This window comes from Spirulina sp. LEGE 11439 (genome assembly GCF_059821285.1).
Genome location: NZ_JCAMRX010000010.1, coordinates 1 through 57,671, shown reverse-complemented (window position 1 = coordinate 57,671; position 57,671 = coordinate 1). Strand labels below are relative to the sequence as shown.

Here is a 57,671-nt window from a genome sequence, read left to right as displayed (position 1 = left end):
ATCGCGATCCCGAAGTCCTAGAAGGAGAACTCTTAGATTACCGATAAGATACAACGAAGGCCGCACGGTGTTCTAGAATGAAAATCGATAAGTTCCCAACTGTGAATTGAGATAAGGACGCGTTACCTTGAACAGTAACTTTGATGAGGAACAATTAAAGAATCTCCTCAAAACACTCCCCAAACCCGACCTAGACGATCGCAAATTTGAAGATCTCGTTGCGGAGTGCATTCTACGAATTCCTCGTTATTGTCCGGAATGGACGAACCATAACCCCGGAGATCCCGGTATTACCCTGATCGAACTTTTTGCTTGGCTGACGGATCAAGTTCTGCTCCGATTCAATCAAGTTCCTCTAAGAAACTATATCACTTTTCTGGAACTTCTAGGTATCTCTCTCGATCCACCTCAAGCCGCAACAGTCGAACTAACATTTTATCTCTCAAAAGCACAAAATCGCCGCATTTTTGTCGATGAGCGCACAGAAGTCGCCACGATTCGCACGGAAACGAACCCCGCGATCGTCTTTACCACAGATGAAGAACTGGCGATCGCTCCCCCATCTTGCCAATATCTTTTGCTTGCAGATAATAGTACGGTGCAACCTTCTGTCGCTAACCCAGAGAACCCCCTCGCTGCTTTATATATTGGCGATCGCATCCCCAATGCCGAACAATGGGCAAATTTACCCGCAGAAGTCGAGCTATTTCCCAACGTTATTTTTGGCAACTGCTTCTATCTAGTTCTCGGGGAAGAACTGGCAGAAGGTGACAAAAAGAGAGATAACCCTCTTAAAGGTCACGTTCTTGCTCTCACTTTTAAAGGACAAGCCGCCACAGGAACCGGAATCGATCCCAAACACCCCCCGCTTCGTTGGGAAGCTTGGAATGGCGATCGCTGGCAAGATAATATTCTCCGAAATATTCAAGACGATCGCACTCAAGGATTTAGCTTTAACAATGCCGAAGACTCGGGTATTAATCCGGCAACAGAAGGGGCCGATGTTATTCTGCATTTACCCCAACAATGGCCGAAAACCAGCTTGGGAACCCCCTACTCCGGACATTGGTTGCGCTGTGTCTATCAAACCAATGAGGAAGATTATCAAACCAATCAATATAATGCGTCCCCGCGAATTTGCGGAGTGAAAGTCCGCACGATCGGAGCAGCCGTCACCGCAAGTGAATGCGTGCGAGTCGAGAATGAATTGTTAGGAGTCAGCGACGGCAAACCCGGACAGCGCTTTCAGTTACAAGGACAGCCCGTCCTCCAATGCGATCGCGACAAAGGAGAATATATTCAAATCCGTTTACCCAACGGAGATAAAGAAGACTGGGAAGAAGTATCGGACTTTGGCGATTCTAGCTATCGCAGCCCCCACTATCTCATGAATTTACAAGCAGGGGAAGTCCAGTTTGGCCCCTTAATTCGCGAACCCGGACGCATTAAACGACAGACGCAAGAACGCATTTATCGCCAACCGGGGGGGAGAATGGCACTGCGCGGGCGAGGGGAAGCGATCGATGTAACAACCCCGGCTTTACCTCCGGGGGAATATGAAAACACCGCTCTCGAATGGCAGTACGGACAAATTCCCCCCCGAGGATCGGAAATTTATATGCAGGCCTATCGGACGGGGGGAGGAAAGCGAGGCAATGTTCAACCGCAAAAACTGACGGTGATTAAATCCGCAATTCCTTATATTAAAAATGTCACCAACTATGAGGAAGCACGAGGAGGAGAAGACGCGCAATCGTTAGAAGAAGCGATCGTGGGCATTCCCAAGCTCCTGCGAACCCGCGAATCTGCGGTAACTCCAGAAGATTTTGAACGGATCGCCAAGGATTCTCGCGGCGGGGTTGCAAGGGCGCATTGCGTTTGCGATCGCCATGAAGGAGGCACAGTTCTCTTGTTAATTGTTCCCAATCCCGATCCCCTGCTTCCTGTCGATCGCCTCGATTTTTCTCGCGGGATGAGTCCCGATCGCTTCGCCCTCAATGAAAAACACAAACAAGAAATCCTCGCCTACATGAGCGATCGCAAACCCCTCGGCATTCAAGTCCGCCTCGAAACCCCCAAATATGTTGGAGTCAAGATCAAAGCGGAAATCGTCCTAGAAGCTGCGATCGTGCAAGAATTGGCCAATTTAGACCCCTCGGCTCGAGAACAACGGCAAACGCAACTGAAAGCGCAACTGTGCCAACATCTTTATCGTTTTCTCAATCCTCTTGTGGGCGGTTGGCAAGGGAAAGGCTGGCCCCAAGGCTCTCCAGTCTACGCATCGGATATTATTACTTGGTGTCAAAAAATTTCCGGCGTGCGGGTGGGCAAGCTGGAACTTTTCAGCATTCATCTCTACGATACATGGACGGTAAAACCAGCCACAGATGCGAAAATCGACCTCGATCGCTGGAGTATTTTCTGTTCTTGGAGCGAGATGGATCGGGAGAGCGATCGCTTCGGCCACGAAATTCAATTGATTGATTAATCTTTATTTTTGTACGTCCCCAAAAACGTAGAATGTCCCCATCTCAACCCACCCCAAGCGTTAAATTGAGCATTACTTCCCTGAAACCTACCGAAGCGGTAGATTTAGCTGGAGGAGAGCTTTCCGGTTTGGGGCGACGGGATATCACCCCAGAAAATTTCGCACAAAATGAGAATCTTCTCCTCTATCCCGGGGAACCGAGCAGAGTCCTCATTCAACTCGAAAATAATTGGCAATCTCCCCTCACTCTAGAGTTTAAAATTGATGGTGAATTGCCAGAAAATTTAACCATTAGCGATCGCTCGCTACAAGATTGGCGTTTTCCCGATAGTTTAGACAATATTCAACCCGGAACCCACATTAAGCACAGTCTTGCTTTTTTTATTTCCAGTGATTTTTTTGAGCATCAACTCGCCATCGATCGCCTTCGCGATCGCTTGCAATTGAACTATCAAATCTATTTTCGCCTTTACGCCAAAAAAGAGAGAGAAACCCTCAAACAATTAGTCGCAGAGCAAGTACTTTCCGTCTTTATCCGCCCTTCTAGTTCCTATTTGAATTTTCTCCCTACCTTTTATGGCGAGCGAGATTTTATGGGGCGTTTCCTCAGTATTTTTGAAGAAGCCTTCGATCCCATCGTCCAAACTACAGAAACCCTTTGGGCTTATCTCGATCCCCTCACCGCACCCAAATCTCTCCTCCCTTTTCTCGCCCGTTGGGTGGAATGGCCCCTCGATCCCCGTTGGAATGAAAAACAACAACGCCGCCTGCTTCGCAATGCCATGAAAATCTATCGTTGGCGAGGGACTCGTCAAGGGTTGCGCTGGCTTCTGGAAATCTACACGGGTTTAGAAGAAACGGATATTATCATTGAAGAGGGGTCGAGCCAGAATTTTGTCCTGGGTGGAGTTTGGTTGGGTCCGGAGAATGAACTTGGCGGTGGCAAATCTTATCATATTAAAGTGGTGTTGCATCCGAGAGAAGGCGATCGCTTGAATGAAGACTTAATTCGCGAAATTATCGAACGAGAAAAGCCTGCTTTCTGCACTTACGAACTACACCTAAAACCCCACTAGCATTGGCCGTTCACTGATAACTGATAACTGATAACTGTTCACTGCTCACTGTAATTGCGGCGGCAAAGTTTGTTAAACTTACCGCTAACAGAGATTACTGTATCGCAGGACACCTGCTCTGAAAACAATTGGGGGGCGCGGTTGCGGAGCGTCGCTTTCACTGTTTTGCGGGTTTGGCTCAAATTTTTCGCTCGAGCGAGAAAAGGTGTGGTTAGTGTCAGAAAAATAGAAATTGCAATCACGAAGAGTTTCGGGTTCATCGATCCTAGTCTCCAGAGGAGAGCGAAGTTAAATGATAGATAGTATCGTTGTAGATGTAGATGGTTGTAGATGTTCCCTAATTCATTCTCTCTAATAAAAGAATGCGAGGTCAAGTCAGGAAGGGATTTTGAGAGAAAAAAATAAACCGAATGCTCATTTTCGATCCTGAAATCCAATGACGCAAATCAATTCAGCTTTGTTTCCCTCCCTAGGGACTACAGAGGACCCGCGATCGATTCCAGATATCTTGCCCATTTCAAATTCTTTTCTGTTGTGCCAGACCAAGAAATCAATTAAATCAATGACGTTCATTAATATCATCGATTGAGTATTTATTCTCGTTCTCGATTTCGTTCAGTAGACAACTCTTGTAATATCTGAATAATATCTTTTTGCATTTGCGCGAAATCTTTTTGTAAAGACATCACCTCTTTCGCAATCGTTTCAATTTGTCGACAGGTTTCTTGCTGATAGCGATCGCTTTTCTGTAAAATCGTATTGATAATATTGCGAAAGTCTTTGAGAATCGTTTGTTTCTCGTACATAATTTGGGTCATGGACATTTGCCCCGATTGCAATTTATCCAATGTGCCAATTAAATTTGAGATGGCCATAGTATTCGCTTGAATGAGTTCCAGTTCGGCTTTTTGGTCGTCTTGAAACTTATTAGCCAGTGCCGCGATCGCTCTACCGTTAGATTCTTGTAATTGTTCGTTAACTTTGCGAGTTTGTTCTAATTTGTCAGTTAAGGCAGTTAAAATCCACTGGGTTGAATCAGCGATCGCCGGATTTTTGTCTTCCTCTAAATGGCTCATGAAGCTAGGGAAATAGTATATTCCTTTAGTGTATCATCATGCCTATTTGCAATTTGCAATCGAGGAAAAAAGTGCAGATATTCTTTACTTTTACTTAGTTGTCATCGTCCAAACTCCATCCCAATCATCTTCCGGAGGATTTTGGATAAAGTGATGACACCGATCCATGTGCAAGCGAGCAGCTTTATCCTTAAAATCGAGTTCGAGGATATTCGCAAAATAATTATGAGCCAAACCAAAATTGCGGTTCAGGTACACTTCTCGCCCCTTGTTATAAAGCTCGATAATTAGTTGTTTATTAGCAATAATTTTTTGTTGCTGCGCTGAGATTTCTGCTTCTTTCTCGGGATGATCCTCCTTTTCCATTTCCAATTCTGGGGTAATGTGTTTCTCTTCTTCCCCGCGTTGGGAGATCAATTCATACACAGCGACGGGTTGCGTTTTTCCTTTCACGCGAATGCAGTCTAATTCTCGGACCATGAGTGCATTCTCGCATTGACGATAAGTATTCTCGCTAATCACCAGATCGCAACCATACTGTTTACTCGCACCTTCCAAACGAGAACTTAAGTTGACCCCATCGCCGATCGCCGTAAATTCCATCCGTTTGCTCGAACCGATATTCCCGCTAATCACATAATCAGAGTTAATCCCAATACCAATGCGGATGACTTGTTTCCTTTCTTCCCTCCGTTTTTTATTGAAAGCAGCAAGGCGTACCCGCATATCCAAAGCGGCTTCTACGGATTTCATGGCGTGATCCGGAAGTTCGTTGGGGGTGCCGAAGACTGCCATCATGGCATCTCCAATATATTTATCGAGAATGCCTTTGTGATTGAAGACGGACTCAACCATACTCTCGAAATACTCGTTCAGCATGGCTACGACTTCTTCGGCTTGCAGTTTTTCCGTCAGAGAAGTATAGCTGCGAATATCTGAGAAGAGTACCGAAACTTCCTTGCGATCGCCTCCCATTCTCAATTCACCTCCATCAAGCAATTGTTCCGCTAACTCTTGGTTCATATAGCGGTACATGGTACTCTTGAGGCGTTTTTCATCGCTGATGTCATCCATCACCACCAACGCCCCATAGACATTCGTGGAATCTGCTGTATCGGAAATGGAGTTAATTGATAAGTTGACGCTGTGTTCTTCTCCTGCTGCCGACATAATGATTTTATCGGGATAATATTGCTCTTGGTCTTTGTCTTCTTTGGGATGTAAGGCACGATTGAACCATTCGGAAAACTCGCCTTTCTTCGCCACATCGCTTTTATCGGTCACATCTTTGCCTTTAATTTCCACCAATTCGCTCATTAATTTGCCTTCGAGAGGGTTGTTATCATCAAACCCGAGCAATTCTTTGGCTTTTTCATTAGCGGCGAGAATAACCCCTTTCTTGTCTGTCGAAATGACCCCATTGGTTAAACTCCGCAACATGTCGCGCTGCATTTGCTCTTGCTGTTGTACCTTGGCGAAAAGGGTGGCATTTTGCAGGGCGACTCCCGCTTGAATGTTAAATGCCTTCATAAACTCCTGATCGCTGCGATTAAAGCTCGCTTTCCATTTTTCCGGCGGTTCCGGCCAAGTGGAGGGATCGTAGTCTGGATGTTCTCCTTGCTTGAGCTTGTTCACCAATTGGGTTACGCCAATCAACTCGTTATCGGAGTTATAAACCGGCATACAGAGCATACTGCAAGTCCGATAGCCATTGGCAGGGTCAAATTTTTTCGAGGTTTCCGAGTCGGGGTGGTCGTAAAGGTCAAAGCCGATGTTTAAAATATTGCCACTTTCTGCCACTTGTCCCGCAAAACCCACCCCAACGGGAACGCGCAATTCCTTGAGGGAGCCATCGGGAAGGGGAATTTTGGTCCAGAGGTCGTTTTTATCGCGATCGATGAGCCAGAGGGTACTGCGATCGGCGTTCATCAATTTTTTCGCCGCATCCATCACCGTTTTTAAGGTGGTATCTAAGTCTAAATTCCCTTTACTTAAAGAGTTGGTGGCTTCAATTAAGGCATTGGCCGCTCGTTGTTTTTGCGTGGCCTTGTAGAACGATCGCGAGGATTCGAGAATGAGACGAATGGAGGGAGCAAAATTCTCAAAAACTTCTAAATCGTCTTCGGTAAATCCTTGATGGGAAATGCGATCGTCAAGGGAATCTTGGGGATTGTAATTGGGGGTTAATTTATTAATTAACTGGACGACGGCCACCAATTCTGCTTCTTCTCCTGCATCTGATTCTTTGACGAGAGGCAATGCCAACATGGAATAAGTTCGGTAGTTATTCTTTTGATCGAATTTTTTGGCGGCGGCCGATCGCGGATCGTCGTAAAAATCGAAGGGAATGTTAATGACTTGCTTAAACTGCGCTACTTCTCCCGCTATTCCTTGTCCCACGGGAATGCGAATTTCAATCGGTTTGCCATCGCTCCCTTTGGCGACGATGGACCAAAGTTCATCTTGATCGTCATCAAGTAAATAGATCGTCGTGCGATCTGCGGCGAGTAATTCCCCGGTTTTCAGGGTAATCGATCGCAACATTTCATCAAGAATTGCATCAAACCCCTCGCTATCCAAAACGCTATCGAGTAAAGATAGGGTTTGATTGACAACTTTGAGTTTGTCCTCAACATCTACAACGACTTTTTGGAATGACTCTTTGTTAAGCGGCGCAAGGAAACTGGAGAATGTTCCTTTTGCCGTAACGAGGGCGCTGCCAGAAGAGCCATTACTCGCTCCCGCTTGGGGACTTGCGCCATTTTGCTCTCCATCATCAGGGGCTGCGCTAATATCAATGGTTTGCCCGGTATGTTCTAATACAGTTGGTTTAGGAGATGCAGCAGTCATATTCGTTTTGTTTTATAGATTTGGAAATATTGAGGGGTTTGGGTAGGTCGGGTTGACTGTATTCTAGCGATTAAACTCTGGGCGATCGCAATTTTGTCACGACAATCGCAATTTTTTCCTTAGTTTACTGCGAGGATTGGGTTTGTACATTAATGGAACTTTAATAAATCTTTATTTTTTTTTCAATGGCTGGTGTGAATTGTCTGTTCCTTCACGACGGGTTGCCGCTCGAGCGAGTAAGGATTCGGCAAAAGCAGAAGCCTCGCGAGCCGAGTGTCCTCCCGCTAACTGTGCGAGTTCGTCTCTGCGGCTGTCGTGGCGCTCCAAACGGGTAACGCGCACGAGGGTTCGAGGTTCGTCCCGATATACTGCTAGTTTAGCGTTATCTTTCCCATTTTTCTCTGAAGAGAGAGAGCGGGTTGTTTGTTTTTCCACCCGTTTATCGACGCGAAAATGACGATCGGCGAGGGCGGCAATTAAGGGTTGATGGGTAACGCAGAGGATTTGTAGGGGGGTGCTGAGTTGATGTAACTTTTCTGCGATCGCTTCGGCGATTTTCCCAGAAACTCCCGCATCGATTTCATCAAATATCAAAGTTTTCTGACTTTTAGCACGGGTTTCGGCTTGGGAAAAGCAGGCTTTGAGGGCGAGGAGAAAGCGGCTCATTTCTCCTCCTGAAGCGGTTTCCGAGAGGGGTTGCACGGGTTCGCCGGGGTTGGGAGAAAAGTGGAATTCCACGCGATCGCCGCCGTTAGCGGTGGGGATAATGGGAATCAGGTGACACTCAAAACGAACTTTGTCCATTGCGAGGGGTTTGAGTTCGCCGATCAGTCGTTGGGCAAGGTGCTTGGCAGCAACTTGGCGGTGTTGGGTTAAGATTTTGCAAGCTGCAATCAGGTCTTGCTGGCGTTCTTGATAAGTTTGCTCTAAACTTTCGAGGGATTGACCGCGATCGGTGAGTTGTTCGAGTTCTGCCTGCAAGTTTTCATAATAGGCGATCGCGTCTTTAAGGTCGGGTCCATATTTGCGGCAAATCTGTTTGAGGTTGCGAATGCGTTCTTCAACTTCTTCTAACCGTTGAGGATCTGACTCCAAACTATCTCCATAACTGCTCAGTTGCTGTCCGGCTTCCACAACTTGGGTAATGGCACTGCGAACCATATCTAAAATGGATTCTAGCTGAGCATCGTAGCCCACCATTTCCTGAAGCAAACTTTCTGATTTTGCCAGCCGATCCGCGATCGCCTCTTCTTCCCCGTCACTCTGATAAAGAAGTTGATAAGTTTCGTAACTAAGATTTTGCAATTCGACGACATGAGAGAGGCGATCGCTTTCTTGTTCGAGCTTTTCGAGTTCTTCGGGATCGTGAAGTTCTGCGGTTTCGATATCTTGCATTTGGAATTTGAGCCAGTCGATGCGTTGCAAGCGTTCCTGTTCCGACTTCTGGCGCTGTTCTAAGGCATCTCTCGCAGCTTTGGCGGCTTCGTAGCGGTGAGTGACGACCCCACGGGCGGGTAAGAGGGACTCGCCCCCGTAAGCGTCCAATAACTCGCGCTGACGGTTAGGGTTAAATAGCTGCACTGTTTGCCCTTGGGCAGTGATTTCCACCAAGCGATCGCGCAATTGGGCAATAATATTACGATTGACGAGAACGCCGTTAATACGGGAACGAGAGCGAAAATTCTTGGCGGTGACGGCAAGTTCTCGGGCGCAAATGACGCAACCTTCTTCGATCGGTTCGATTTCTTGTGCTGTCAACCAGTTGGCGATCGCGTCGTTGAGTAAAAAGGTTCCTTCTACTACGGCTTTTTGACTGCCCGTGCGGATAAAGCGACTGGATATTTTCCCTCCCAATGCCGCATTAATGGCATCGAGAATAATTGATTTTCCCGCCCCTGTTTCTCCCGTTAATACATTTAAACCTTGGCCGAATTCGAGTTCGAGGCGATCGACGAGGGCAAAATTTTCAATTCTCAGTGACAATAACATTCTGTTTCTCTCGTGAATTGAGGCCGGTGTCGCGATATCTCCCTACTTTACCAATACCCACACAGACTGGAGAGAAGCCCAAGGAGAAAATTACCTAAAGCGCGATCGCGTTTCCATCTTTGCTATAATTCAAAAGTATTACTCAATTGCAACTCCGGGAGGATGAGCACACATGACAAATGCAGTAGCCACGCCAGCAGCGATCGCTTCGGAAATCATGTCTTTAGAGAACTTTCTCAACTATGATGATGGTACGGATGCTCGTTACGAGCTAGAAGATGGGAGACTCTTATTAATGACAAGTGAGAGTGAAATCAATCGACGAATCGAGATTTTTTTGTTGCTTTATTTTGCCCAACTGGGAATTCCCGGTTCTCAGTTAACTCAAACAACAGAAGTCGCGGTGAGTGGGAGCAGGACAACAGTTCGCGTCCCAGATTTATTGGTGCTAACGGAAGAGTTAGCACAAGTAATGGAAGGAGCAACTCGCTCGATTGTTACCTTAGATATGCCTCCTCCTCAATTGGTTGTAGAAGTTGTTAGCCCCGGACGAGAAAATACCGAACGAGATTATCGTTATAAACGCTCTCAATACCAATCTCGAGGAATTACTGAATATTGGATTATTGACCCGATACAAGAACAGATTACCGTGTTAACTTTGGTCGCAGGACTTTATGAAGAAGCCGTGTTTTCGGGAGATACTGCGATCGCGTCTACTCTGTTATCAGAATTAGGTCAAGAGTCTCCTTTGACAGCAATGCAGGTATTACAGTTAAGGTAAACTCAAATAAAGTATTTTACCACAAAAAACAACATACAAAACGGAGTTATTTATGCAGATTGATGGAGCAATTGTCAAAGAACAAGGCGTTACATTTGCGGTTGTAATTGTGAAGCCATACATTATCCAAGTACGATCGCTCGATCTGATAAGTTGGGTTGAGCAAAAGTAAAACCCGACAAAGCATTACCATCTAACACATTCAGTTCCAAGAAAATATTTGACTAGAGCAAGCGATCGCCACCGTCGCAAAAAACGCGATCGCTAAATTAATCAAGAAATTGTTACAATAATTTATAATTGAGACAAAGCCCAAAAACTAAGCATTATTTCCCTTTTTACCACTATCCCCATGCCCCCAACCGCAGCCCCACCGCAACGCGATCGCAATTCTTCTTTACCAGACGAGAACGTTTTTACTATTGATGCAGCAGAAGCCAATAGCCGCGATCGCGATCCAGAGAACCTCTCAACGGCTGAAATCGGACATTACGACCCCGATTTCATTATGGCTTACTATCAGAAGCACACTTTTGCGGTTTTCGGGCGTATTTTTAAAATTCTCTGGTATTTTTTAGGCTTTATTGTTGGACTGCGGTGGGACAAACTTTGGGGAAAAATTTCCCGTAATGAGAGAAATCGTGCCGTACAATTACGCGAAATACTCACCCAACTCGGTCCCACTTATATTAAAGTCGGACAGGCACTCTCAACGCGCCCCGATCTGATTTCTGCGGTTTACATGGAAGAATTGGCACGTTTACAAGATCAATTACCTCCTTTTCCTAACGAAATTGCTTATCAATTTATTGAAGAAGAACTCTGCGATCGCCCAGAATATATTTATACCGAACTCAGTCCCCAACCCGTCGCAGCAGCCTCCCTCGGACAAGTTTATAAAGGGAAATTAAAAACAGGAGAAAGCGTTGCTGTAAAAGTGCAGCGACCGGATTTAATTGAAAGTATTACCCTCGATGTTTATATTATGCGAAGGTTGGCAATTTGGGCGAAGAATAACATTAAGCGCCTTCGCAGTGATGTGGTAGGAATTGCCGATGAATTTGCCGGGCGAATTTTTGAAGAAATGGATTACGAGCTCGAGGGACGAAATGCCGAGTTGTTTGCCGAATTATACGGATATTTACCAGAAATTTACATCCCGAAGATCTATTGGGATTATACCGGGAGACGAGTGCTAACAATGGAATGGATTGAAGGCACAAAATTAACCAATTTAGAAGAAGTTCAAGCACGAGGAATCGATGCAACACATCTCGTTGAAGTCGGTGTAGGATGTTCCTTGCGCCAACTTCTCGAACATGGTTTTTTTCATGCCGATCCCCATCCCGGTAATTTATTAGCAACGCGAGATGGCAAATTAGCTTATTTAGACTTTGGCATGATGAGCCGCATTAAACCCTATCAGCGTTATGGGTTAATTGAAGCTGTCGTACATTTGGTCAATCGAGATTTTGAATCTTTAGCTGAAGATTATATAAAATTAGAATTTTTAACAGAAGATACAGATTTGCGGCCGATTATTCCGGCGTTAACGAATGTTTTTGGTAATGCTTTAGGAGCAAGTGTTGCGGAACTGAACTTCAAAAGTATTACCGAACAAATGTCAGAAATGATGTATGAATTTCCCTTTCGCGTTCCTGCTTATTATGCGTTAATTATTCGCTCTTTGGTAACACTGGAAGGGATTGCGATCGGGATCGATCCAAATTTTAAAGTATTAAGTAAGGCTTATCCTTATATTGCTAAACGATTATTAACCGATCCTTCCTCAGAACTACGATCGTCTTTACGAGATTTGTTGTTTAAAGATGGGAGTTTTCGTTGGAATCGCTTAGAAAATCTTTTACGCAATGCTCGCGATTCTCAAGATTATGATTTCGAGTTTGCGGTTAGTCAAGCCTTAGATTTTATTTTTTCGGAACGCGGCGATTTTATTCGCATGAAATTAGTCGATGAAATCGTACTGGCGATCGATATTTTTGGTCGAAAAACTCTGTTTGATTTTTCGACTACCGTGCGTCAAAAAATTGGCATGAGTTCATTAGATATGCCAACAGAATTACAAAGTATTTCCCCTAATAATCTCGATCGCATCCAAAATATTTGGCAGATATTACAGGAAACCCAAGGATTCGATCCGTTTATGTTCTTATCCTTAGTCCCCAAGATTTTATCTAAATCGGAAACGCAGGCAATGGGACAACAAATTGCGAATGGATTAGTACAGAAAGTCGCCGCACGATTGATTCGTAATATTCTTTTAGAAATCGATCGCGATCGCCATGACTCTGCAAACTGGGAGACTACAAAAAGCCTCCCATCAGCCAGTTAAAAGAAGGGCATTTCAATGAATAATAAACTACCAGTTGATAAACTCCGTTTTCATGGCGGAAATACAATCATCATTGGGAGAGCGATCGGGGTTTTCGAGGAATTCTGATACCATTTTTACAGGGCAAGAATGACCGGAAATCAAAGAACCGTGACTGATACCGGGATAATTATAAATATAAGCCTTTGAGAGAGTTTGAGAAACAACTAAACTGAACGGCAAAGGTAAAATCGGATCGTATTGGCCATTAATTAATAAAGTCGGAGTTTGACTCTGAACTTGAGTATATATTTTTTGCGGTAAGGGCGCGATCGCAAATAATTCGCAATATAAATTATCGCGTTGAATCGCTTTCTCTGCTTGCCTAAATGCAGGTGCTGTAAAAAAAGTATCGATAAAAGCATTGCGACTTTGCTGCACGTAATCTTGTTGGGCGCAACGATAACTACTATAGGCTGCTTTTGCCAAACTCGACCCTTTTAATTTTCCCGCGATCGTCGCTGCAAGCCAAGTATAATTCTGTTTATCTTTTGCTTCATAAATATATTTGGGAAGAATACTGGCAAAACCGCTATTATATAAATTCAAATAAGTATAAAGCAAAAAAGAATCGCCATTAAAAGGAATTTTCAGAGCATCTTTTTCCTCTTTTATCTCGATCGCCAGCGTTATTGGACTGCGATTGAGATCGTCAATCATGGTAAAAAATACCTTTTCCAAATTAGGATAATTTTTATTGCAAATTTCATCAGCAAGACAACTGGCAAACACTTGTCGGAGAGAATGGCTCGCCGATCGCGGAATATAGCGATCGCGATAAATCGAAGTCGGTGCAACCGCATCTAAAATCACCGATCGCAAGCGATCGGGCGCTCGTTTCATCAACAACTGCGCCACTTCCGCACCATAAGAAATGCCGTAAAAATTGACGCGATCGTAATCGAGAACCTCAAAAATCATCGCCATATCCGCCGCACTTTCCCAACCGTTATAGGCTGAAAAATTAACCCCTTCCTTTTGCAAGCGATCGCGACAATCGGTAAAGGCTTTGCGATTTAATTTCTCAATTGTTTGTTTTTTATTCTGACTTTTAGCTCTGAGAATTGCTAACGCCACTTTGCGAACTTCGGGACAAAAAAGGTTCGGTTGAGAATATTTTGTTCCCCTCTGCTCGATTAAAATAATATCCCGTCGATCTTGTAAAGAGGCGAGAAAATTTTGTGGAACAAAACCGACCGGAAAAAAACTTAACGTTGAAGCACCCGGCCCCCCCTGTATCATCACCAAAGGATCGGCAACGGGCTTATTTTGAGTATTGGGAAAGATCGCTACGGCAATTTTGATGGTTTTCTCATCGGGGCGATCGTGAAATTCCGGCACGGTTACATGACCGCAAATTGCATTTTCAATCGTTGGAGGAATGTCAAAACTCCCACAATCAATAGTGCGAAAGCGATCGCTAAATTGATTAATTAAGGTTTGGCGATAGCGTTTAGCCCGAACATTCGAGACAAAATCCTGACAGCCTCCGAGAGAAGATCCGGCGAAAATCATCAGGAAAAGAAACAGAATTCGCGTCATTCCCCCTGTCTGACTTGCCCTAGATTTGCATAAAATAGTAGAAATCTTTCTCATTCCTCGTTCCCTTGCCCATCATGGAAACTCTTGCGTTTACCTACTATACCGCTTCTTATGAAAACCCTTGCGATCGCAAAGGCAAACCCTTAAATTTACCGGACTCGTCACAAATCGGCTTATTCACTGGAACTTTTGTGCTGTTATCTATTCTCTCTGCAACCAGTCCTCCCAGCCACGCGATCGCCTATCGCTTAGGCAGTCGAGGGGATACCGTGATTCAAATTCAGCAAGCGTTAGGAATTACTGTAGATGGCATTTATGGCGCTCAAACCCAACGCGCCGTGCGAGACTATCAAAAGCGTCAGAATTTGCAATGGGTGGATGGGATTGCAGGTCAGGAAACCCTCTCAACGTTAGGTTTAAGTGTTGCCAAAAATACAGGCGGACAAATTCTCCAAGCCGTTGTCCGTACCCCCGATCGCCAAGGGATTAACCTGCGATCGACCCCCAATGGTGCAAAAATTGGCGGTCTTCCCGATGGTACATCAGTCTCATTGACCGGGGAAGAACGGCAGATCGGCGGCTATCGTTGGGTGCAGATATCCCGAGGGGGTTGGCTCGCGAAAACCTTTTTGCAGCCCGTAACTTTGCCAAAAACACCCCGACAAATCGCCTCCTCGCAAATCTCGACCCAAGCAAGAGTAACGACCTCAAGCAAAGTGGGTGCAAACCTTCGTCGCACTCCCAACGGGGAACGAGTTGGCTCTCTACCGGAAGGCACTTTAGTGATATTAACAGGACAAGAGCGATCGCAAGGAGGCTATACTTGGGCGCAAACTCATCAAGGGACTTGGATCGCCAAAGATTTTTTACAAGGAATAGAAGCGCAATCTTTGGCTAATTCTGGCAATTCATCAAATGCTTTTATCGATCCCGCCAATCGTTTTGTCGTAGATGCTGCTGCATTAACCCAGAATTTCCAAGGCGATCGCGGCCAATTTCCTGCCACCCAAAACACCAAAAAATACGATCGCCCCAACGGGGAAACGATTGGATCTGTGCAAAACGGAGAAAAACTACGAGTGACCAAAGAGCGATCGCTGGCGAATGGTATCGCTTGGGCAAAATTGGCCGACGGTTCTTGGGTGGATTCACGAGCGATCGGGTTTTAAGTTAATCTCAAAACTACTAATAATAGGATATGGATAGATAAATTAGAGAGAGAATCCACTATAAATGTGAAGGTTTGCGCGATTATTGGGTAGATTCGCGGAGGATTCAGTTTTAAGTTAATCTCAAAACTACTAAAAGTCGCAAAAGCACGGATAAATTAGGAAAGAAATATTGCTATAAATGTGAAAGTCTGCATTACTTCTATCCGTTTTTTGATCATGCACTTAACAATGATTGCTGTCGGGTCGCGAGGAGATATTCAACCCTTTGTTGCCCTCGGGGTCGGTTTACAAAAAATTGGTTATCGAGTACGTCTTGCTGCAACACCATCCTTTAGAAATTTTATCCAAAATCGAGGCTTAGAATTTACACCTTTAGGTGCTGATTTTAAAGATTTTATCTGCAAAGAAGCAGGTTTGGCATGGATAGAACGAGGTGATAATCCTATTAATTTATTTCTGGATTATGCTGAGTTAGTTCGTCCGGTTTTGCGACAAGAACTGGATTCTTGTTTTGCCGCTTGTCAAGATACTGATGCTATTCTCTATGGCATTGGAATTCTTGCCTGTCCTCATATCGCCGAAGCTTTAAGAGTGCCTATCTTTTCTGGCATTTTGCAACCTTATAAAAGAACCAAAGCATTTCCTTCTTGTTTTCTTTCGTCTTATAGGAATTGGGGCGGTTTGTACAATTGGGGAAGTCATTTTTTAATTGAACAATTATTATGGCAGCCTTTTCGCTCAGAGATTAATCGTTGGCGACAAGAGGTGTTAGGGTTGAAACCTTGGCCGTTTTTGGGAGAATCTCACGCACAAACTCCGCCTACTTTTGCGGCTTATAGTCCTTCCGTGTTAACCAAACCCAAAGATTGGCCTTCTCACTATCACGTATCGGGTTATTGGTTTTTGGAGGATAATTGGAATTGGCAACCCCTCTCAGATTTATTAGCTTTTCTTGCTGCGGGGAAAGCCCCCATTTATATTGGTTTTGGCAGCATGCCAAGTCGCCATCCAGAAAAACTAACAGAAATTATTGTTGAAGCGTTGCAGCGTACCAATCAACGCGGGATTATTATGCGAGGATGGGCAGGTTTAAATCCGAAAAATAATAGCGATCGCTTATTTGTTACCGATCCCATTCCTCATAATTGGCTGTTCCCCGAGGTTGCAGCAGCCGTCTATCACGGGGGTTCCGGAACCACAGCAGCAGCCTTGCGGGCTGGCATCCCATTAGTAATTATTCCTTTTTGTGGCGATCAGCATTTTTGGGGAGATCGCATGAACAAGCTAGGAGTTGCCCCCTCTCCTATTCCTCATAAGAAACTCACGGTAGAAGCCTTGGCAAGAGCGATCGCAACAGTCACGGAAAATGAGAGCATCAAAGTGCGATCGCGTCAGTTGGGAGAACAAATTCGCGCTGAAGATGGAGTCGGAAATACCGTGAAGTTAATCGATCGCTATTTACAAAAAATGCCCAATTCTTCTTTAATGGCAGCGTAAGCCAAAGTGTGAGGCTTTTCTCAACCCCCAATTATAGTGTAGCGATCCAAGCGATCGTCCTGAGAGTTAGAACAATCATGGCGATCGCTTTTGTTGACACACTCAACTTTTGATTTTGATGCGCGATCGCGATTTTATTCATGCAACACGTTCATACAAAGACAGTATTTGTAACAAAATTTACAAAATTCCTCCTTTAACCCCCATAACCTAAAACAACATTAAGATTGCCAGAGCAATTTTATGGTTAACAAAATAGGATTTTAGTAAAGAACTTAAACGTCCATTGTACAAGGATAAATTTATGGTAACTGCGAGTAAGCCCCCCGTAAAACTCAATAAATTTGAAAAATATAAAGCAGAAAAAGACGGACTCAGCGTGAAAGACAAAATCGAACATTTTGCTCAAATTGGCTGGGAAGCTGTTGATAAAACAGATTTAGAACAACGCCTGAAATGGCTGGGCATTTTTTACCGTCCCGTTACCCCCGGTAAATTTATGTTTCGCCTGCGAACTCCCAACGGCGTTGTTTCTAGTCAAGGAATGCGAGTTTTAGCCGAGATCGTGCAACGCTACGGCGATGATGGCAGTGCAGATATTACCACCCGCCAAAATCTGCAACTGAGAGGGGTGCGTTTGGAAGATATGCCCGAAATTTTCCGTAAGTTATCTGCGGTGGGAATCACATCTATGCAGTCGGGAATGGATAACGTTCGCAATATTACCGGATCGCCCATTGCCGGGATAGATGGTGACGAACTCATCGATACTCGGGAATTAGTCCAAAAAGTGCAAGATGCTATTACCAATAGCGGTCAAGGTAATCCTGCATTTACCAATCTTCCTCGTAAGTTTAATATTGCCCTAGAAGGAGGACGAGATAATTCCGTCCATGCCGAAATTAATGATATTGCCTTTGTTCCAGCCTATCGAGAAGGAAAATTAGGTTTTAATGTTCTCGTGGGTGGCTTCTTTTCTGCGAAGCGTTGTGCGGCGGCAATTCCTCTCAATGCGTGGGTTCCTCCCAATGAAGATGTTGTTACGTTGTCTTGTGCAATTCTGGCAGTTTTCCGAGACAATGGTTCCCGGGCAAATCGACAAAAATCTCGCCTCATGTGGTTGATTGACGAATGGGGACTTGATAAGTTTCGCGGTGAAGTCGAAAGGGTTTTTGGGAAAGAACTTTTATCAGAAGCACCGCAAGATGAAATTGATTGGGACAAACGAGATTGTTTGGGCGTTCATCCGCAAAAACAAGAGGGATATAGCTATGTCGGTTTGCACATTCCCGTCGGTCGTTTTGATGCAGAAGGAATGTTTGAATTGGCACGCTTGGCCGAGGTTTATGGTCAAGGAGAATTGCGCTTGACCGTCGAGCAAAATGTCATTATTCCCTATGTGGCTCAGGAGAATATCGAGACCCTTTTAGCAGAACCGATTTTACAAAAATATCCGATCGCGCCGACTCCTTTAGTGCGATCGCTAGTTTCTTGTACCGGGAGTCAATTTTGTAAATTTGCCCTAGTTGAAACCAAACAACGCGCCCTCGAAGTCGCCCGAGGGTTGGATGAAAAATTAGAAATTGGCGATCGCATTCGCATTCATTGGACCGGATGTCCCAACTCTTGCGGACAGCCTCAAGTCGCCGATATCGGCTTAATGGGAACGAAAGTACGGAAAGATGGAAAAACAGTGGAAGGAGTCGATCTGTATATGGGAGGAACCGTCGGTAAAGATGCCAAACTCGGCACTTGCGTTCGCAAAGGAATTCCCTGCGATGAATTACCAGCAGTTTTAGAAGAATTGATGCTGGAAAAATTTGATGTAACCGTAAAATCCTGAAACGAATTGATAATTTTCCTGAATTGATAAACTCGGCGATCGCCGAGCTTTTTTTTATATAGCACGACGCAAATACATTAGGACATGAAGAAAATGAACCACAGAGTCACAGAGAAACACAGAGAGAGAAATATGTCCTAATCAAACATCGTAGTGCTATATATATTTATGCAAAAAACGAATTAACAAATCACTGTTTTTGCATAACTTTTTGTCTTTAGTATCGAGAGATACTAAAGACTCTAATAAAGAGTGTGATTCTAATATTTCAGATTGAACAATTAAAGGATTTCAATCCTCGCAAACCCTCGAAGAATTGACGCATTTGCTTTATGGAAATTCTTAGCCTCAAACATTGCTAAACTTCCATTTTTGAATCCCAGAGATCGTTTAACCTTTTTGTTGTTTCACAACCCTTAAAATCGAGAATGCTTGGTGAATTATTTCTCCACTTTAATCGCGGTCGCTACCGCACTTTACACCTAACGTGGTTTGCTTTTTTTCTATCGTTTGTGGTGTGGTTTAACTTTGCCCCCTTCGCCACATCAGTAAAAGCTGATTTTGGTTTAGAAATCGGTCAAATTCGGACGATCGCGATCTGTAACGTTGCCTTAACAGTTCCTGCCCGAATTATTATCGGGATGTTATTGGATAAATACGGACCGCGTATTACTTACTCGCTGTTATTAATGTATGCAGCAATTCCCTGTTTGACCTTTGCACTGGCACAAAACTTTAGTCAATTGGTTCTCAGCCGTCTGGCTTTAAGTATTGTCGGTGCAGGATTTGTCATTGGCATTCGCATGGTAGCCGAGTGGTTTCCTCCCAAAGAAATTGGGTTAGCAGAGGGCATTTATGGCGGTTGGGGGAACTTTGGTTCTGCGGCTGCTGCTTTTACTCTGCCAACGATTGCCGGTTGGGTCGCTTTTGGGGCGGTTAATCCTCTCACGGGAGAAGCCATGTTAAATTGGCGCATGGCGATCGCGGCGACGGGAATTTTTGCCGCCATTTACGGCGCGATCTATTTCTTTAGCGTTAAAGATACACCCCCCGGAAAAGTCTATCAACGTCCCAGTAAAGCAGGTGGAATCGAAGTTACCACGAAGAAAGACTTCTGGTTCTTAATGTTGATGAACGTGCCTTTAATCGGCATTCTCGGCGTGTTAGCATGGCGCTTGAATAAAGTTGGCTTTTTCGACCTCAATACTCTTTATCTTGTCTGGGCATTTTTAGCGGGTTTATATCTTTTTCAAGCCTACGGTTGTTGGCAAGTGAACAAAGACTTGATGATCGGGAAAAAACACTATCCCCCCGAAGATCGTTATAACTTCTCTCAGGTTGCCATTCTCGAACTCACTTATATCGTTAACTTTGGTTCCGAACTGGCGGTCGTTTCCATGCTTCCGGCTTTCTTTGAAGGAACTTTCGGTTTAACGAAACAAGCTGCCGGAATGATTGCTGCGAGTTACGCTTTTATGAACCTCATGTCTCGTCCGGGAGGCGGCTTGATCTCTGACAAATTGGGATCGCGGAAAAATACGATGGCGATATTAACCGCAGGCATGGCGATCGGCTATTTAATGATGAGTACTGTTACAGGAACGTGGTTCTTACCCATCGCGGTTCTCTTAACCATGTGCTGTTCCTTCTTCGTACAAGCCGCCGAAGGATCGACCTTTGCGATCGTACCTCTCGTCAAACGTCGCATCACCGGACAAATTGCCGGAAATGTAGGGGCTTATGGTAATGTGGGTGCCGTTGCTTACTTAACCCTCTTCAGCTTATTACCAGAAGGAGCCGCAGGGAATAGCATTTTCTTTCAAACCCTCGGAGTAACGGGAATGATCGTTGCTTTCCTCTGTTGGTTTGTCCTCAAAGAACCCAAAGGATCTTTTTCCGAACATCACGAAGGCGAGGAAGGTTACGTGCATCCTCCCCTCGATAACCAGATCGATGAATCTGCGATTTATAGCGATCGCTAGTCAATTCCGTAGCGGCGTTGCATGCAACGTCGCTATAAACCGATTTAATGCGTTTTTTACATCTATTCCTCACCAAAAAGGCTTTATTAATAAAAATTTGCATTTTATTTAAGTTATTTTAGACTTTAATCTTAAACCGCAAACATTATGACTGACCCGGCTAAAACACTTTGTCCTTATTGTGGTGTCGGCTGCGGCCTCGAAGTTTTACCGCCCGCCCTTCCCAATCGCCCGACTCTCCGCGATAGTGAAGGAAATCCTATCTGGCGCGTGCGAGGCGATCGCGATCATCCCTCCAGTCAAGGAATGGTCTGCGTCAAGGGGGCAACCATCGCCGAGTCGTTGGAGAAGGATCGCTTAAAATATCCCATGCTGCGAGACTCTCTCGATGAACCTTTTCGCCGGGTCAGTTGGGATGAGGCATTCGATCGCATTGTCAACCGCTTGCAAACCACGCGCTTTACGAAAGGAGTGGAGGGGATTTGCATGTATGGCTCGGGACAGTTTCAAACCGAAGATTATTATCTCGCGCAAAAACTGTTAAAAGGTTGTTTGGGGACCAATAATTTTGATGCAAATTCCCGTCTTTGTATGTCTTCTGCCGTGGCGGGATACATTCAAAGTTTTGGGGCGGATGGTCCTCCTTGTTGTTACGATGACCTCGAAGAAACAGATTTTGCTTTTTTAATCGGCACCAATACCGCCGAATGTCACCCAATTATTTTTAATCGCTTGGTGAAACATCACAAGCGCAACCGTAAAGTTAAAATGGTAGTGGTAGATCCTCGCCGCACTCCCACTGCCGAAAAAGCTGATATTCATTTAGCAATTAAACCGGGAACCGATATCGATCTTCTCAATGGTATCGCCCATTTGCTCATGCGTTGGGGCAAAATCAATAGTGTTTTCATGGATGAATGCACCCGCAATTTTCCCGCTTATTCTTCGGTGATTTGGAATTATCCCCCGGAAGAAGTGGCGAAAAAATGCGGCATTCGTTTTAACGATCTGCAAAAGGTAGCGCAGTGGTGGGCGAATAGCAAGCGCGTTCTCTCTCTCTGGTCGATGGGGATAAACCAATCCTCGGAAGGCACGGCAAAAGTGAGAACGCTGATTAATCTTCACTTAATGACAGGGAATATCGGCAAGCCGGGGGCAGGTCCTTTTTCCCTCACGGGGCAACCGAACGCGATGGGGGGACGAGAAGCTGGCGGATTGTCCCATATTTTACCGGGATATCGCCTCGTGAAGAATCCTCAGCATCGCGCCGAACTCGAGACGCTTTGGGAGTTGAAATCCGGTAGTATTTCTCCACAACCGGGGCTGGATGCGTGGGAGATGATTCGCGGTTTGGAACGCGGAGAGGTAGGGGTGTTGTGGGTTGCGGCGACCAATCCTGCCGTGAGTATGCCGGATATTCATCGCACTCAAGCGGCGTTAAAACTCTCACCTTTTACAATTTGTCAAGATGCTTACTATCCCACGGAAACCGCCGCTTATGCCCATGTTCTCCTACCGGCGGCGCAATGGGGAGAGAAAACGGGAACCATGACCAATTCCGAACGGGTTGTCACTTTATGCCCTCAATTTAAGCCTCGGGTGGGAGAATCTCGCGCAGATTGGGAGATTTTTGCCGAAGTGGGTCGCCGTCTGGGGTTTACCGAACAGTTTAATTTTACCGATTCGGCGGCGGTACATCGGGAGTTTGTGGAATTGACTCGCGATCGCCCCTGCGACATGACGGGCATTAGTTACGATCGCTTGCAAGCCGAGAAGACGATTCAATGGCCATGCGCTGACAGTCACCCGTCACCCGTCACCCGTCACCAGTTATCGGATACTGACGATCCATTACCGAATAATCGGGGTAAGCGATTGTATACGGATTTGAAGTTTCATACGCCGGATGGACGGGCGATTTTTGCGGCATATCATTCGCGAGGGTTGGCGGAACCTCCCGATGAGGATTATCCTTTGGTTCTCACGATTGGGCGATTATACGGGCATTGGCACACGCAAACTCGGACGGGACGCATTGCCAAGATCGTGAAAATGCACCCTCGTCCTTTCCTCGAAATTCATCCTCACGATGCGAGGAAATTGGGCGTTAAAAATGAGAACTGGCTGGAGGTGCGATCGCGGCGCGGGGTCTGTCGTTTGACAGCTAAGGTGACAAAGGCGATCGCGAAAGGAACGGTTTTTGCACCCATGCACTGGGGAGCGCTCTGGGCCTATGATGCGGAAGTGAATGCCCTCACTCACCCCGAATCCTGTCCCGATTCTTTACAACCGGAACTCAAGGCTTGTGCGGTACAGGTCAAAGTGATAACTCCCGAATCTATCGCCTCGGAACTTTCCGAAAGGCAAGATACACCGGAAACGATGCCGCGCGATCGGGTTACGGTTTAAAATAATGATTTTTTGTTAGCGTCCGAGGGCGTTCCAGAGTCCAGCTTCTCCCAAGGTTACGGGGGCTGTATCGGGGTTGCTGGCGCTAAAATTGTTACTAATGGCGATCGGGATGAGTCCGACGATCAAAGAGGCTAAAAATACGCTAATCACTAGCAAGTAGGGATGTTGGGCCTGATTCTCTAGGCTGCGATCGTGGCTGTGGGTATGGGTATTCATCTTAACGTTTCTCCAAAAGGCTTTTTTATTGTTCTTTTATGAAATGTAGCCAATGTTACAAAGTGATTTCCAGTAATGGTAACATTTTTTACAGTTTATTTACTCTACTTCATGTTGAAAGCGATCTCCGACAGAGAGCGATCGGGATTTTGGGGGATTGAGAAAAGCGATCGGAGTTAAAAAGCGCGATTAAATACTTCTTTCTTTTATCTCTAATATCTCTAATACTATTTTTCGATAATATTATGCCGATCGCAGAATTCATCAATAAAATATCTCAAGGAGATTGCCTCGAAGTGATGCAGCATTTTGAGAGCGAGTCTGTAGATATGATTCTCACATCTCCACCTTATGATAATTTGAGAAAATACAAAGGCTATGAATTTCCCTTTGCAGCGATCGCCAAAGAACTCTATCGTATCCTTAAGAAAGGTCGCGTCGTTGTTTGGATCGTAGGAGATGCAACGATCGCTGGTAGCGAAACCGGAACGAGTTTTCAGCAAGCACTATTTTTTAAAGAAATTGGATTTAATCTCCATGACACGATGATTTTTAGGAAAAGAAACCCAATTCCACAAATCTATCGAAAAAGATATAATAATGAGTTTGAATATATGTTTATTTTCAGTAAGGGACGAGTCAAAAAACATAACCCTTTGATGGTAGACTGCTTGCACGCAGGACTCAAACTTAACGGAACAACCTATAAGAATTATTCAAAACAGGAACAGAAAAGAAATAAAATGGCCGAACCTGTCAAACAACAAAAGATTAAAGGCAATATTTGGGAATATGTCGTCGGTAAAAATGCAGAAGACCAAGAAGCAAAAGGACATCCAGCACCGTTTCCTTGCCAACTGGCTAGAGATCATATTACTTCATGGTCGGATCGAGAAGATATCATCTTTGACCCGATGTGTGGGAGTGGTACAACTTGTAAAACTGCACGAGAACTGAATAGAAACTTTATCGGTATTGATATTAGCGAAGAATATTGTGAGATTGCCAGAAAACGAGTCAGTAATGTGCAAATGATATTACCATTGATGCCGTAAGTATTCAGATATCTGCTGTTCAAAAATAGAGATTTCCTCATCTTTAACTCAGGTTTTTCTCATTAACAAAGGAGAGTGTATAAGCAGCTTTATTGCATGACCTCAAAGCAACTATGAATAAGATTACAAAAATTTTACTCGGTACGGGAAGCGCGATCGCAATTTGTTGCGGGAGTTTCGTCGTCCATGCGGGGGGATGGGATAACTTTAAACTGCGCTATTTTCATTTAACCAGTTCTCTGCACGACCAAGACCGAGAATTTAACGATCTTCGCCAACAGGCGATCGCACTAAAAGAATCCAGTCGTATTGCTTTAGCCGATCTCCTCAATGGAGGACCGCCAAAAGACGGCATCCCCAGCATAAATGCCCCCAAGTTCGATACTGCAAAAACAACCCCTTTTAAGAGCAATGAAACGGTTATTGGTGTAATTATTAATGGGGAAGCAAAGGCTTATCCTTTTGGGATTATGAATTGGCATGAAATCGTTAACGATACCGTTGGCGGTAAAAACATTACTGTTAGCTATTGTCCTTTGTGCGATACAATTGTTGTTTTCGATCGCGATAAAACTTCTTTTGGCGTTTCTGGCAAACTCTATCAAAGTTGTTTGGTAATGTACGATCGCGCGGATGATACCTTATATTCTCAGCCTTGGGGAATGGGGATTATTGGGGCAAATGTTAACGAGAATCTCGATCGCATTCCAGCCGTTAAAACCACATTAGGAGAATGGTTAGAAGCACATCCCGATAGTAAAATTCTCTCTGAAGATACGGGACACAATCGAGATTATCAAAACTATCCTTACGGCAGCTACTATACCGACAATAATATTATTTTTCCCGTCCGCAATCAAGAGAAACGAGACTTACATCCCAAAGCCATTGTGAGTTATATTTGGGAAGCTGACCGAGAAACACCTCGCGATCGCTTTTCTGGCTCGAGTTTACAAGTTTCCCACGAAGAACTCGCACAAATTGGCGAAAAAGTCGTGCAATTTCGCGATCGCCAAATTCGCATAATTTGGGACGAAACGATGAAAACTGCACGTTTTGAAGAAATGGACGGAAGCCTCATTCCCAGTACCACCGCTTTTGCTTTTGTTTATCCCGCTTATTTTGGCAATTAGAACCAGATTTTCAGCAAAAATCAACTCGCCGGATCGGGTTTAAGTGGGAGAAAGAGTCGTCGTTTGCGAGAATATTTCCAAGCAATTCCGTCAGGATCTTTGCTTTTACTCCATTCCGTAAAACTCGGATCGGCTTTGCGTTTGCTAATTGTCCCAGAATGAACATCGAGACGCTTGGCTAACTCTGCTTGAATTAATGCGCTTTTTGCGCGATCGCTTTCTGTCGGTTTAAGAGGATTTTTTAATTGAGAAACTTCTTCGGTACTCATCGCTTCGGCATCGCGATCGCGATCGGGTTCGCTTTCCTCAAAAATACGTCCTAAAGCATTAGCTGTTAAGAAATAATAAACCGTACTTCCCTCATCATAATTCTTGCGTTGCGCCCCATATTCCCCCGCTTTTCGCTCTAAAAAACGCTGGGCGGCTTCTACTTTTAAATTCGCGGTTACAGATAAATCGATGGGCGTAATACAACCCTGTTTTTCTGCTAAGAGTTGATTGAAAAAAGGGGTCACTTGCTGACTCCATTGTTTCCAATGATAAGCCTGCCAAGTTTGCCAAATAATCCCTAATATTATCACGGCAACTAATAGCGGCCAGGCAGAATAAATAAAGACAACAACTAAGGCAAATGGCAAGATTAAAACTAATAAACTTGCGGCACTTTTTTCCAAGACTTGTCCGGTCATGATCCTTGGTGCAATTCTAGATCGGCAACGAGGGCAACTTTGCCCCTCTATAAATTAGTTTAAGGCGTATTGACCAGACTGGAACAATCGAGACGGGCAAACATTGCTTTTCTGGCTTGCAAGGCAAGAGAGTCGTCAAGTTTGCTTAAGGTTATTGCCTCTCCATACTTATGACGTAAGGCGGTTTGAATCAACCAGTCGGCAATAAAAGGATTTTTGGGCAACAAGGGACCGTGGGAATACGTTGCGATCGCATTGCCGTAAAATGCCCCTTCCCAGCCATCCTCGCCATTGTTGCCATAGCCTTTAATGACCTTGCCCAAGGGGGCAACTTTGCCTAAATAAGTGCGCCCGCCGTGATTCTCAAAGCCAATGGCAATAGGAGTTTCCCCTAACATTTCCCGCAACTCTTCGGCAAGGGGAGAAGCGGTAATTTCTAAAACAACATTGCCAATACAACGCGATGCCTCGATCCCGGGATGCTTGGTGACAAGATCGAAAACTCCCAACCCATCAATACGCTGCCCGAGGGCGGGTTCGTAATATTTGCCCAAAAGTTGCGGGGAACCGCAGGTAAATACACCGGGGGTGCCGCCGTCGATTTTGCTGCGAAATTTCTCGGCTTTTGCCCCTTGTAAGTCGCGCATAACAATTTCTTGCTGGCGATCTTGCGCCCCACCGCCGACAATGATATCAACGCGATCGAATTGATCGGCATCGGTTTGGCGATCGATCGGGACGATCGCCGCTTCAATTCCTCGCCACTGACACCGCCGTTGCAAGCAGATCGCATTACCGCGATCGCCATAGGTACTCATGAGTTTGGGATACAACCAGCCGATTTTTAACTCCATTGCCAATCTTTTCTCGAAGGTTTGCGGGATTTCTTTGCAATCTTAAGACTTTAAGGAGCGATCGGCAATTATGAACTGACAAAGGCGATCGCCTTATTTAGCTTATAAAAGTTTTGACAATTGCTTTACAAAAAAAGTCATGTCACATCCAACAGTGAATTATTCAGTATCCCCTTGAATCCTTCTTGACTATGAAGCTGTTCGAGAAATATCGCGTAAAAATGCGAAAACAATCCGCTCTTCAGGAATTCCTAATGCAATGAGATCGTCAGAAATACCCGCTTCAATTCCATCGTATTCAATCCAAACTTTTTCATCTCGAACGGTAACGTAAATAATATTACCGCGAATTCTGCGCCCTCGATCCCAGCCAGCTTGCATTAAAGCATAGCGGCGATCGCGATCGTCAAAGACCGTATCTAAGCGAATATCTCCATGAGAGGGTTTAAACTGGGCATAATAAGCAATAACTTTTTTGACAATTTCGCAATATTGGTTTACGGTATCCATTGTTTTACCTCGACTTTTTCAATATCAATGATAATAAGTTTGAGTGGTAGTTCGCTAATTACAAGTTTACCAATAGGTTCATTGAATAGCTCGTCATAAGTCGTGAATCGCATCTCTTTGAGGCATTGTTTTTTGATTAGATTCAGCTTATTTTAGCACGCGAGAATGCAAGATACAATTTCTTTTGCGATCGCATTGATTGGATGTGTCAATTTCTGTTATGATAGAAATGCTAATGCAAACAATAAATCGCACTCATTTAGAAATGGAAAAGTTTAATTTAGAACTTGCTAAAATGATTGCCAAATTGGAAAGCGATCGCCAACAGCAACGCTTAAAGAGAGTTCGCTATTCTTTGAATAATTTATCGATTTGATAAGATTAAATCGAGTAAAAATCGCGCTTTTCATTAGGTAGATTATTTATTGAGTTGCGAATGCGATCGCAGTCTATTGATTTTTTGAATTAATGTCCCAACCTTCTAATTATAGTTTATTTCACGAAAGAACGCTGCAAGATGCGATCGCTGCCTTCGAACAGAGTTTTCCTGAAAATCTCGCACAATTACAGCAGCAAAAAATACCAGATTGGATTGAAACCTTAAATTGCGGAACTCTGGATGAAATCAAAGAAATTTCTTTACATGGCGAGTTTTTACGAGATATTTTTCAAGATATTCTAGGTTATCGTTCTTTGATTCAAGGCACGGGTAAACAGTGGGAAATTGAAGCAGAATCAACCATTTCTGAGGGAAATGGATTTGCTGATGGGGCTTTGGGATTCTTTACGGGAAAAGCAGGAGAAAAAGGAAAGGCTAAATTAAAAGGGCGAATTATCGCACCGATTGAATTAAAAGGCGCAAAACAAAATTTAGATCGTCCCAGTGCTTCTAAAGGAGAATCTGCTGTCGATCAAGGTTGGCGCTATGCTAATTATAGCCCAGATTGTCAATGGGTTATCGTTTCTAATTATCGAGAATTACGCCTCTATCAAACCAGTAAAACGCCGAGTTATTTCCAGCGCTTTTATTTACAAGATTTAGTGAATTTAGAGACATTTAAACGCTTTTACTTCCTGCTGTGTCGGCAAAACTTTCTCCCTGCTGCAAATCGGAAAATCTCTCGGATCGATCGCTTATTGGCAGAGTCTAATGAGGCTGAAGAAGCGATTACAGAGGAACTTTATCGAGAGTATAAGACTACGCGCATTACGCTTGTAGAACATTTTCGCAATACGGCGAGAAAGGAGATTAAAAATCGGGATGCGGTATTAATTGAGAAGGCACAAAAGACATTAGATCGCATTCTATTTATTGCCTTCTGCGAAGATAGGGGATTATTGCCTCCGAAAACAATTCGTAAAGCGCACGATCATGCAGATCCTTATAATCCTAGACCGGTTTGGGAGAACTATAAAGCCGTTTTTCGCTGGGTTGATAAAGGAAATGAGGATCCGCCGATCGTGGGATATAATGGCGGGCTTTTTCGCAAAGATACTCTATTAGATGAGGAATTAAAAATTCCCGATACCCTCTGTTCGCAAATGAAATCTTTAATGCGATTTGATTTTGCAACGGAGATTTCTGTTGATATTTTGGGACGCATTTTTGAGCAGTCGGTCACGGATTTGGAGGAGTTACGCGCTCTTGCAAGAGGAGAGGGTTATAATAAGCAGAAAGGAAAGCGAAAAGAACGAGGTGTTTTTTATACGCCAGCTTTTATTACGCAATATATTATTAAGGTGACGTTGGGTAATTATTTGCAATCAAAAGAACGAGAATTGCGGGACAGATTGGATATTCGAGTGGGGAATGAGTTGGAGTTTTGGCAAGCCTATCGGGATGAGATTTTATTAAAAATAAAGGTAGTCGATCCGGCTTGCGGATCGGGGGCTTTTTTGATTGCGGCGTTTGATTATCTCTTGGCAGAATATAAGCGAGTGAATGAGGCTTTTTCAGGACTTATAGGGGAAAGCAAAGAAGATTTTGATATCGAGACGGCGATTTTACAAAGGAATCTCTATGGGGTAGATTTATCGGCGGAGTCGGTGGAAATTACGAAGTTATCGTTGTGGTTACAAACGGCAAAATCTCAGAAGCCTTTGGCGGATCTGGATGGGAATATTAAGATGGGAAATTCTTTGGTTAAAGATGTCAGGATCGATCGACACGGATTTGACTGGGAAAAAGAATTTCCCGATGTTTTTGCCAGGGGTGGGTTTGATGTCGTTATTGGTAATCCTCCTTATGTTCGTCAGGAATTATTAAAGCCTTATAAGGACTATTTTCAGACCCATTATCGTTCTTATCACGGGATGGCAGATTTATATACTTACTTTTACGAAAAAGGTATCAATTTGTTGAAGTCTGGCGGAATTTTATCGTATATTGTCACGAATAAATGGCTGCGATCGGGTTATGGGGAAAAGTTACGGGAATTCTTTGTAGAAAATAGCACGTTTGAACAGATTGTAGATTTCGGTCACGCACCGATTTTTCAGGATGCAGATACATTTCCCTGTATCGTGTCGTTACGGAAGCGGAAGCAGTCGGAAAGTTCGGTGTTAATTTGTCCGGTACCGCGAGAGGAGTTGGCGGAGATTAATTTACCGCAATACGTGCAGAAAGCTGGTTATAATGTATCTTGGTCGCGCTTTTCTGGGGAGGCATGGAGTTTAGAACAGTCTGAAGTTATGGCGCTGATGCAGAAGATTCGAGATATTGGAGTCCCGTTAAAAGAATTTGCAGGGGTTAAGCCTTATCGAGGTGTTTTGACAGGGTTTAATGAAGCATTTTTGATTGATGAAGAGACAAAAAATAAGATTGTTCGTGAAGATCCGAAATCTGCCGAAATTATTAAACCTTATTTACGTGGTCAGGATATTAAACGCTGGTCTCCAGAATGGGATAATCAATGGATTATTTTTACTCGACGAGGAATAGAAATTGATACCTATCCTGCTATTAAAATGTATTTAACTCAATATCGAACCCAATTAGAACCCCGTCCAAAAAAATGGGATGTGAAGAAAGATGGAAAATGGTTAGGTCGAAAAAATGGCAGTTATCAATGGTATGAAATTCAAGATACTGTAGATTATTGGCAATATTTTGAATCTCCCAAAATTATCTATCAAGTTATCCAAACTTTACCTTATTATGCCTTCGATGATTCAGGTTTATTTGGTAATGATAAAACCTTTATTTTACCCTGTTGCGATCGCTATATTTTAGGCTGCCTCAATTCACCGTTATTATGGTGGTACGGTCATCGAGTTTTCACCAAAATGCTCTCGGGTTCGATTTCGCCAATGGGATATTTATTTGAAACGCTTCCCATTGCCTCTCCTTCTGCACAAATTCGCCAAGAAACAGAAGAAATCGTCTCCCAACTCATCGAACTCACCCAAAATAATCAAAACGCCTATCAAGATGTTTTAGACTGGTTTAAAATCGAGCAAAATATCCTCAAACCGGGGAAAAAACTCTCCGACTTTGCCAAACTTAATCCAGATGAGTTTATGAAAGAGGTGAAAAAACGCAAACCGAACAAAAGTTTCAGCATTCACGAACTTCGTCAAACCCGAGAAGTTTATCAAGAATTCGCCCCTGTTATTCAAACCCGAAATATCAAAATAAAAACCCTCGAATATCGCCTCTCTAACCTCATTAATGCAGCCTATCAACTCACCCCAGAAGAAATCGAACTCCTTTGGAAAACGGCACCTCCAAGAATGCCGATCGCACCGCCTTAAAATCGTTCTCTCGTAGAGAAATTGGTAATATGATTGACGATCGCAACAACTTAACTGGAGTTGCGATCGCACCTATGGTTTAATTTCTTTAACCGCTTGCAATAAGGATACGCAAGACGCGATCGCAAACCTTCGCTGTAGTCGGAGTTACTGTTCACTATTCACTGTTCACTGAAAAATGGATTTACAAGTTTGGCCCGGCAAATCTTACCCATTAGGGGCAACATGGGATGGACAAGGCACAAATTTTGCCCTCTTTAGCGAAAATGCCACAGCAGTCGATCTCTGTTTGTTTGACGAAGAAGATCGAGAAACCCGCTTGCATCTCACCGAAAAAAATCACTTTATCTGGCACGGTTATGTTCCGGGAATTAAACCCGGACAGCGTTATGGCTACCGCGTCTACGGCAATTTTATGCCCAATGCTGGCGATCGCTTCAATGCCAATAAACTCCTCATCGATCCCTATGGGAAAGCGATCGCTGGGGATGTCGTCAACGCAGAAGCAATTTATGGCTATCCTTGGGAAACATCCGCCGAAGATATGGGCTTTTCGGAATTAAATAATGCGTCCTATATGCCGAAATGTGTCGTGATCGATGAGTCTTTTGATTGGGAAGGAGACGAATTATTACGCATTCCCATGTATAAAACAGTGATCTACGAAATGCACGTGCGAGGGTTTACCAAGCTGCATCCAGATATCCCCGAACAATTGCGCGGAACTTATGCAGGATTAGCACATTCGGCAGCTATTTCGCATCTCAAATCTCTGGGTATCACCGCCGTTGAATTACTCCCTATTCATCAATTTCTCACTCAACCCGGTCATTTAGAAGGCAAAGAATTAAGTAATTATTGGGGATATGATTCGATCAATTATTTTTCTCCTCATTCCGGCTATAGTTCTAGCGGTATTCTTGGGGAACAAGTCCAAGAATTCAAGGAGATGGTCAAAGCACTCCATAAAGCCGGAATTGAGGTAATTTTAGATGTAGTCTATAACCATACTGGAGAAGGCAATCATTTCGGTCCGACGCTTTCTTTTCGAGGGATTGATAATCAATCTTACTATCGCTTAGTTGAAGACCAAGAACGATATTATATGGACTTTACGGGATGCGGGAATTCTTTAAATGTTCGCCATCCTCAAGTGTTAAAACTCATTACCGATAGTTTGCGCTATTGGGTGCAAGAAATGCACGTTGATGGCTTTCGTTTCGATCTCGCTTCAGCCTTAGCGCGAGAACTTTATGAAGTCAGTAATTTGGCAGCATTTTTTAATATTATACATCAAGATCCTATTCTCTCGACCGTGAAATTAATTGCCGAACCTTGGGATGTGGGGGAAGGAGGCTATCAAATTGGGAATTTTCCCTTATTATGGTCGGAATGGAATGGTAAATATCGCGATACCATGCGGGATTTTTGGCGAGGACAAGAGAGTAGTTTATCTGAATTTGCCTTGCGTTTCACCGGGAGTTCTGACTTATACGAAATCAATGGACGCAAACCCAGTGCTAGTATTAATTTTATTACTGCTCATGACGGCTATCCTCTCAATGATTTAGTGAGTTATAACGATCGCCATAATGAAGCCAATGGAGAAGAGAACAAAGACGGCCACAATGATAACCGATCGTGGAACTGTGGTGAAGAAGGAGAAACCGACGATCCGGAAATTTTGGCATTGCGATCGCGTCAACGTCGCAATTTTCTCGTGACATTAATCCTTTCTGAAGGAGTCCCCATGTTATTAGGTGGCGATGAATTTGGGCGCACTCAACAGGGTAATAATAATGCTTATTGCCAAGATAGCGAGATTTCTTGGATTGATTGGAGTTTGGTACAAAAGAATAGTGAATTACTTGAATTTACACGCAAACTTATTGCCTTTCACCATCAAAACCCTGTCTTTCGGCGGCGCAATTGGTTTCAAGGTCGTGAAATTCATGGATCGGGAGTCCGAGATATTGCTTGGTTTGATTTTGATGGTCAAGAAATGACTGAAGAACAATGGCAAAAGGAATTTATTAAAACGATTTCTATTGTTCTCAATGGAGAGGAACTCGATGCCCCAAGCGAAACCGGAAAACGCATTGTTGGTAATAGTTTTTTCCTGTGTTTTAATACCTATCACGAACCGATTAATTTTCTTCTTCCTGAAGATTTGCAAAAATGGACATGGCAAGTCGTTATCGATACAACTGAGGCTCATTTTATCGATGCAGGTCAAATTTATAGTCAAGATGAAAAACTCCCTGTAACAGAGCGATCGATTCTCGTTTTACGCCGTTTATAAAAGAGTAATGGTGGGCAATGCTCACCATTCTCATTCATTAATAAATATTTTTATTTGTGCAAAGATAGGGCCATTTTTTTGAGGTTGAGATTACATTTTTTATTCTTCGCAACTAAATTGTTGTCAAAGGCATATTTTTTCCGTCATCCCCACCTATTGAGAAAAATTGTTATATTGAAAAATATTTTTTGAATTCTCTCTCAATTTTAAAGTCTGTGAAAGTTTTTCGCACTCTCCCAGCATCAACTCGTCGGAATTTTCTCTTTCTTTTTCTAACAGGGTTATGTTTTTGGGTGAGTTTAACGGTGCTTCTACCCACTCTTCCGCTTTATATTGAATCTCTTGGAGGAACTCAACAGCAAGTAGGTCTAGTAATGGGCAGTTTTGCGATTGGATTGTTGCTGCTACGAGGGATTTTAGGTCAATGGGCCGATCGCCGCAGTCGCAAGTTAGTCATCCAAATTGGCGCGATCGCGGTAGCTTCCGCTCCTTTTGCTTACCTCACAATTCCCTATTTACCAGCGCTGGTCGCGATCCGCGCCCTACATGGGATTAGCGTTGCTGGCATGACAACGGGATACAGTACTTTAGTAGTAGAATTATCTCCTTTAGAAAAGCGAGGCGAACTACTCGGGGCGATGATGCTGGTTTTGCCAATGGGAATGAGCTTAGGACCGGTTTTAGGAGGGTATCTTGTCGAATTGGCTGGCTATTCGGTTTTATTTCTCGTTTCGGGAATCTTAGGGATTTTTGCGGTTATTTTTGCCAGTCAAATTCGCGAAGAAACGCGATCGCAAGCCCTTTCTGCTCCCAAACCTAAAAAGCCTTTTGCCGCCTTAAATTCATTTGTGCGATCGCTTCTCGCAAACTTCATTTTCGCACGAGCAGGAGAACTTTTAAGAGGTCGCGCCCTGAGAACTCCTACTCTCATTCTTTTATCAGTAGGTATTATATTCGGAGCCTCAACCACCTTCCTGCCCTCATTTATTCGAGACACTGGAGTCAACTTTAATCCCGGCTTATTTTATCTGGCTTCTGCCCTTGCCGATTTTACCGTCCGAGGAAATGTTGGGCGGGCATCCGATCGCTTTGGACGAGGAATTTTCATTACGGGGAGTTTAGTATTTTATTTGTTGTCGATGACAATCTTAATCAATGCTCATACCATACCCGAGTTGATTATCGCCGGGATGGTTGAAGGAATTGGACGCAGTGGTGTGATTACAACAATGGTTGCTTTAGTTGCCGATCGCTCTTCGGTTGACGGACAAGGGCAAGCATTTGCCCTTTGTATTGGGGGTTTCGATCTCGGTATGGCAATGGGGGGGCCTCTATTTGGTTCTTTTGCGGTATTACTTGGATATCGCGGTATATTTTCAGGAGCGGCGATTGTTGCCTTGGTTGCAATCTTTCTTTTCCTCACTCAATCTAGTAAAAATATTCTTTATTCTTTTCGTTTTGCGACGGGTAGGAGTAAAGATATTTATGCTTTCAAAAGTTAGGTCTGGAATTTCTTCAATCGCGATCGATTGTTAATTTTGCGTAATTTTTCTGGATTTCAGGATGAGCTAGAATTGAAAAGAACGTATTATTGACTGCGATCGCGTATCTTCGAGTTTAGAAAAAATTTCCTCAGTCTGAGAAGGAATAAATAAAAAGCTATGAGTACTCTAACTTCTAATCCAACAAAAATTGCGCTTCCCTTAACAGCAGAGAAAATTGCTTGGAAAATTGCTCAATGGGAGGATTATGAAACTTGTCGCGATACAGAAACTCAGGAACGAGTTAAATTATACTATTGTGAGAATCGTCTTTTAGTAGAAATGGGTTCAGAAGGAATTAATCACTCGAGTATCAGCGATCTTTTGACGATGTTATTTTTTATTTGGTTCACTCAAAAACCAAAACAGAAATTTAGTTCATTCGGTCGCTGTTTATTGGAAAAATCAAGACAAAGTTCGGCGGCTCCCGATATTATTTTATATCTTGGGGAAGATTATCCGGTCTGGCATTCAGGAGAAAGACGTTATATCAATTTAGATCGATGGCGAGTCCCCGATCTCGTCGGAGAGATTTCCGATACAACTTTATCAAGCGATTTAGATGAAAAAAAGCATCTTTACGCATCTTTAGGCATTGCTGAATATTGGGTTATTGATGTAATTGGAAGACGAATTTTTGCTTTCCAATTACAAGAAAATAACCAATACCAAGAATGTCGAATTTCTCAAAGTTTAGTCGGTTTGCCGATCGCACTCCTCGAGCAAACACTTTCTCGTTTACAGTCAGAAGGCAACGGAAGTGCAGCCAATTGGTTTTCCCAACAAATTAATAATCTCGATATTGAGGTGAATGAGTCATGAAACTGCGATCGCAAAATCTCCCCTTAAGTTGTTAATCCCAATTCCCATTCTTCTAAACGTCCGCGATCGCCTACCGCGAAATCAATAATTTTTAACTGCCACGTCCCCGCACAAGGACGATTTTTGAGTTTCTTTAATAAAGGTGTTGTTTGCAAAGTATAAGTTTTCTGTAAAACCGTTTGCGAACCCAATGTACGATTTTGTAATAAAATTTCCTCCCCCGTCGGAGCTAGTAAGCTCACTTCAATATCTCCCAAAAATCCATGATTTACATAAACCTTGACTTTAATATCTTTGATATTACCGGTCTCTCGAATGCGAATTTTACTGGTAACACCTCGGGAATTATTGTCGGAGATCGTCACATTACTCGTGTTTTTTTCGCGCAAGGTACGAGAAACACTTCCCCCCGAACCCGGATCCGAACCTGGATCCGAACCCGAACCCGCATTCGATCGCTTTTTCGCCTCTTGAACTGCCTTATACGCATTCACCTTGCCATAACCGAACCATTGGGAATGCCCATTGCGATCGTAAGTTCCCAACTGCAATCCCAACTGAGGATCGCGATCGCGATCGATAATTTTATCCGCCGTCTGTTGCAAAATTTCCTTCACCTCCCGCGCCATCAAATCCGGATTTGCCGATAGTATCAACCCGGCAACCCCTGCCACCACCGGACAAGCACTAGAAGTGCCGCCAAAATCCCGGGTAAAATTCCCCGGATCGTAGCCAAGATTGCCCAAAATATCCGTCGTAAAAATTCCCAACCCCGGCAAAAACGTCCGCAGAGGGGGCGCAGTTTGAATAAATCCCGTTTGTTGAAACCACATCCCCGGAGGGGCATTATTACTGGGGGCGCAGACGGAAATATGTTTCCCCCAATTGCTATAAGCCGACTTTTTCCCCAAACTGCTACAAGCTGAAACCGCGATAACATCGGGATGTGCGGCAAACCCGCTCAACCATTCCGTCGGACCATTTAATAAATTTCCCTGCCAACCTCGTTCGTACACTGTCCCCTGTACCGGACGATTGGCATTGCCCGCCGCAAAGACAATAACACACCCTTTGCCGCCGCGTCCCTTGGTTGCGGCCCGATTAATTGCCGCTTTTTGCCGCATGGAGAGCGGGAAATATACCGTCGCCGCCCCCCAACTGCAAGACATCACGCCGGCTCCCTTCTGAATAACCCAATTGAAAAGCTGTTCGATGGAATTATCATCTAAATATCCCGTCGTCCGCAGGGGCATTAACGCGCAACCGGGAGCGACTCCGACCACCCCTTGACCGTTTTCCTCTGCCACAGCTACTCCCGCACAAGCAGTACCGTGACTCTCTTGAGAGCTATCAGGTTGCGGCGAAAAATCGCGATTTTTGAAGTCTCGGGCGGCAACAACTTTCCCCTTTCCTTGGAAATCTGGATGGCGCAGATCGATCGCATCGTCGGCTACAGCGACAATGGTCGATCGCGATCCTCGGGTAATATCCCACGCCTTCTCGACATCGATATGAGAATTCCCCGAAAGTTGATTGCCTTGGCGGTGATAGAGATACCACTGCTGGCGATAAAAATCGTCCCTTGGGGTATAAAAAGACTCCTCGCGCACGAGAACATTAACTTCGGCGGCGAGAATGCGATCGCTGGCTGCGAGGCGATTGGCTAATTTAATGGGATTTTCGCGAGACTGGGACGTGAGACGATAAACAAAAGCATCGGGGATGCCGTCGAGGGGCTGGAGTAACTGTAAATTAAAATGAGATGCGATCGCGTCTCGTTCCGACGCTTCTACCGTTTCGACAAACTGTACGGTTAACTCGTTGGTTAAATAAACGAGGGTTTCGGGATTTTTTTCTAATTGGTAGACATGACTAGCAAACGCCACCAAATCCAAGCGCCGTGCCATTGACATGACTCTTTCGAGGGCATCGGCTTCCACGAGAATTTCAATTAACTCGCTTTGAGGGATATCTTGATAGCGCAAGCGTCCCAACTCTGGCGGAATTTCTACGTCTGGAGACACGAGACGCAACGTCAGGCGATCGCCCACCTTTAATAAATTTAATTCTTCCCCGCCCCGTTGCAGAATCAAACCCACCCGATTTTCTAAAACATCGAGTTTGTCTAATGCCTCATTGTCTGCCATGAGTTGCCCCCTCCCTTGAAATCTTGAATAGTTTGAGCGCGATCGATGGTAATATTGCTCAATGTTTGCTTAATATTTGGTTATATTGATTGTGGCTTTTGCCCTCTAAACGATCCTATGCTATTCTCTCATGTCTTCTTTTCTCCCCGTCAGCGCTTAAATTTATTAAGTGTTTGTTTATTATGCCTCGCGCCGATCGCAATTGGGAGCGAACCCGCCCGAGGGCAAATTCCTGTTGAAGAATTTGAAGAATCCCCTTCTTTCATCCCCCAAGACAATCAAACTTTCCCACAAAATGACAGCTTGCTCAGTTTACCCGGTGGTCAACGTCTTTTAGAAGAAGCGAGTTTAGCAGTAGATGCAGGAGATTATGGGCTTGCTTCGCAAAAGTTGCAAGAGGCCAGACAAGTTTTTAACCAATTATCTAACTTTTACCAGCAATTGGCAGGGAGTTTTGCAGGCATTGATGGCAGTATCGCCGAACAACAACGCAAACAGGCTTTAGAAACGGCACAACTCCGCGATCGCGCCACATTCCAACTCGCTTTGGTTCATCGGGCGCAAAACCAACCAGAATTATCGGTTCCTTTATTAGTTCAGATCGTGCGATCGCAAAATCCCACCACAGATTTAGGCAAACGCGCTTATCAACAATTAGCCGAGTTAGGGTTTGAGGAATCTCAAGACACTTCCGAAGATTTTCGCCCTCTCCAACAAGCGGATAGCATTCTCAGCTTATCCGGAGGCAAGCGGTTTCTCGAAGAAGCAGAAGCCGCCGTCGAAGTCCAAAATTACAATCTTGCCGTCCAGAAATTAAAAGAAGCGCGGCAAATCTTCAACCAACTCTCGAATTTTTACCAGCAACTGGCAGGAAGTTTTGCAGGCATTAACAGCCGCACAGCAGAAGCACAACGGGTCAATGCTTTAGAATCCGCGCAGTTACGGGATGATGCTACCTATCAACTGGCTCTGGTTCACCGGGCGCAAAATCAACCGGAATTGTCGGTTCCTTTATTGGTTCAGATCGTGCGATCGCAAAATCCCACAACCAGTTTAGGACAGCGAGCTTACCAACAACTTTTGGACTTGGGCTTTGTGACGGTGCCTTTTCCCAGTCCCAGTGAAAATACCAGCAGCAATTAATCAGTCACCAGTCACCAGTCACCAGTTACCAGTTACCAGTCACCAGTTATCTATCTGTAGATGGATTCACTGGGATGGGTGGCATGACAGGAGAAAGACTCGATAAAATACGATCTATATCAATGTGATTATTGTGGGAGGTTTGATGGTTAGCTTAGCTGAGGTTGAAAAGACGATTCAAGAACATTTACCCGATGCTCGGGTGAAGGTCGAGGATCTGACAGGAGGCGGAGATCACTTGCAAGCAACGGTAATTTCAGCGTTATTTGCCGGGAAAACGCGAGTCAAACAGCATCAACTGGTTTATGGCGCGCTGAAAAGTGCGATCGCATCGGAAGCCATTCACGCTCTGGCCCTCAAAACCTATACCCCTGAAAAATGGGAAGCAACAGGGCAATCTTTGTAGCACGCCCTCAAATCGTTTTTCTGTATTTTGTTCAACCTAAATCCTTAAGGAGTGACTCATGACACCGGAACTTAAAGAACGTATTGACAGTATTGTTAACAAAGACAAAATTGTTGTCTTTATGAAAGGATCTAAACTGATGCCCCAATGTGGTTTTTCTAATAATGTCGTGCAAATTTTCAATACCCTCGGCGCACCTTATAACACCTTTGATGTCCTGATGGATAATGAGGTTCGCCAAGGAATTAAGGAATATTCAGAATGGCCGACAATTCCTCAGGTTTATATTAATGGGGAATTTGTAGGCGGTTCCGATATTGCGATCGAACTGTATCAAAATGGCGAACTTCAACAAATGGTAGAAGTGGCGTTAGCGTCTTAAGAGCATTCTTAAGTTCAGAATGAGCGATCGCATCATGGGTAATGAATAGCTTATTGCCCATGACCCACTTACACGCTCTAATTAATAATAATCCACCTCAACTTCGGGCTGAGGTAGAGCTAATTCAAAATTAGAAGGATCCCGCAAAAAACGGAAGGCTTCTTCTTCTAAACGGTGAATGAGATAGGGTTCGAGGGCATTGGTGTGACGGAGAGCGGCGATATATCCATCCATATACAATTGCAATTCGGTGAAACGGTTTCCTCTTTGCCAAGATTCCACCAAAGCATCAGTTAGTCTTTGATAGTAGCGAATGCACAGTGCGTCGGTTAACATAATCTTAAATTGAATTCGACAAGAGCCACTCAAGGCAGGATCCACGAGAAAGAGGTGGGGATCGCAGGAAAACTATTTTTTAAAACGCGAATTTATTCGATTTATTGTTTATATTCTTTAGTTTATCTCAATCTTTACGTTTCCGCTTCCGCTTTCTGAGGGAATTGTCGCAAGATCGAGCAAATTTGCTAGAGTATCAAGGATAACAACAATTTAATGTTAATTTTGGTAAAGTCACCGACATCATTTGCAAAGGGAATAAAGCTAAGGTGGGTTTGGTTCAAATTCTAATTATTCAAGGGAATCCTCACTTGCGATCGCTATTGGGATGGCATCTACAACAAGCTGGCTACGAGTGTCAGCAGGCCGATACTCTCGATCGCGCTCGGGGAATCCTAGCTCGCCGTCAGCCTCCTCTCGTGATTCTCGATTCGGATTTACCCGACGGGGATGGCATTGAGTTATGTCGTTGGTTATATCAGCAAAAACAGTCTTTGATCTTGGTCTTGTCGGCTCGCACAAATCAAAGCGATATTGTCGCGGGATTGGAAGCCGGAGCTGATGATTATTTAAAGAAACCCTTTGGAATGCAGGAATTTTTGGCGCGAGTGGAGACATTATTGCGACGCTTGCGGGTGACGAGTGCGCCGCTTTATTTAGATTATGGCGATTTGAGAATCGATCTGGTACAGCGTCGCGTGCGCTTGCAAGGAAATTATATCGATTTAACCCCGCAAGAATTTAGCTTGCTTTACGTCCTCGCTCAAGCCGAAGGAGGATCCCTAAGTCGTTCGGAGTTATTAAACCGCGCTTGGCCTGATGCGATCGACAATCCTCGCACCATTGATACTCATGTTTTATCCTTACGAAAAAAGTTAGACATAGAACCGCAACAACCGAGTTTAATTCAAACCGTGCGGAATGTGGGCTATCGTTTCAATCCCGAAGCGATCGCAAGTCACAATAAAAAAGCTAACGAGCAATCTATTCCCTCTGCCGATGCGCTGCAACGATTGGAAGCCGCTTATCAATGAGCAATGAACAATGAACGGCAGAGAGTAAAGTGTAGGGTGAAGATATAAATAGGGAGAATTTGCCAATTCTTCTGAGGAGATGTGAATTTGCAGAGAACGATCGCTGAAATTAATGATAAGATTCTCGCCTCAAAAGTGGTGGTGTGGACGGTCGAAGAACTGAAATGTCGCGTAGCTGAGATGGGAATTGCTCAAGTGGCGAAAACGGTTGATATCATTACAACAGGAACGTTTGAGCCAATGGAATCCGTTGGAGCCATCCTCAATCTCGGTCACACGGATCCCCCGATTAAAATTCGTCAATGTTGGTTGGATGGCGTTCCAGCTTACGCGGGTTTGGGAGCGGTAGATTTGTATTTGGGGGCGACAGCGATGGTGGATTATGGGGAAGGTGAAACGGAACGAATGACAGGCAAACCCGTTCCCATGCGAGGTGGCGGTCATGTTATCGAAGATTTGATTGCCGGGAAATCCGTGCATTTGCGAGGGACGGGACAGGTAACGGATTGCTATCCGCGTGCTTCTTGGGAAAGCACCATTAGTCAAAATACTATCAATCAGTTTTATTTATTTAATCCTCGCAATCTCTATCAAAATTTTATTGTGGGTGTAAATGGCGGCGATCGCATTCTTTACACTTATCTCGGTCCGTTGCATCCTCAGTTTGGCAATGCAGTTTATGCGAACCCGGGAGCGATTTCCCCTCTCTTCAACGATCCGGATTTACAAACCATTGGTATCGGCACGAAGATTTTTTTAGGGGGAGGTGTTGGCTATATTACCGGGGAAGGAACCCAACATTTTCCCTTACAAAAGCGTTTGGAAAATCGCACGCCGATCGGTCCGGCCATTACCTTAGCCGCGATCGGCGATGCCAAGCAAATGAATTCTCGTTGGGTGCGAGGCTGTTATTTCCAAAATTACGGGCCGGCGATCGTGCTAGGAATCGGCATACCCATTCCGGTTTTAAGCGAAGAAATTATTGCTAAATGTGCGGTGCGAGATGAGGAAATTATTGCCCCTGTCGTGGATTTTGCCATTCCTCGACGAGTGCGCCCGACCTTTGGCTCTGTAACCTATGCCCAACTCAAAAGCGGTCGCATTACCCTACAAGGGCAAACCGTCCGCACCGCCCCCCTCGCTAGCATTCGCCGATCTCGTCAAGTGGCCGAGGAACTCAAACAGTGGATTGAAACGGGACAATTTACCTTAACGAAACCCGTTGCTCCGATTCCGAGCGATCGCACTTTCTTATCCCAAGATCCGGCTATTTCTTGAACTGCTCCCAATATGGAGGACGCAACGAGCAAAACCTTTCTCATTGTCTAAAGTCGCGATCTCTGACTTTCCCCCTTCTCCAAAGTCCGGCATAATTGATAAGACGAATACAAATAGTCGGAAGCGAGTCGAAAACAGAATGAGCAAAAAGCGCATCCTTTCTGGGGTTCAACCCACAGGAAATTTACATTTAGGAAATTATTTGGGGGCAATTCGTAATTGGGTAGCAGCGCAGAACGAATATGATAATTATTTTTGTGTGGTCGATCTTCATGCCATTACCGTTCCCCACGACCCGAAAAAACTCGCAAAAGATACGTATACGATCGCGGCGCTTTATCTGGCTTGCGGTATTGATTTAGAATATTCTACTATTTTTGTTCAATCTCACGTTTCTGCTCATGCTGAACTCACTTGGCTTTTAAATTGTGTTACGCCCCTTAATTGGTTGGAGCGGATGATTCAATTTAAAGAAAAAGCTGTTAAACAAGGAGAAAATGTCAGTGTGGGTTTGCTGGATTATCCCGTGTTAATGGCGGCAGATATTCTGCTTTACGATGCCGATCTCGTTCCGGTGGGGGAAGACCAGAAACAACATATCGAATTGACTCGCGATATTGTCATTCGCATGAACGACCAATTTGGCAAGAAGAAAAAACCCGTTCTCAAACAACCTGCCCCCTTAATTCGCAAAGATGGGGCGCGGGTGATGAGTTTAACCGACGGGACGAAAAAGATGTCAAAGTCAGATCCTGCGGAAATGAGTCGTATCGAACTTTTGGATCCTCCCGAAGCGATCGCTCGCAAAATCAAGCGCTGTAAAACCGATCCCCACAAAGGACTCGAATTCGATAATCCCGAGCGCCCGGAATGCCAGAATCTCTTAAGTTTATATATGCTCCTCTCCGGCAAAACCAAGGAAGAGGTCGCCGCAGAATGTCAAGATATGGGTTGGGGGCAGTTTAAACCCCTCTTAACCGAAACTACTATTGAGGCACTCAAACCCATTCAAGAGAAATATGCAGAGATTATGAGCGATCGCGATTATCTCGAAACTATCTTGCGCGAAGGTCGCGAGAAGGCAGAATTGAGCGCCAATGAAGTTCTCGGACGGGTAAAATCTGCTCTCGGCTATTCTCTACCGCTTTAACAGTTATCAGTTATCAGTTACCAGTTATCAGTTAGGGAACAAAGAACAAAAATGCTCTTTCGTCAAGCTGTTGAAAATCAAGAATTTTTAATTACAGCCGAAGTGATGCCCCCGAAAGGAGGAAGTGTTACCCATACTCTCGATATGGCTCGACTCCTCAAAGGACGAGTTCACGCGGTTAATGTCACAGATGGCAGTCGGGCTGTGTTGAGGATGTCTGCACTGGCTGTCTCGGCCATTCTCGTACAAGAGGGAATTGAACCGATTTGCCAATTTGCCTGTCGCGATCGCAATGCGATCGGATTGCAAGCGGATTTGATGGGTGCTCATGCTCTCGGTATTCGCAATATTTTAGCGCTCACTGGCGATCCGGTTAAGGCTGGAGATCACAAAAAATCTAGAAGTGTTTTTGAGTTCGAGTCGGTTCGTTTATTAAAGGTAATTGATAAGTTAAATCGCGGTCTTGACTTCAACGAGAAAAATATGCCGAACGATCGCCTCGATTTATTCGCAGGAGCAGCCGTCGATCCGCAATCTAAAAGCTGGTCGGGTTTACAACGACGTTTCGAGCGTAAATTAGAGGCAGGAGCGCAATTTTTTCAAAGTCAGTTGATTACCGATTTTGAGCGCCTCGATCGATTCATGAAAGAAATCGCGATCGGGACAGATAAGCCCATTCTTGCAGGGATTTTCTTGCTCAAATCAGCAAAAAATGCCAAATTTATCAATCGCAACGTTCCGGGGGTCGATATTCCTCAAGAAATCATCGATCGCCTCGCCGCCGCCGAGGAACCGTTACAAGAAGGGGTAAAAATTGCCGCAGAACAAGTGAAACTCGCTCGCAATTTCTGTCACGGCGTTCACTTAATGGCAGTTAAAAGAGAAGACTTAATCCCCAGAATTCTCGATCTCGCTGAAATCTCACCTGTAAACCAACTCGATATCGGGAGCGGCGAATCCCGAACCGCGTCGAAAATCTCCGGGTTGGACTAATCTCTCGGTAGGTGCTGTTTGTCCGAACCATTCACGATCGCGCTTTCCAAAAGTGACAAAGAGGAATATTGTTGTTCACTGTGCGTCTCATTATGATTGACTCAACTGGCAGATAAACTCATTGCGTTGTCAGAAAACGATCTTTTAACTCTTTGTAAAATTCTGGGGATAAATGCGATCGCACGGCCTTATCATGCCATTGTTTCTAAAATCTAGGGAAAAAAATTATTAACAATGCTTCAGATGGAAGCGAATTTTTTTAAAGTATTAACAAGTCAAGAAATCGCCAAGCTCAGTGGCGAGCTTCTCGCTGATGTTGAAAGAGCCAAGATGCCTCAGAGCGATCGCGCAGAACTCGCGGAGTCTCTCGAAAAATTTAAGCATGACTGGGAAAGAGCCTTTGCTCACTTTGGATCTAGCTATTGTGGGGAGTTAAGTTATCGAGACTTACTGATTGGTTTTCAAGAACAAATAGCAGCGAAGGTTAAAAAATGGTTGCCCGAGACCGGTGAAGGACAAAAAGCAATTGAGGCGATCGCCTCAATGTTGCCCATACTCAAAACACCTAAGTCGAAACCGATAAATTTGCGTCTCTTAGCAAGGCTTAAATTGGGAGTGAAACCCATACTCCACTGGAATGCTCGCTATCGCGTTACAAAGCACTTTCAAACAACTCCTCAGACGGAATCATTACCCGAAAGTTCGCCGCTTTTAGAATTCTTTCGTACTCCTGTAACTCCCCAAGAAGTCTGGCAGAATCTCTTATCAGAACGACAAAGCGTAGAAGAATTCTCTCAGATATTACAAAAAAGCATCGCCCTCAAACAACTCGAGGAAGACTTTTCGCGACCAGAATTCGATCGCCCTATCTTTATCGTCTCTGCACCGAGAGCAGGCAGTACGCTTTTATTTGAGACACTCTCTCAGTTTGCCGACCTCTGGAGTCTCGGTACGGAGAGCCATGATATTCTCGAAGCCATTCCAGCACTTCACCCCACCGCTCGGAATTATAGTTCCAATCGTTTGACAGAGGCTGATGCTTTACCTTATATTGGACTTACTCTAAGGGAAGGTTTTGCTCGACAATTACGCGATCGCTCTAAATCAGCATATCTTAACTTACCCATCGGGCAGCGTCCCGAAACAATTCGCTTTTTAGAGAAAACACCGAGAAACGCCTTGCGAGTTTCTTTTCTCAAAGCAGTTTTTCCCGATGCACTGTTTATCTTTCTCTATCGAGAACCGCGAGCCAATATCAGTAGTATTATAGAAGGGTGGAGATCTCGTCGTTTTATTGCCTATCCGTCCCTCCCGAGTTGGCCGTATCGAGATTGGAGTTTTCTTTTGATCCCCGAATGGTCATCTTTAAAGGAGTCTTCTCTCGCGGAAATTGCAGCCTATCAATGGAAAGCAGCCAATGCTTGCATTATAGAAGACTTACAAAAGATGCCTCCCTCTGCGTGGTGCAGCCTGCGCTATCGTGATTTGACGAGCGATCCCAAAGAAACCATAACAAAAATCAGTCAATTTGCCGGATTGAGTTGGGATGAGAAAATAGAAGGAATTGTTTCTCAATCTTTGCCTATTTCTCGCATGAGCTTCTCTAAACCCTCTCCCGACAAATGGCGAAAAAATGAACGAGAAATTCTTGAAGTTCTACCTATTATTGAACCGATTGTCAGTCTTGTAGAAAGTGAAAATTTATGTTAGTCTCCTATACTCACAAATTTATTTTTTTTCACGTCGCTAAAGTCGCAGGAACGAGCATCAGAGAAGCCCTCAAAGATTATTCTCAAGAACCAGATAAATTTAAAATCGCTCGCCCCCCTAAAATAGTAGGAGATAAACCCAATCCACTTTACGAAATGTGGTTCAATTCGTTTTGGCATGCGAAGGCAAGAGATGCTCAAAAACATCTTTCCCCAGAAGTTTACAATAGTTTTTACAAATTTGCTTTTGTGAGAAATCCTTGGGACTGGCAAGTCTCTATGTATAACTTTATGATTAAAGAAAAGATTTATGAAAACAAGAGACCTTGGGTAACATTTACAGAGTATTTGGACTGGGTCGCGAGAACAGAAAAGCCTTATCCCATGGGAACACCTAAATTACAAAAAGATAATATCACCGATAAAAATGGAAAAATAATTGTTGACTTTATCGGACGCTATGAAAATTTAACACAAAATTTTCAATCTGTCTGCAAACTGCTTAATATTGAAGCAAGTTTGCCTCATGTCAATCGCTCGAGTCAAACTCAACGAGATTATCGGAAATATTACAACGAAACAACTAGAAAGTTGGTTGAAGAACAATTTAAGGAAGATATTAAATTGTTTGGTTATGATTTTAATAATGAGAATAACCCTCTGCAACCTTTGGCAATTTCTTAAGTATTGTAAACTGAAAATAATTTATGATTGAGAATTATTATTTAGGAGGTTGTTGTCTATAAAAGAATAAAATAAAAAAAACATGAATTTTACTTGACAAAATAATCACATGAATTAAGCTAAAGACAATAGCTCCTAGCATTATCAAGAATTCTAGAGCGAACACTCAATAAACTTACTCGGATGAACTTAATCGACTTACCAGCAGAAGCCGTCCTTGACTCGGATCTTAAGTTTGAAAATTCTTTTTGTGAGTGTTGGCTGCAACCCAAATCGATTCTCTTAACAGGAGCAACAGGATTTCTGGGGACTCATCTACTCGACGAACTGCTCCAGAAGACGAAAGCAATAATTTATTGTTTAGTTCGTTGCAGCGATTTTGAAGCCGGAAAAGAACGCATTCAAGCGAGCTTAAATCATTATCTATTGTGGAAAGAAGAATTTCACGCTCGAATTATTCCCATCAAAGGAGATTTATCTAAACCCTTTTTTGATTTATCTCGAGAGCAGTTTGCCGAATTAAGCGATCGCATTGATGTTATTTATCATAATGGTGCATGGGTCAATTCGTTTTATCCTTACGCAACATTGAAACCCACCAATGTTTTAGCGACGCAAGAAATCATTCGCTTAGCCAGCTACCCCAAAACAAAACCCATTCATTTTATTTCCACGATCGGTGTTTTCTTTAGTCCTTATTATTTTACAGATAATTTCATTCAGCAAACCATAAAAGAAACCGATATCCCAAAATCCGAAAATCTCAAAGGAGGTTATAAACAAAGTAAATGGGTAGCCGAACAGTTAATCATTATGGCTCGCGATAGAGGTTTACCTGCTTGTATTTATAGACCGGGAAGAATCTTAGGACACAGTAAAACCGGAATTATCGGTAATCTTAAAGATTTACTTTGTCTAGTTCTCAAAGCCTGTGTCGCGATCGGGAAATTTCCCGATGTAGAAACAACGATTGATATCGTACCAATGGATTATATTAGTCAAGCGATCGTCTATTTATCTCAAAAAAAACAATCCTTCGAACAAATGTTTTTTCATCTCTTAAACCCTCAGCCTGTTTCTTGGAAAAATTTAATTCAGGGAATTCAAAGTTTAGGTTACAATTTAGAAGAAGCCGATTATCAAACATGGGTCGAGGAGCTAAAAAAATATGCAAAAAACAAAAATGATAAAGAATTGTACTCAATTTCTCGATTATTTTTTAACTCGCAAATCAAGTTATTTTCTCAAAAACCGCTCTTTGATACTCGCCAGACTCGAGAAGGATTAATCGATACATCAATTACCTGCCCTCCAGTAGATCGGCAACTCTTATCTACCTACTTGTCGTATTTTCAAGAAAGTGGATATATTCCCGTCTGCGATCGCAATTAACATCGTGTTATTCGCAAGTATTATTTGCAATTGATTCTCCCATTTAGCTACTATCTCAAAAGCTCACCTTCAAACATAAAAATGATGAACGAAAAAACTTACGATGTTGTCATCTGCGGTGCTGGTTTAGCAGGTTTAACCCTAGCCAGACAATTGAAACAAGCAATGCCATATCTATCTGTGCTAACCATTGATAAACTCAACCGTCCGTTACCAGAAGTGGCTTTCAAAGTTGGAGAATCTACCGTAGAGGTAGGTGCTTGTTATCTGGCTAATACGATCGGTCTTAAAGACTATCTTGAAAAACATCATTATCCCAAACTAGGAATTCGCTATTTTTTCGGTGATGGACGCAAAGCACTCCAAAAAAGACCCGAGTTAGGACTATCAAAATTTCATGCACCAGAATCTTATCAAGTGGATCGTGGGAAATTGGAAAACGATCTCAGGCAGTTTAATTTAGAAGATGGCATTGACCTCCTAGAAAACTGTTCGGTTAAAGATATTAACTTAGCTGAAAATGAGCAGAATTTGCATCAAATTGTTTACAGTAAAACAGATACGAAAAAGATAGAAAGTGTTAGGGCTAAATGGGTCATTGATTCAATGGGTCGCCGTCGATTTTTACAAAAAAAACTGGGATTGGCACAGCCGAATAGCGATCGCTATAGTGCTTCTTGGTTTTGGGTCGATGGTCGTTTGGATGTCACGGATTTTGTCTCTCAAACCGAACGAGAATGGCACGATCGCGTCCCCGAAAAGAATCGCTACTTTTCCACAAATCATCTCTGTGGTGATGGCTATTGGATTTGGATCATTCCTCTCTCCACAGATGCGACCAGCATTGGTATTGTCGCTCACGAAGATTTCCATTCTTTTGAGTCTTATCATACCTATGAGAAAGCCACGCAATGGTTAGAAAAACACGAACCTATCTTGGCAGCATGTCTGACCCAAAAAACGCCGAGAAAGTTTATGAAAATGCCTAAATATAGCTACACCTCAGAACGAGTATTTTCATTCGATCGCTGGGCTTGTATCGGCGATGCCGGCACATTTCCCGATCCTTTCTATTCTCCCGGAACTGATTTTATTGGCTTTGCAAACTCCTCGATCGTTAACATGATCGAACTCGATCGCAAAGGAAAACTGACTAAACAGATGGTGAACGCAGCCAACCGATTTTACTTAATTTATCAACAGAGCATCGCTAAAAATATTCAGACCATGTACCACTGTTTGGGGAGTAGTTTAGTGGGAACAATGAAGGTAATTTGGGATACGTTAGCTGCATGGTCATTCAGCGCACCGTTAATGTTTAGTCAAATTTACCTCCACTCCCAAAAACGCAGTAGAATCTATAGCAACTCTGGGCAGTTCTTCCTCTTAACCAATCGGATTCAACATTTCTTTCAAGATTGGTCATCTCAATCTTCAGGTAATATTTCCTTTGAATTTATTGATTATTTAGCACTCCCTTTTATTAAAGAGTTACGAGAACGAAACTTGCAACTCAATCGGACAGAAGAAGAACTCATTCAAAATCATAGTGCTAACATCAAACTCTTTGAAGAATTAGCGCAAGTTGTTTTTATTATCGCTGTTGCTGATGTGATGCCAGAACAATTGCCTCAAATCTTATCTGCGGGATGGCTTAATGCTTGGGCGATCGGTTTAGATGCCAATAAATGGGAGAAAGATGGATTGTTTAAACCCAAATCATCTCCTCGGGATTTACAACACATTCTCAGCCCTCTTCAGAACAGTTTTGGCATAAAAATACTCGAGTTAGAAAAACAATTTTTGGAAGCCAAATCGGAAAAATCAATGGTTCTGAGCTAGGTCAATCAAAACCGAACACCTAGAAATTTCACACGCTCTTGAGTTTATTGGGATAATTCAGAATCGGGAGATTTCTCAGAATGGGCTACAAACAAGTAAGGGAGTAAACAAATGCAAGCAAAAGACCTAGAAATAAAAGCAAACAGCAAACTCATGAGGGCAGACTTAGATGAATCCTTAAAACGAAGTCACATCGAGCCAGCCAGTCTTAGCACCTTTCAAAGAGTTTTGCTCACAACAGATGGGACGGTAACAGAAATGTTAGAAGCCTATTTGTTAGAAAATATGAAGGTTGTTAAATTGGGAGAAGGTTTGGTTTCGACTGTCCAAGAAATTCCCTTGTTAGACTTACCCAGAGGTACGAAAATCATTGAAAGGAAAATTTTGCTGCAAGGAAAAATCAGCCACAAAAATTTTCTCTATGCGGAATCTATTATCGTGCCAGAAAGACTCGATGAAAAATTTCAAGATGGTTTGTTAAAATCTAAAACTCCCATCGGTAAACTGTGGTTGCAATACAAAGTTGAAACCTTTAAAGAAATTGTGGACTCAGGAAAAGAACCTTGTGGGAAACTAGCCGATTACTTTTTAGTAGACAAAGACGATAAGATTTTGTTCAGAACTTATCTCGTTTTTACGAACCGCAAACCCGTGATGATGATTACAGAAAAGTTTCCGGAAACTTACTTCCGCAATTAATAGAAATGTCGGCATGTTTCGCGATTCATTTTTAAATCGCGAAACATCCTTACTCTTTTGCGATCGGTCTAAATAATTCACTTTTCAATTTTTTAAGAGAGATAGTTAAATGGAAAAAGCTGAGTCTCACGTTTTTTATTCAATGGGTTTAAATAAGTCATATCCAACCTTAGAAAGCGGCAAAGGTGTTTATGTCTATGACTCTGAAGGTAAACGTTATTTAGATGGAATTGGAGGAACTCATGTTATTTCCATCGGGCATGGGGTTGAAGAGATAAGTGAGGCAATGGCAGAGCAAGCCAAAAAAATTTGCTTTGCGAACAAAGCTCAATTTACCACCGAAGTTCAAGAACATTTGGCAGACGCGATCGCGGCCATGGCACCGGAAGGAATGAACCGAGTGGCTTTCGCTACAGGAGGTTCAACTGCCAATGAAATTGCCGGTCAACTTGCCCAGTATTACTATAAAGAACGAGGAAAGCCCAAAAAACAAAGGATTATTGGACGTTGGCACAGTTATCACGGACGAACTACAGCGACCCTCGCGATGTCAGGGAGTATGTTTGTCAGAAAAGAACTTGTTTACAATTTTGATTTTCCTCACATTCAAGTACCTCACTGCTATCAATGCCCTTATAACCTGACTTATCCAAGCTGTCAGCTTGCTTGTGCCGAGGATCTCGCGACAACCTTAGAGCAAGAAAATCCTGACACGATCGCCGCGTTTATTGCCGAACCCATTGTGGGAGGAGCAGGGAGTGCGATCGTCCCTCCTCCGGGATATTACGAAAAAATTCGCGAAATCTGCGATTCTTATGACATTCTTTTTATCGCAGAAGAGATTGTTACGGGGTTTGGACGAACGGGGAAAAATTTTGGCATTGAACATTGGAACGCAATTCCCGATATTATCTCGGCAACCAAAGCCTTGAGTAGCGGCTATGCTCCCATTGGTGCAGTAATTTTGCACGATCGCGTTTGGACAACTTTAAAAAATGGCACGCGACAAGTGATTCCCACCTCTTTTACCTATGCAGGACACCCTATCAGTTGCGCCGCGGCCTTAGCGGTGCAGAATTATATTGCCAAACATAATTTAATTGAGCAATGTGCTGCAAGAGGAGAATATCTCAAGCAAAAATTAAAAGAACTTGCCGATCGCGAACCGTTAATTGGCGATGTAAGAGGCAAAGGCTTATTATTGGGGGTTGAATTTGTGCGCGATCGCGCTACCCACGAACCCTTTTCTTTTGACAAACAACTTACAAAAACAATCGTTAAAACAGCTTTGGACAACGGACTCATTATTCGAGGCAGAAACGGTACAGGTACAAGAAAAGATGGAGATCATATCTTGATTTCTCCTCCTTTTATTATCACTGAAAAGGAATGCGACGAACTCGTAGAAATTTTGGCAGCAACGATCGCGCAAGTCAAACAATCCCTCAATTTGATTGGTGTTGAATAATTAAAGATTAAAAATTAGGAAAAACGGCCATGACCGCCCAAATCGTACCACAAACGAAAAACGCTCCCCACCTTCCCGAATCGAACGATCCTCCCAGACAACTGAGCGATCTCGTTGTCGATTATTTAGAACTTTTGGGCGTTGAATATGTCTTTGGCGTACCGGGGGGACATATTGCCCCCCTCTACGAAGCCCTCGAACGAAGCGATCGCCGAGGGGGAATACGGGCAATTCTCTCTCGTCAAGAAAGTGGAGCGGCTTCAATGGCGGATGGCTATGCACGAGAAACCGGGAAAATTGGCGTTTGCTGTGCCACCACCGGGCCGGGGGCAACTAATCTGATTACAGGGATTGCATCCGCCTACAGCGATCATATCCCCATCTTGGCGATCACCGCCCAAACCCTATTGCCCAAATTTGGAGTCGGTGCTTTCCAAGAATCATCTCCAGATTGGCTGGATACCGCCAGAATGTTTGACAACTGTACTCGCTACAACACGGTGGTTACTCATCCCAAACAACTAGAACATAAACTGATTGCGGCGTTGAAACACGCTTGGCAATCTCCTCCGGGTCCCGTACATCTCAGCGTTCCTGTGGATGTGTTTCGCGCCCCGGCTCCTGCCTCGATAAGCTATCCCCATATTCATCAGTTATTAACCAAACCAGCTTTTGCCGACTTAGCAGCGATCGCAGAACTCAGTCAAATGCTGGAAAATACATTGCTTCACCAGCGTAAAATTGTTTTACTCGTTGGCGAAGATTGTCGGGAAGCCCCGGAAAAAATTGTCGCATTTGCTGAATTGATAGGAGCAGAAATTGTCACGACCCAAGGAGGAAAATCCTGCATTAATCCTTATCATCCCTTCTATAAAGGCGTTTTTGGTTTTGCCGGACATCAAAGCGCCCGTCAAGCCCTAACCGATGAATCTGTAGATTTAATTCTTGCCGTGGGGACGACTTTGGGGCAATGGGCAACCTCGACTTGGGATAAGGCACTTTTAAATGAGAAACTGGTGCATATTCATCACGTCAATAGTTATTTTAGCCGCTCCCCGATGGCACGCTTGCACGTCTATGGCAATATCGAGATGGTGTTTACAGAATTGCTAACCCAGTTGAAAAGTTCTCCGGCGATCGGGACATCTTTCCCCACCGAAGAGGTATTATCAGTAGCGAGTACTCGGGAAAAACCACCGCAAATCGAAGTTCAAAAACCAGAAAGCTATTACAGTGACGCGACACCCATTCAACCCACCCGGTTGATATACGAAATCATGCAGCGTTTTCCTGAAGAAACTCGCTTTCTCATCGATACGGGGAATTGCATGGTTTGGGCGTTTCATTATCTCTTTCTACCCTATCCCGAAAATTATCGCTCCTCGGTAGAACTGGCGGCGATGGGTTGGGCGATCGGAGGGTCGGTAGGGACGGCTTTAGGTACGCCTAAAACTCCGGTGGTTTGCATAACAGGAGATGGCAGTTTTTTGATGAATGGACAGGAAATTACGGTGGCGGTGGCAGAACAATTGCCGATTATTTTTATAATTTTAAACGATCGCTCCTATGGCATGGTCAAACAAAGACATCGCCAAGTCGTAAAAGATGGTTTGGGATTTGCCATTCCTTCTGTAGATTTTAGCTTGATGGCACAGGCAATGGGGGCAAAAGGTTACAGTATTCGCAAACCCGAAGATTTTGAGCAGTTGGATTATGAAGCAATTTGCAACGATTCGGGTCCAACGGTGTTGGACGTGCATATCGATCCCGAAGAATTATCCCCTTTGGGAATGTTTTAAAATCTTTGTTCTTCCTATTTTATGTTAGAGATCGCGATGAAAGTGAAAGAGAGAATTTTTATCAATTCCTTACCCAAAAGCGGCACCCATCTTTTAGCCAAAGCGATCGAGATTTTTGGCTATGAAGAGCATTTTAGCGATCGCCCCAATCTTGAAGATGACTCAGAATCAATGACCCCAATTCTGTTAAATCGGCGCGAGGTTTTCAAGGCTTTAAACAAAGAAAATCTTGCCCCCAATACAGATGAAGGAATTAGTATCGGCGCTTTAACTAACTTGTTTGTCGAACCTTCCATTTTAAAGCGATGGCTCGATGCCATTCAACCGGGAAAATATATTCTCGGACATATTCCTCAAACTCCTCTTTTGCATCCCTTATTGGATGCGATCGCTTATCATCACGTCTTTATTATCCGCGATCCCCGAGCTGTTGTTGCTTCTTCGATTCCGTTCTTTTTAGATACTGGAAAAATGCCCGCCAGACATTTTTTAGAAGAGGATATCAAGCCCTTATCACCAAGCGATCGCGTTAATTTTGTGTTAAATGGAGGCTATGCCCAAAACGCAGATGTCACCATTAAAAGTTTTGCGGAAGTTTATCGCTCGATGTTGGCATGGCGCGATCGCCCCGGTTGTTTATTCTTGCACTTTGAAGATTTAGTGGGAGAAGCAGGGGGAGGAAGTAATGAAAAACAAATGCAAGCGATCGAACGCATTGCTTTACATTTGAAGGAATCCTTTGATGATAAGATCGCCGCCAAAGTTAAAGAGATTTATAATCCCAATTCCCGAACTTTTAGAAAAGGACAGATCGACAGTTGGAAAACTTCCTTAGATGCTAAACTCGTTCAACGTCTTATTGAATATTGTCAGCCTCTTTGTCTTGAGGCTGGATATCTTAATTTTTAGGATAGTAATAGAGCGGTAAGGTATTTCGCTCTTAAAATAGGTGTTAACCCAGTGATGTTTCTCACCTAAGAAGCGCACACCAAAATAGCCAAGTTAATGTTCTGAAGTTATCCGGAAGTCTCTTGGAGAGCAACCGCTATACCGTAAGGCTATAGAGGCGAGAGGATGTCATCTTGGCTACAATTTCTAATGGCGGCAGGTCACAGAGTCCAACCTCAATTCTTGATTCCCGATTTACATTTCTTTGCATTTCTTCATAGAATAGAAAAAGAATTGTCGTAAAGAGGGCAGATGGCCAATATTACCTTTGTCAATGAAAAAACGGAAGCGATCGCGGCGGATGGTGCAAACCTGCGGGAAAAAGCACTGGCAAGCGGGATCGATCTCTATACGCTAAAGGGAAAATTGATGAATTGCGGGGGATACGGTCAATGTGGAACTTGTATCGTCGAAATTGTGGAGGGAATGGAAAATCTGTCTGAACGGACAGAGGTGGAAAACCGCAAGCTCCGACGAAAACCTCCCAGTTATCGTTTAGCCTGTCAGACTTTGGTGAATGGTCCGGTCAGCATCAAAACCAAACCTTAAGAATTAACAGTGGGGAGTGAGTCGTTAACTTCCCCCTGGCTCAATAACCAATAACTGACAACCAATAATTAAACCGATCGAGCAAAATGAGATAATACCCTCAATGGCAGCGCTAATTTTTCTCCGCCATGAAAAATCTTCCTTTGCGTTTGGTGTTAATTATTCCTTTTGTTTTGCCAACAAGTGTTGCCGTCGGGTTAACCGGTTGGCTCTCCCTTCGTAATGGGCAAAAAGCCGTCAATGAAGTGGCCGGACACCTCCGACAGGAAATCACCCAGCGCATTGAAGAGCGTTTGCTCTCTTACTTGTCCGTACCGCGATCGGCCAATGCGTTAAATGCTCGAGGGATTTCCTTTGGCGGTATCGAGTCCATCCGCGATCGCTCCTTAGAACGCCAAATGTGGAATCAACTGCAAGTTTTTCCCGCCTTAACAGCTAGTTATTTTGGCAGTGTCGAAGGAGATTATCTTTCTACCAAACGCCAAGGCAAAGACAATTTTTCCTTGGGCATTCGCGATCCCCAGCAAGATGAAATAACCCGCCGCTATAATCTTGACAAGAACGGCGATCGCGCCCAACTCGATCGCCTTTTTCCCAATTTCGATCCCCGTCAGCGACCGTGGTACGATACCGCCGTCCGAGCCGGAAGGAGCGCTTGGAGTCCCATTTACCCAGACTATACCTCAGAAGATTTAGCGATTACGGCAGTCCATCCCCTCTACGATAGCCAAGGGCGCTTGCAAGGAGTTTTGGGGAGCGATATTCTCTTCACCGGCTTTCGCGAATTTCTCCAGAAAATGGAAGTCGGGAAATCGGGGAGTGTTTTTGTTCTCGAACGAACGGGAGAATTAATTGCCACATCACAAGAAACCTCCCTGTTCCTCGTCGAAGAAGAACGCTCTCACCGTATTCGAGCTAATCGCGCTCCTGACGATCTCATTCGTTTAACTACCCGTCACTTGCAAGAGCGATTGGGAAGTTTACAAAACTTACAAAACGCGCAGCAGTTTAACTTTTCCTTAAACGGTCGCGGTCAATTTGTCCAAGTAACTCCCCTACAAGATGATGCAGGTTTAGACTTACTCATTGTCGTCGTCATCCCCGAAAGCGATTTTATGGGGCAAATTCAAGTGAATACCCGCCAAACTATCGCTTGGTGTATTTTGGCCTTAGTCCTCTCCTCTGGGGCGGTTATTGTAACTGCTCGCTGGATTTCTCGCCCGATCCTGAAACTCGCCGCAGCCAGCCGGCAATTTACCCAGCTTTCAGACTTGGAGATATTAGCCCTCAACGATCGCAATATTTCTGCTACTGCCATTACCTCCCTAAACGCCTCAAATATTCGAGAATTGAGGATTTTAGGACGCTCTTTCGAGCAAATGTTACGGAAATTGCAGGGAGTTCTCAAAACCCTCTCGGTAACGAATGCCCAGCAAGAAAAAATCGTGCGGCAGCGAACGGTAGAATTAGAAGAAAATCATCGAAAATTACAAGAACGAGATGAGATTTTAGTAATGTTGGCTAAAACACAATCTCTCTATCGGGGAGATTTGCACGCCGCTTTTGCTGCCATTAGCCAAAAAACGGCTCAAACCCTTGAAGTGGAACGAGTCAGTATTTGGCTGCTCGATGAAAAAGAAGGAGTGATGCGCTGTGAAGAAATTTTTCAAGGAACACTTGCCAGTCACCAGTCACCAGTCACCAGTCACCAGTCACCAGTCACCAGTCACCAGT

General features: G+C 43.9%; 44 protein-coding genes and 2 pseudogenes (1 of these 46 running past the window's edge). 36 read left to right on the top strand and 10 right to left on the bottom strand.

Annotation, left to right across the window (positions count from 1 at the left end; genetic code table 11):
- From AC6RV6_RS09555 to AC6RV6_RS09545, 3 genes are all read left to right on the top strand, one after another.
- A protein-coding gene (locus AC6RV6_RS09555) for a GPW/gp25 family protein (RefSeq protein ID WP_500240611.1) crosses the window boundary here: on the top strand, positions 1 to 47 show its 3' end. It extends 385 nt beyond the left edge of the window; 47 of the gene's 432 nt are visible here — the last part of the coding sequence; its start codon lies off the left edge, out of view; it ends in the stop codon at positions 45 to 47.
- Positions 48 to 127: 80 nt separating this feature from the next.
- Positions 128 to 2,488 carry a putative baseplate assembly protein gene (locus AC6RV6_RS09550; RefSeq protein ID WP_500240610.1) on the top strand — a complete coding sequence of 787 codons (2,361 nt, stop codon included), beginning with the start codon at positions 128 to 130 and terminating at the stop codon, positions 2,486 to 2,488.
- Positions 2,489 to 2,520: 32 nt separating this feature from the next.
- On the top strand, positions 2,521 to 3,564 hold the full coding sequence (locus tag AC6RV6_RS09545; RefSeq protein WP_500240609.1) for a phage tail protein: 1,044 nt from the start codon (positions 2,521 to 2,523) through the stop codon (positions 3,562 to 3,564).
- A 593-nt stretch (positions 3,565 to 4,157) separates the two neighbouring features.
- Here the strand turns inward: AC6RV6_RS09545 and AC6RV6_RS09540 are convergent.
- The 3 genes from AC6RV6_RS09540 to recN all read right to left on the bottom strand — a co-directional run bounded on the left by AC6RV6_RS09540 (position 4,158) and on the right by recN (position 9,479).
- On the bottom strand, positions 4,158 to 4,640 hold the full coding sequence (locus AC6RV6_RS09540) for a hypothetical protein (RefSeq protein ID WP_500240608.1): 483 nt from the start codon (positions 4,638 to 4,640) through the stop codon (positions 4,158 to 4,160).
- 90 nt (positions 4,641 to 4,730) lie between these two features.
- Entirely contained in the window at positions 4,731 to 7,490 is a 2,760-nt protein-coding gene (locus AC6RV6_RS09535) for a GAF domain-containing protein (protein ID WP_500240607.1), read from the bottom strand.
- 171 nt (positions 7,491 to 7,661) lie between these two features.
- Positions 7,662 to 9,479, bottom strand: coding sequence for a DNA repair protein RecN (gene recN / locus AC6RV6_RS09530; protein WP_500240606.1), 1,818 nt, complete (start codon positions 9,477 to 9,479; stop codon positions 7,662 to 7,664).
- Positions 9,480 to 9,651: 172 nt separating this feature from the next.
- On the opposite strand from recN, the gene AC6RV6_RS09525 reads away from it, so the two are divergent.
- Together AC6RV6_RS09525 and AC6RV6_RS09520 are read left to right on the top strand one after the other, a co-directional pair.
- A complete protein-coding gene (locus AC6RV6_RS09525) occupies positions 9,652 to 10,263 on the top strand; it encodes a Uma2 family endonuclease (RefSeq protein ID WP_500240605.1) in 612 nt (203 codons plus the stop codon).
- Positions 10,264 to 10,615: 352 nt separating this feature from the next.
- Positions 10,616 to 12,616: an ABC1 kinase family protein gene (locus tag AC6RV6_RS09520; RefSeq protein WP_500240604.1), complete on the top strand. Its 2,001-nt coding sequence runs from the start codon at positions 10,616 to 10,618 to the stop codon at positions 12,614 to 12,616.
- A gap of 27 nt (positions 12,617 to 12,643) precedes the next feature.
- Here the strand turns inward: AC6RV6_RS09520 and AC6RV6_RS09515 are convergent, their stop codons facing one another.
- Positions 12,644 to 14,251, bottom strand: coding sequence for an alpha/beta hydrolase (locus AC6RV6_RS09515; protein ID WP_500240603.1), 1,608 nt, complete (start codon positions 14,249 to 14,251; stop codon positions 12,644 to 12,646).
- A 20-nt stretch (positions 14,252 to 14,271) separates the two neighbouring features.
- Here AC6RV6_RS09515 and AC6RV6_RS09510 point away from each other — a divergent pair, with 20 nt between their 5' ends.
- The 5 genes from AC6RV6_RS09510 to AC6RV6_RS09490 all read left to right on the top strand — a co-directional run bounded on the left by AC6RV6_RS09510 (position 14,272) and on the right by AC6RV6_RS09490 (position 23,100).
- Complete coding sequence (locus AC6RV6_RS09510) at positions 14,272 to 15,366, top strand: peptidoglycan-binding domain-containing protein (RefSeq protein ID WP_500240602.1); 1,095 nt, start codon at positions 14,272 to 14,274, stop codon at positions 15,364 to 15,366.
- A 219-nt stretch (positions 15,367 to 15,585) separates the two neighbouring features.
- A complete protein-coding gene (locus tag AC6RV6_RS09505) occupies positions 15,586 to 16,866 on the top strand; it encodes a glycosyltransferase (RefSeq protein WP_500240601.1) in 1,281 nt (426 codons plus the stop codon).
- A gap of 304 nt (positions 16,867 to 17,170) precedes the next feature.
- Complete coding sequence (locus AC6RV6_RS09500; RefSeq protein ID WP_500240600.1) at positions 17,171 to 18,709, top strand: ferredoxin--nitrite reductase; 1,539 nt, start codon at positions 17,171 to 17,173, stop codon at positions 18,707 to 18,709.
- 428 nt (positions 18,710 to 19,137) lie between these two features.
- The gene (locus AC6RV6_RS09495) at positions 19,138 to 20,691 is read left to right on the top strand and encodes an MFS transporter (RefSeq protein WP_500240599.1); all 1,554 of its coding nucleotides are present in this window, start codon (positions 19,138 to 19,140) and stop codon (positions 20,689 to 20,691) included.
- Between the two features lie 147 nt (positions 20,692 to 20,838).
- Positions 20,839 to 23,100: a molybdopterin oxidoreductase family protein gene (locus AC6RV6_RS09490; protein WP_500240598.1), complete on the top strand. Its 2,262-nt coding sequence runs from the start codon at positions 20,839 to 20,841 to the stop codon at positions 23,098 to 23,100.
- A 15-nt stretch (positions 23,101 to 23,115) separates the two neighbouring features.
- On the opposite strand, the gene AC6RV6_RS09485 is transcribed toward AC6RV6_RS09490, so the two are convergent.
- Positions 23,116 to 23,319 carry a hypothetical protein gene (locus AC6RV6_RS09485; RefSeq protein WP_500240597.1) on the bottom strand — a complete coding sequence of 68 codons (204 nt, stop codon included), beginning with the start codon at positions 23,317 to 23,319 and terminating at the stop codon, positions 23,116 to 23,118.
- A gap of 245 nt (positions 23,320 to 23,564) precedes the next feature.
- On the opposite strand from AC6RV6_RS09485, the gene AC6RV6_RS09480 reads away from it, so the two are divergent.
- Both AC6RV6_RS09480 and AC6RV6_RS09475 read left to right on the top strand, forming a co-directional pair.
- Positions 23,565 to 24,374, top strand: a complete 810-nt coding sequence (locus AC6RV6_RS09480) for a DNA-methyltransferase (protein WP_500240596.1) — start codon at positions 23,565 to 23,567, stop codon at positions 24,372 to 24,374.
- 113 nt (positions 24,375 to 24,487) lie between these two features.
- A complete protein-coding gene (locus tag AC6RV6_RS09475; protein WP_500240595.1) occupies positions 24,488 to 25,507 on the top strand; it encodes a DUF3179 domain-containing protein in 1,020 nt (339 codons plus the stop codon).
- 20 nt (positions 25,508 to 25,527) lie between these two features.
- Here AC6RV6_RS09475 and AC6RV6_RS09470 read toward each other — a convergent pair whose 3' ends face one another.
- The 3 genes from AC6RV6_RS09470 to AC6RV6_RS09460 all read right to left on the bottom strand — a co-directional run bounded on the left by AC6RV6_RS09470 (position 25,528) and on the right by AC6RV6_RS09460 (position 27,560).
- Complete coding sequence (locus AC6RV6_RS09470; protein ID WP_500240594.1) at positions 25,528 to 26,196, bottom strand: hypothetical protein; 669 nt, start codon at positions 26,194 to 26,196, stop codon at positions 25,528 to 25,530.
- Between the two features lie 59 nt (positions 26,197 to 26,255).
- Complete coding sequence (locus tag AC6RV6_RS09465) at positions 26,256 to 27,050, bottom strand: type 1 glutamine amidotransferase (protein ID WP_500240593.1); 795 nt, start codon at positions 27,048 to 27,050, stop codon at positions 26,256 to 26,258.
- A gap of 189 nt (positions 27,051 to 27,239) precedes the next feature.
- Positions 27,240 to 27,560 carry a XisI protein gene (locus AC6RV6_RS09460; protein ID WP_500240592.1) on the bottom strand — a complete coding sequence of 107 codons (321 nt, stop codon included), beginning with the start codon at positions 27,558 to 27,560 and terminating at the stop codon, positions 27,240 to 27,242.
- 229 nt (positions 27,561 to 27,789) lie between these two features.
- Here AC6RV6_RS09460 and AC6RV6_RS09455 point away from each other — a divergent pair, with 229 nt between their 5' ends.
- From AC6RV6_RS09455 to AC6RV6_RS09435, 5 genes are all read left to right on the top strand, one after another.
- Entirely contained in the window at positions 27,790 to 27,936 is a 147-nt protein-coding gene (locus AC6RV6_RS09455; RefSeq protein ID WP_500240591.1) for a hypothetical protein, read from the top strand.
- A 92-nt stretch (positions 27,937 to 28,028) separates the two neighbouring features.
- The gene (locus AC6RV6_RS09450) at positions 28,029 to 31,313 is read left to right on the top strand and encodes an Eco57I restriction-modification methylase domain-containing protein (protein WP_500240590.1); all 3,285 of its coding nucleotides are present in this window, start codon (positions 28,029 to 28,031) and stop codon (positions 31,311 to 31,313) included.
- A gap of 178 nt (positions 31,314 to 31,491) precedes the next feature.
- Positions 31,492 to 33,615, top strand: a complete 2,124-nt coding sequence (glgX, locus tag AC6RV6_RS09445) for a glycogen debranching protein GlgX (protein WP_500240589.1) — start codon at positions 31,492 to 31,494, stop codon at positions 33,613 to 33,615.
- A gap of 215 nt (positions 33,616 to 33,830) precedes the next feature.
- Positions 33,831 to 35,117: an MFS transporter gene (locus tag AC6RV6_RS09440; protein WP_500240588.1), complete on the top strand. Its 1,287-nt coding sequence runs from the start codon at positions 33,831 to 33,833 to the stop codon at positions 35,115 to 35,117.
- Between the two features lie 159 nt (positions 35,118 to 35,276).
- Entirely contained in the window at positions 35,277 to 35,978 is a 702-nt protein-coding gene (locus AC6RV6_RS09435) for a Uma2 family endonuclease (protein WP_500240587.1), read from the top strand.
- A 23-nt stretch (positions 35,979 to 36,001) separates the two neighbouring features.
- On the opposite strand, the gene AC6RV6_RS09430 is transcribed toward AC6RV6_RS09435, so the two are convergent.
- Positions 36,002 to 38,125, bottom strand: a complete 2,124-nt coding sequence (locus tag AC6RV6_RS09430) for a S8 family serine peptidase (protein ID WP_500240586.1) — start codon at positions 38,123 to 38,125, stop codon at positions 36,002 to 36,004.
- Positions 38,126 to 38,242: 117 nt separating this feature from the next.
- Here AC6RV6_RS09430 and AC6RV6_RS09425 point away from each other — a divergent pair.
- From AC6RV6_RS09425 to grxD, 5 genes and pseudogenes are all read left to right on the top strand, one after another.
- Positions 38,243 to 38,806, top strand: a pseudogene (locus AC6RV6_RS09425) (hypothetical protein); the annotation flags it as partial.
- Between the two features lie 15 nt (positions 38,807 to 38,821).
- Positions 38,822 to 39,268: pseudogene (locus AC6RV6_RS09420) on the top strand (hypothetical protein); the annotation flags it as partial.
- Positions 39,246 to 39,374 carry a hypothetical protein gene (locus AC6RV6_RS09415; RefSeq protein WP_500240691.1) on the top strand — a complete coding sequence of 43 codons (129 nt, stop codon included), beginning with the start codon at positions 39,246 to 39,248 and terminating at the stop codon, positions 39,372 to 39,374. The pseudogene AC6RV6_RS09420 and the gene AC6RV6_RS09415, both read left to right, overlap by 23 nt.
- Positions 39,375 to 39,413: 39 nt before the next feature.
- Complete coding sequence (locus AC6RV6_RS09410) at positions 39,414 to 39,674, top strand: BolA family protein (RefSeq protein WP_500240585.1); 261 nt, start codon at positions 39,414 to 39,416, stop codon at positions 39,672 to 39,674.
- Between the two features lie 58 nt (positions 39,675 to 39,732).
- Entirely contained in the window at positions 39,733 to 40,056 is a 324-nt protein-coding gene (grxD, locus tag AC6RV6_RS09405; RefSeq protein WP_500240584.1) for a Grx4 family monothiol glutaredoxin, read from the top strand.
- Between the two features lie 81 nt (positions 40,057 to 40,137).
- Here grxD and AC6RV6_RS09400 read toward each other — a convergent pair whose 3' ends face one another.
- Complete coding sequence (locus tag AC6RV6_RS09400) at positions 40,138 to 40,392, bottom strand: DUF6761 family protein (protein ID WP_500240583.1); 255 nt, start codon at positions 40,390 to 40,392, stop codon at positions 40,138 to 40,140.
- Between the two features lie 269 nt (positions 40,393 to 40,661).
- Between AC6RV6_RS09400 and AC6RV6_RS09395 the strand changes: the two genes are divergently transcribed.
- The 14 genes from AC6RV6_RS09395 to AC6RV6_RS09330 all read left to right on the top strand — a co-directional run.
- Positions 40,662 to 41,426 carry a response regulator transcription factor gene (locus tag AC6RV6_RS09395; protein WP_500240582.1) on the top strand — a complete coding sequence of 255 codons (765 nt, stop codon included), beginning with the start codon at positions 40,662 to 40,664 and terminating at the stop codon, positions 41,424 to 41,426.
- An 87-nt stretch (positions 41,427 to 41,513) separates the two neighbouring features.
- Positions 41,514 to 42,704, top strand: coding sequence for a homocysteine biosynthesis protein (locus AC6RV6_RS09390; protein ID WP_500240688.1), 1,191 nt, complete (start codon positions 41,514 to 41,516; stop codon positions 42,702 to 42,704).
- Positions 42,705 to 42,843: 139 nt separating this feature from the next.
- The gene (gene trpS / locus AC6RV6_RS09385) at positions 42,844 to 43,854 is read left to right on the top strand and encodes a tryptophan--tRNA ligase (RefSeq protein ID WP_500240581.1); all 1,011 of its coding nucleotides are present in this window, start codon (positions 42,844 to 42,846) and stop codon (positions 43,852 to 43,854) included.
- Positions 43,855 to 43,905: 51 nt separating this feature from the next.
- Positions 43,906 to 44,847, top strand: a complete 942-nt coding sequence (locus AC6RV6_RS09380; protein ID WP_500240580.1) for a methylenetetrahydrofolate reductase — start codon at positions 43,906 to 43,908, stop codon at positions 44,845 to 44,847.
- A gap of 243 nt (positions 44,848 to 45,090) precedes the next feature.
- Positions 45,091 to 46,557: a sulfotransferase family protein gene (locus AC6RV6_RS09375; RefSeq protein ID WP_500240579.1), complete on the top strand. Its 1,467-nt coding sequence runs from the start codon at positions 45,091 to 45,093 to the stop codon at positions 46,555 to 46,557.
- Entirely contained in the window at positions 46,551 to 47,240 is a 690-nt protein-coding gene (locus AC6RV6_RS09370; RefSeq protein WP_500240578.1) for a sulfotransferase family 2 domain-containing protein, read from the top strand. Before AC6RV6_RS09375 ends, AC6RV6_RS09370 begins: the two co-directional genes overlap by 7 nt.
- Positions 47,241 to 47,423: 183 nt before the next feature.
- On the top strand, positions 47,424 to 48,632 hold the full coding sequence (locus AC6RV6_RS09365) for an SDR family oxidoreductase (RefSeq protein ID WP_500240577.1): 1,209 nt from the start codon (positions 47,424 to 47,426) through the stop codon (positions 48,630 to 48,632).
- An 81-nt stretch (positions 48,633 to 48,713) separates the two neighbouring features.
- On the top strand, positions 48,714 to 50,474 hold the full coding sequence (locus AC6RV6_RS09360; RefSeq protein ID WP_500240576.1) for an NAD(P)/FAD-dependent oxidoreductase: 1,761 nt from the start codon (positions 48,714 to 48,716) through the stop codon (positions 50,472 to 50,474).
- A gap of 111 nt (positions 50,475 to 50,585) precedes the next feature.
- A complete protein-coding gene (locus tag AC6RV6_RS09355) occupies positions 50,586 to 51,173 on the top strand; it encodes a chorismate--pyruvate lyase family protein (protein WP_500240575.1) in 588 nt (195 codons plus the stop codon).
- Between the two features lie 109 nt (positions 51,174 to 51,282).
- Complete coding sequence (locus AC6RV6_RS09350; RefSeq protein WP_500240574.1) at positions 51,283 to 52,641, top strand: aminotransferase family protein; 1,359 nt, start codon at positions 51,283 to 51,285, stop codon at positions 52,639 to 52,641.
- A gap of 29 nt (positions 52,642 to 52,670) precedes the next feature.
- Complete coding sequence (locus tag AC6RV6_RS09345) at positions 52,671 to 54,440, top strand: thiamine pyrophosphate-binding protein (RefSeq protein WP_500240573.1); 1,770 nt, start codon at positions 52,671 to 52,673, stop codon at positions 54,438 to 54,440.
- A gap of 36 nt (positions 54,441 to 54,476) precedes the next feature.
- The gene (locus AC6RV6_RS09340) at positions 54,477 to 55,349 is read left to right on the top strand and encodes a sulfotransferase domain-containing protein (protein ID WP_500240572.1); all 873 of its coding nucleotides are present in this window, start codon (positions 54,477 to 54,479) and stop codon (positions 55,347 to 55,349) included.
- 291 nt (positions 55,350 to 55,640) lie between these two features.
- On the top strand, positions 55,641 to 55,937 hold the full coding sequence (locus AC6RV6_RS09335) for a 2Fe-2S iron-sulfur cluster-binding protein (RefSeq protein WP_500240571.1): 297 nt from the start codon (positions 55,641 to 55,643) through the stop codon (positions 55,935 to 55,937).
- Between the two features lie 128 nt (positions 55,938 to 56,065).
- A partial coding sequence (locus AC6RV6_RS09330) for a PDC sensor domain-containing protein (protein ID WP_500240570.1) occupies positions 56,066 to 57,671 on the top strand: 1,606 nt, incomplete at its 3' end.

Excerpts from the sequence above, each read along its gene's own strand:
- AC6RV6_RS09340 (WP_500240572.1), top strand. The coding sequence starts at position 54,477 with ATGAAAGTGAAAGAGAGAATTTTTATCAATTCCTTACCCAAAAGCGGC.
- AC6RV6_RS09535 (WP_500240607.1), bottom strand. The coding sequence starts at position 7,490 with ATGACTGCTGCATCTCCTAAACCAACTGTATTAGAACATACCGGGCAA.
- recN (WP_500240606.1), bottom strand. The coding sequence starts at position 9,479 with ATGTTATTGTCACTGAGAATTGAAAATTTTGCCCTCGTCGATCGCCTC.
- AC6RV6_RS09485 (WP_500240597.1), bottom strand. The coding sequence starts at position 23,319 with ATGAATACCCATACCCACAGCCACGATCGCAGCCTAGAGAATCAGGCC.
- AC6RV6_RS09435 (WP_500240587.1), top strand. The coding sequence starts at position 35,277 with ATGAGTACTCTAACTTCTAATCCAACAAAAATTGCGCTTCCCTTAACA.
- AC6RV6_RS09410 (WP_500240585.1), top strand. The coding sequence starts at position 39,414 with ATGGTTAGCTTAGCTGAGGTTGAAAAGACGATTCAAGAACATTTACCC.
- AC6RV6_RS09450 (WP_500240590.1), top strand. The coding sequence starts at position 28,029 with ATGTCCCAACCTTCTAATTATAGTTTATTTCACGAAAGAACGCTGCAA.
- AC6RV6_RS09520 (WP_500240604.1), top strand. The coding sequence starts at position 10,616 with ATGCCCCCAACCGCAGCCCCACCGCAACGCGATCGCAATTCTTCTTTA.
- grxD (WP_500240584.1), top strand. The coding sequence starts at position 39,733 with ATGACACCGGAACTTAAAGAACGTATTGACAGTATTGTTAACAAAGAC.
- AC6RV6_RS09370 (WP_500240578.1), top strand. The coding sequence starts at position 46,551 with ATGTTAGTCTCCTATACTCACAAATTTATTTTTTTTCACGTCGCTAAA.
- AC6RV6_RS09375 (WP_500240579.1), top strand. The coding sequence starts at position 45,091 with ATGGAAGCGAATTTTTTTAAAGTATTAACAAGTCAAGAAATCGCCAAG.
- AC6RV6_RS09460 (WP_500240592.1), bottom strand. The coding sequence starts at position 27,560 with ATGGATACCGTAAACCAATATTGCGAAATTGTCAAAAAAGTTATTGCT.
- AC6RV6_RS09455 (WP_500240591.1), top strand. The coding sequence starts at position 27,790 with ATGCTAATGCAAACAATAAATCGCACTCATTTAGAAATGGAAAAGTTT.
- AC6RV6_RS09515 (WP_500240603.1), bottom strand. The coding sequence starts at position 14,251 with ATGAGAAAGATTTCTACTATTTTATGCAAATCTAGGGCAAGTCAGACA.
- AC6RV6_RS09345 (WP_500240573.1), top strand. The coding sequence starts at position 52,671 with ATGACCGCCCAAATCGTACCACAAACGAAAAACGCTCCCCACCTTCCC.
- AC6RV6_RS09475 (WP_500240595.1), top strand. The coding sequence starts at position 24,488 with ATGAATAAGATTACAAAAATTTTACTCGGTACGGGAAGCGCGATCGCA.
- AC6RV6_RS09365 (WP_500240577.1), top strand. The coding sequence starts at position 47,424 with ATGAACTTAATCGACTTACCAGCAGAAGCCGTCCTTGACTCGGATCTT.
- AC6RV6_RS09355 (WP_500240575.1), top strand. The coding sequence starts at position 50,586 with ATGCAAGCAAAAGACCTAGAAATAAAAGCAAACAGCAAACTCATGAGG.
- AC6RV6_RS09430 (WP_500240586.1), bottom strand. The coding sequence starts at position 38,125 with ATGGCAGACAATGAGGCATTAGACAAACTCGATGTTTTAGAAAATCGG.
- AC6RV6_RS09540 (WP_500240608.1), bottom strand. The coding sequence starts at position 4,640 with ATGAGCCATTTAGAGGAAGACAAAAATCCGGCGATCGCTGATTCAACC.
- AC6RV6_RS09350 (WP_500240574.1), top strand. The coding sequence starts at position 51,283 with ATGGAAAAAGCTGAGTCTCACGTTTTTTATTCAATGGGTTTAAATAAG.
- AC6RV6_RS09505 (WP_500240601.1), top strand. The coding sequence starts at position 15,586 with ATGCACTTAACAATGATTGCTGTCGGGTCGCGAGGAGATATTCAACCC.
- AC6RV6_RS09465 (WP_500240593.1), bottom strand. The coding sequence starts at position 27,050 with ATGGAGTTAAAAATCGGCTGGTTGTATCCCAAACTCATGAGTACCTAT.
- AC6RV6_RS09480 (WP_500240596.1), top strand. The coding sequence starts at position 23,565 with ATGCCGATCGCAGAATTCATCAATAAAATATCTCAAGGAGATTGCCTC.
- glgX (WP_500240589.1), top strand. The coding sequence starts at position 31,492 with ATGGATTTACAAGTTTGGCCCGGCAAATCTTACCCATTAGGGGCAACA.
- AC6RV6_RS09500 (WP_500240600.1), top strand. The coding sequence starts at position 17,171 with ATGGTAACTGCGAGTAAGCCCCCCGTAAAACTCAATAAATTTGAAAAA.
- AC6RV6_RS09335 (WP_500240571.1), top strand. The coding sequence starts at position 55,641 with ATGGCCAATATTACCTTTGTCAATGAAAAAACGGAAGCGATCGCGGCG.
- AC6RV6_RS09380 (WP_500240580.1), top strand. The coding sequence starts at position 43,906 with ATGCTCTTTCGTCAAGCTGTTGAAAATCAAGAATTTTTAATTACAGCC.
- AC6RV6_RS09490 (WP_500240598.1), top strand. The coding sequence starts at position 20,839 with ATGACTGACCCGGCTAAAACACTTTGTCCTTATTGTGGTGTCGGCTGC.
- AC6RV6_RS09400 (WP_500240583.1), bottom strand. The coding sequence starts at position 40,392 with ATGTTAACCGACGCACTGTGCATTCGCTACTATCAAAGACTAACTGAT.
- AC6RV6_RS09525 (WP_500240605.1), top strand. The coding sequence starts at position 9,652 with ATGACAAATGCAGTAGCCACGCCAGCAGCGATCGCTTCGGAAATCATG.
- AC6RV6_RS09495 (WP_500240599.1), top strand. The coding sequence starts at position 19,138 with ATGCTTGGTGAATTATTTCTCCACTTTAATCGCGGTCGCTACCGCACT.
- AC6RV6_RS09360 (WP_500240576.1), top strand. The coding sequence starts at position 48,714 with ATGATGAACGAAAAAACTTACGATGTTGTCATCTGCGGTGCTGGTTTA.
- trpS (WP_500240581.1), top strand. The coding sequence starts at position 42,844 with ATGAGCAAAAAGCGCATCCTTTCTGGGGTTCAACCCACAGGAAATTTA.
- AC6RV6_RS09510 (WP_500240602.1), top strand. The coding sequence starts at position 14,272 with ATGGAAACTCTTGCGTTTACCTACTATACCGCTTCTTATGAAAACCCT.
- AC6RV6_RS09470 (WP_500240594.1), bottom strand. The coding sequence starts at position 26,196 with ATGACCGGACAAGTCTTGGAAAAAAGTGCCGCAAGTTTATTAGTTTTA.
- AC6RV6_RS09545 (WP_500240609.1), top strand. The coding sequence starts at position 2,521 with ATGTCCCCATCTCAACCCACCCCAAGCGTTAAATTGAGCATTACTTCC.